This is a genomic window from Parabacteroides sp. 20_3 (assembly GCF_964238835.1).
GTDB classification, from domain to species: domain Bacteria; phylum Bacteroidota; class Bacteroidia; order Bacteroidales; family Tannerellaceae; genus Parabacteroides; species Parabacteroides distasonis.
Window position 1 is genome coordinate 57672 of sequence record NZ_CAXSNO010000012.1, and the last position, 57671, is coordinate 115342.

General features: G+C 45.3%; 49 protein-coding genes, 3 tRNA genes and 1 riboswitch (2 of these 53 cut by a window edge). Of the genes, 21 read left to right on the forward strand and 31 right to left on the reverse strand.

Annotation, left to right across the window (positions count from 1 at the left end):
* From ACESPU_RS20215 to ACESPU_RS20235, 5 genes are all read left to right on the forward strand, one after another.
* A protein-coding gene (locus ACESPU_RS20215; protein WP_005867627.1) for an efflux RND transporter periplasmic adaptor subunit crosses the window boundary here: on the forward strand, positions 1 to 754 show its 3' portion. Its footprint begins 368 nt before the window's first position; 754 of the gene's 1122 nt are visible here — the last part of the coding sequence; its start codon lies beyond the left edge, outside the window; its stop codon occupies positions 752 to 754.
* A gap of 12 nt (positions 755 to 766) precedes the next feature.
* Entirely contained in the window at positions 767 to 2125 is a 1359-nt protein-coding gene (locus ACESPU_RS20220; protein ID WP_022192576.1) for a TolC family protein, read from the forward strand.
* Between the two features lie 416 nt (positions 2126 to 2541).
* Entirely contained in the window at positions 2542 to 5757 is a 3216-nt protein-coding gene (locus ACESPU_RS20225) for a TonB-dependent receptor (protein WP_158532959.1), read from the forward strand.
* Between the two features lie 30 nt (positions 5758 to 5787).
* On the forward strand, positions 5788 to 7308 hold the full coding sequence (locus tag ACESPU_RS20230; protein WP_373133625.1) for a RagB/SusD family nutrient uptake outer membrane protein: 1521 nt from the start codon (positions 5788 to 5790) through the stop codon (positions 7306 to 7308).
* A gap of 87 nt (positions 7309 to 7395) precedes the next feature.
* Positions 7396 to 9813, forward strand: coding sequence for a S9 family peptidase (locus ACESPU_RS20235; RefSeq protein WP_057326187.1), 2418 nt, complete (start codon positions 7396 to 7398; stop codon positions 9811 to 9813).
* Positions 9814 to 10032: 219 nt separating this feature from the next.
* Here ACESPU_RS20235 and nagB read toward each other — a convergent pair whose 3' ends face one another.
* From nagB to ACESPU_RS20270, 7 genes are all read right to left on the reverse strand, one after another.
* On the reverse strand, positions 10033 to 10845 hold the full coding sequence (gene nagB, locus ACESPU_RS20240) for a glucosamine-6-phosphate deaminase (protein WP_005859323.1): 813 nt from the start codon (positions 10843 to 10845) through the stop codon (positions 10033 to 10035).
* Positions 10846 to 10887: 42 nt separating this feature from the next.
* On the reverse strand, positions 10888 to 12099 hold the full coding sequence (locus ACESPU_RS20245; protein ID WP_005867620.1) for an FprA family A-type flavoprotein: 1212 nt from the start codon (positions 12097 to 12099) through the stop codon (positions 10888 to 10890).
* 62 nt (positions 12100 to 12161) lie between these two features.
* Complete coding sequence (gene lgt / locus ACESPU_RS20250; protein WP_005859327.1) at positions 12162 to 12995, reverse strand: prolipoprotein diacylglyceryl transferase; 834 nt, start codon at positions 12993 to 12995, stop codon at positions 12162 to 12164.
* A 95-nt stretch (positions 12996 to 13090) separates the two neighbouring features.
* The gene (locus tag ACESPU_RS20255) at positions 13091 to 13987 is read right to left on the reverse strand and encodes a diaminopimelate dehydrogenase (protein ID WP_005867618.1); all 897 of its coding nucleotides are present in this window, start codon (positions 13985 to 13987) and stop codon (positions 13091 to 13093) included.
* Positions 13988 to 14090: 103 nt separating this feature from the next.
* On the reverse strand, positions 14091 to 15092 hold the full coding sequence (locus ACESPU_RS20260; RefSeq protein ID WP_121961515.1) for a metallophosphoesterase family protein: 1002 nt from the start codon (positions 15090 to 15092) through the stop codon (positions 14091 to 14093).
* Positions 15093 to 15124: 32 nt separating this feature from the next.
* Positions 15125 to 16117, reverse strand: a complete 993-nt coding sequence (locus ACESPU_RS20265) for a sugar phosphate isomerase/epimerase (RefSeq protein WP_005859333.1) — start codon at positions 16115 to 16117, stop codon at positions 15125 to 15127.
* A gap of 13 nt (positions 16118 to 16130) precedes the next feature.
* Positions 16131 to 17285: a Gfo/Idh/MocA family protein gene (locus ACESPU_RS20270; protein WP_373133627.1), complete on the reverse strand. Its 1155-nt coding sequence runs from the start codon at positions 17283 to 17285 to the stop codon at positions 16131 to 16133.
* 155 nt (positions 17286 to 17440) lie between these two features.
* On the opposite strand from ACESPU_RS20270, the gene ACESPU_RS20275 reads away from it, so the two are divergent.
* Entirely contained in the window at positions 17441 to 18400 is a 960-nt protein-coding gene (locus ACESPU_RS20275) for a hypothetical protein (protein WP_008772762.1), read from the forward strand.
* Positions 18401 to 18457: 57 nt separating this feature from the next.
* Here ACESPU_RS20275 and ACESPU_RS20280 read toward each other — a convergent pair whose 3' ends face one another.
* Together ACESPU_RS20280 and ACESPU_RS20285 are read right to left on the reverse strand one after the other, a co-directional pair.
* The gene (locus tag ACESPU_RS20280; RefSeq protein ID WP_005859339.1) at positions 18458 to 18769 is read right to left on the reverse strand and encodes an STAS domain-containing protein; all 312 of its coding nucleotides are present in this window, start codon (positions 18767 to 18769) and stop codon (positions 18458 to 18460) included.
* Between the two features lie 11 nt (positions 18770 to 18780).
* Positions 18781 to 19194 (reverse strand): ATP-binding protein, encoded by a 414-nt coding sequence (locus ACESPU_RS20285; protein ID WP_005859341.1) that lies wholly within the window; start codon positions 19192 to 19194, stop codon positions 18781 to 18783.
* Between the two features lie 97 nt (positions 19195 to 19291).
* Here ACESPU_RS20285 and ACESPU_RS20290 point away from each other — a divergent pair, with 97 nt between their 5' ends.
* Positions 19292 to 19693, forward strand: coding sequence for a hypothetical protein (locus ACESPU_RS20290; RefSeq protein WP_008772763.1), 402 nt, complete (start codon positions 19292 to 19294; stop codon positions 19691 to 19693).
* Entirely contained in the window at positions 19694 to 20566 is an 873-nt protein-coding gene (locus ACESPU_RS20295) for a DMT family transporter (protein ID WP_048927163.1), read from the forward strand. It begins immediately after the preceding gene.
* Between the two features lie 10 nt (positions 20567 to 20576).
* Here ACESPU_RS20295 and ACESPU_RS20300 read toward each other — a convergent pair whose 3' ends face one another.
* The 4 genes from ACESPU_RS20300 to recO all read right to left on the reverse strand — a co-directional run bounded on the left by ACESPU_RS20300 (position 20577) and on the right by recO (position 22363).
* Positions 20577 to 20918 (reverse strand): DUF86 domain-containing protein, encoded by a 342-nt coding sequence (locus ACESPU_RS20300; protein WP_008772765.1) that lies wholly within the window; start codon positions 20916 to 20918, stop codon positions 20577 to 20579.
* On the reverse strand, positions 20902 to 21198 hold the full coding sequence (locus tag ACESPU_RS20305; RefSeq protein ID WP_005865085.1) for a nucleotidyltransferase family protein: 297 nt from the start codon (positions 21196 to 21198) through the stop codon (positions 20902 to 20904). Before ACESPU_RS20305 ends, ACESPU_RS20300 begins: the two co-directional genes overlap by 17 nt.
* 180 nt (positions 21199 to 21378) lie before the next feature.
* Positions 21379 to 21450, reverse strand: a tRNA-Arg gene (locus ACESPU_RS20310).
* A gap of 187 nt (positions 21451 to 21637) precedes the next feature.
* Positions 21638 to 22363, reverse strand: coding sequence for a DNA repair protein RecO (gene recO / locus ACESPU_RS20315; protein ID WP_048927162.1), 726 nt, complete (start codon positions 22361 to 22363; stop codon positions 21638 to 21640).
* Positions 22364 to 22440: 77 nt separating this feature from the next.
* Here recO and ACESPU_RS20320 point away from each other — a divergent pair, with 77 nt between their 5' ends.
* The 9 genes from ACESPU_RS20320 (at position 22441) to ACESPU_RS20360 (ending at position 30690) form a co-directional block, all read left to right on the forward strand.
* On the forward strand, positions 22441 to 22845 hold the full coding sequence (locus ACESPU_RS20320) for a DUF2721 domain-containing protein (RefSeq protein WP_005859368.1): 405 nt from the start codon (positions 22441 to 22443) through the stop codon (positions 22843 to 22845).
* 116 nt (positions 22846 to 22961) lie between these two features.
* Positions 22962 to 23033, forward strand: a tRNA-Glu gene (locus ACESPU_RS20325).
* A 41-nt stretch (positions 23034 to 23074) separates the two neighbouring features.
* Positions 23075 to 23329 carry a 30S ribosomal protein S20 gene (gene rpsT, locus ACESPU_RS20330; protein WP_005859369.1) on the forward strand — a complete coding sequence of 85 codons (255 nt, stop codon included), beginning with the start codon at positions 23075 to 23077 and terminating at the stop codon, positions 23327 to 23329.
* A gap of 68 nt (positions 23330 to 23397) precedes the next feature.
* Positions 23398 to 23472, forward strand: a tRNA-Glu gene (locus ACESPU_RS20335).
* A gap of 171 nt (positions 23473 to 23643) precedes the next feature.
* On the forward strand, positions 23644 to 25599 hold the full coding sequence (gene gyrB, locus ACESPU_RS20340; RefSeq protein WP_048927161.1) for a DNA topoisomerase (ATP-hydrolyzing) subunit B: 1956 nt from the start codon (positions 23644 to 23646) through the stop codon (positions 25597 to 25599).
* Positions 25592 to 27376 (forward strand): gamma-glutamyl-gamma-aminobutyrate hydrolase family protein, encoded by a 1785-nt coding sequence (locus ACESPU_RS20345; RefSeq protein WP_217773192.1) that lies wholly within the window; start codon positions 25592 to 25594, stop codon positions 27374 to 27376. The genes gyrB and ACESPU_RS20345 overlap by 8 nt, the downstream gene beginning before the upstream one ends.
* A gap of 22 nt (positions 27377 to 27398) precedes the next feature.
* Positions 27399 to 29249, forward strand: a complete 1851-nt coding sequence (locus tag ACESPU_RS20350) for a membrane dipeptidase (RefSeq protein WP_373133629.1) — start codon at positions 27399 to 27401, stop codon at positions 29247 to 29249.
* A gap of 13 nt (positions 29250 to 29262) precedes the next feature.
* The gene (locus ACESPU_RS20355) at positions 29263 to 30252 is read left to right on the forward strand and encodes a M28 family peptidase (protein ID WP_044545406.1); all 990 of its coding nucleotides are present in this window, start codon (positions 29263 to 29265) and stop codon (positions 30250 to 30252) included.
* Positions 30253 to 30264: 12 nt separating this feature from the next.
* Complete coding sequence (locus tag ACESPU_RS20360) at positions 30265 to 30690, forward strand: SufE family protein (RefSeq protein WP_008772771.1); 426 nt, start codon at positions 30265 to 30267, stop codon at positions 30688 to 30690.
* Between the two features lie 116 nt (positions 30691 to 30806).
* Here the strand turns inward: ACESPU_RS20360 and ACESPU_RS20365 are convergent, their stop codons facing one another.
* The 5 genes from ACESPU_RS20365 to ACESPU_RS20385 form a co-directional block, all read right to left on the reverse strand.
* Positions 30807 to 31406, reverse strand: coding sequence for a ribonuclease HII (locus ACESPU_RS20365; protein ID WP_373133631.1), 600 nt, complete (start codon positions 31404 to 31406; stop codon positions 30807 to 30809).
* A 36-nt stretch (positions 31407 to 31442) separates the two neighbouring features.
* The gene (locus ACESPU_RS20370) at positions 31443 to 31841 is read right to left on the reverse strand and encodes a VanZ family protein (protein ID WP_048927158.1); all 399 of its coding nucleotides are present in this window, start codon (positions 31839 to 31841) and stop codon (positions 31443 to 31445) included.
* 2 nt (positions 31842 to 31843) lie between these two features.
* Positions 31844 to 33058: a cysteine desulfurase gene (locus ACESPU_RS20375; protein WP_309431183.1), complete on the reverse strand. Its 1215-nt coding sequence runs from the start codon at positions 33056 to 33058 to the stop codon at positions 31844 to 31846.
* A gap of 131 nt (positions 33059 to 33189) precedes the next feature.
* The gene (locus tag ACESPU_RS20380) at positions 33190 to 34605 is read right to left on the reverse strand and encodes an arylsulfatase (protein ID WP_121961523.1); all 1416 of its coding nucleotides are present in this window, start codon (positions 34603 to 34605) and stop codon (positions 33190 to 33192) included.
* A 24-nt stretch (positions 34606 to 34629) separates the two neighbouring features.
* On the reverse strand, positions 34630 to 37797 hold the full coding sequence (locus ACESPU_RS20385; RefSeq protein ID WP_146376175.1) for a TIM-barrel domain-containing protein: 3168 nt from the start codon (positions 37795 to 37797) through the stop codon (positions 34630 to 34632).
* Positions 37798 to 37970: 173 nt separating this feature from the next.
* On the opposite strand from ACESPU_RS20385, the gene ACESPU_RS20390 reads away from it, so the two are divergent.
* The gene (locus ACESPU_RS20390; RefSeq protein WP_048927154.1) at positions 37971 to 39818 is read left to right on the forward strand and encodes a glycoside hydrolase family 13 protein; all 1848 of its coding nucleotides are present in this window, start codon (positions 37971 to 37973) and stop codon (positions 39816 to 39818) included.
* Positions 39819 to 39918: 100 nt separating this feature from the next.
* Here the strand turns inward: ACESPU_RS20390 and ACESPU_RS20395 are convergent, their stop codons facing one another.
* The 8 genes from ACESPU_RS20395 to rimP all read right to left on the reverse strand — a co-directional run bounded on the left by ACESPU_RS20395 (position 39919) and on the right by rimP (position 49660).
* On the reverse strand, positions 39919 to 40755 hold the full coding sequence (locus ACESPU_RS20395; RefSeq protein WP_048927153.1) for a GNAT family N-acetyltransferase: 837 nt from the start codon (positions 40753 to 40755) through the stop codon (positions 39919 to 39921).
* A gap of 112 nt (positions 40756 to 40867) precedes the next feature.
* On the reverse strand, positions 40868 to 42220 hold the full coding sequence (sufD, locus tag ACESPU_RS20400; RefSeq protein ID WP_048927152.1) for a Fe-S cluster assembly protein SufD: 1353 nt from the start codon (positions 42218 to 42220) through the stop codon (positions 40868 to 40870).
* Positions 42213 to 42968 carry a Fe-S cluster assembly ATPase SufC gene (gene sufC / locus ACESPU_RS20405; RefSeq protein WP_122378687.1) on the reverse strand — a complete coding sequence of 252 codons (756 nt, stop codon included), beginning with the start codon at positions 42966 to 42968 and terminating at the stop codon, positions 42213 to 42215. Before sufC ends, sufD begins: the two co-directional genes overlap by 8 nt.
* Positions 42969 to 43010: 42 nt before the next feature.
* Positions 43011 to 44456, reverse strand: coding sequence for a Fe-S cluster assembly protein SufB (sufB, locus tag ACESPU_RS20410; RefSeq protein ID WP_005859390.1), 1446 nt, complete (start codon positions 44454 to 44456; stop codon positions 43011 to 43013).
* 30 nt (positions 44457 to 44486) lie between these two features.
* Complete coding sequence (locus ACESPU_RS20415) at positions 44487 to 44978, reverse strand: CvpA family protein (RefSeq protein WP_005859392.1); 492 nt, start codon at positions 44976 to 44978, stop codon at positions 44487 to 44489.
* A gap of 2 nt (positions 44979 to 44980) precedes the next feature.
* Positions 44981 to 47902: a translation initiation factor IF-2 gene (gene infB, locus ACESPU_RS20420; RefSeq protein ID WP_048927151.1), complete on the reverse strand. Its 2922-nt coding sequence runs from the start codon at positions 47900 to 47902 to the stop codon at positions 44981 to 44983.
* A 20-nt stretch (positions 47903 to 47922) separates the two neighbouring features.
* Positions 47923 to 49188 (reverse strand): transcription termination factor NusA, encoded by a 1266-nt coding sequence (gene nusA / locus ACESPU_RS20425; protein ID WP_005867586.1) that lies wholly within the window; start codon positions 49186 to 49188, stop codon positions 47923 to 47925.
* A gap of 4 nt (positions 49189 to 49192) precedes the next feature.
* A complete protein-coding gene (gene rimP, locus ACESPU_RS20430) occupies positions 49193 to 49660 on the reverse strand; it encodes a ribosome assembly cofactor RimP (protein ID WP_005867585.1) in 468 nt (155 codons plus the stop codon).
* Between the two features lie 237 nt (positions 49661 to 49897).
* Positions 49898 to 50008, forward strand: a riboswitch (TPP riboswitch).
* A 42-nt stretch (positions 50009 to 50050) separates the two neighbouring features.
* Here rimP and ACESPU_RS20435 point away from each other — a divergent pair.
* From ACESPU_RS20435 to ACESPU_RS20445, 3 genes are read left to right on the forward strand one after another with little or no spacing between them, the layout of a single operon-like run.
* Positions 50051 to 52249, forward strand: coding sequence for a TonB-dependent receptor (locus tag ACESPU_RS20435; protein WP_005867583.1), 2199 nt, complete (start codon positions 50051 to 50053; stop codon positions 52247 to 52249).
* 34 nt (positions 52250 to 52283) lie between these two features.
* A complete protein-coding gene (gene pnuC, locus ACESPU_RS20440; RefSeq protein ID WP_008777886.1) occupies positions 52284 to 52871 on the forward strand; it encodes a nicotinamide riboside transporter PnuC in 588 nt (195 codons plus the stop codon).
* Between the two features lie 17 nt (positions 52872 to 52888).
* Complete coding sequence (locus tag ACESPU_RS20445; RefSeq protein WP_057328872.1) at positions 52889 to 53548, forward strand: thiamine diphosphokinase; 660 nt, start codon at positions 52889 to 52891, stop codon at positions 53546 to 53548.
* Positions 53549 to 53628: 80 nt separating this feature from the next.
* Here the strand turns inward: ACESPU_RS20445 and ACESPU_RS20450 are convergent, their stop codons facing one another.
* From ACESPU_RS20450 to ACESPU_RS20470, 5 genes are all read right to left on the reverse strand, one after another.
* Entirely contained in the window at positions 53629 to 54009 is a 381-nt protein-coding gene (locus ACESPU_RS20450) for a hypothetical protein (protein WP_005867576.1), read from the reverse strand.
* 51 nt (positions 54010 to 54060) lie between these two features.
* Complete coding sequence (locus tag ACESPU_RS20455) at positions 54061 to 55545, reverse strand: DUF3868 domain-containing protein (RefSeq protein ID WP_373133632.1); 1485 nt, start codon at positions 55543 to 55545, stop codon at positions 54061 to 54063.
* Positions 55546 to 55553: 8 nt separating this feature from the next.
* The gene (locus tag ACESPU_RS20460; RefSeq protein ID WP_005859412.1) at positions 55554 to 56111 is read right to left on the reverse strand and encodes a DUF3575 domain-containing protein; all 558 of its coding nucleotides are present in this window, start codon (positions 56109 to 56111) and stop codon (positions 55554 to 55556) included.
* Positions 56112 to 56153: 42 nt separating this feature from the next.
* Positions 56154 to 56441 (reverse strand): HU family DNA-binding protein, encoded by a 288-nt coding sequence (locus ACESPU_RS20465; RefSeq protein WP_373133633.1) that lies wholly within the window; start codon positions 56439 to 56441, stop codon positions 56154 to 56156.
* 1071 nt (positions 56442 to 57512) lie between these two features.
* Positions 57513 to 57671, reverse strand: partial view of a DUF4906 domain-containing protein gene (locus ACESPU_RS20470; protein WP_195283947.1) — the end only. It continues 2316 nt past the right edge of the window; 159 of the gene's 2475 nt are visible here — the last part of the coding sequence; its start codon lies beyond the right edge, outside the window — the gene reads right to left on this strand; its stop codon occupies positions 57513 to 57515.

Consider the following 57671-nt stretch of genomic DNA (forward strand, 5'->3'; position numbering starts at 1 on the left):
AGAGACTTATAAGCGGGATACGCAATTATTTAAGCAAGGTGTTATCGCCCAAGAAGATTTCGATCTTTCCAAAGCGAACTACCTAAAAGCCGTGGAGGAAAAGGATAATGCGCAAAGTGCCTTGGAGATCATCCGCGACGGTATAGCCAAGAACTCCAGCGTGGCCAGTACGACCCAAATCCGTAGTACCATTACCGGTATGATCTTGGACATTCCCGTTAAAGTAGGTAACTCGGTTATCCAAGCGAATAATTTCAATGATGGCACGACGATCGCTACCGTAGCCAATATGAACGACATGATCTTCAAAGGAAACGTAGACGAGACCGAGATCGGACGCATCCACGAGGGAATGCCGATCAAATTGACCGTCGGCGCCATGGAAAGCCGTTCATTCGACGCTTTGCTGGAATATGTATCGCCCAAGGGAGTAGACAAGAATGGAGCCATTCAATTTGAGATCAAGGCGGCCGTAACGATCCCCGAAGATGCTTTCATCCGTGCGGGATATAGCGCCAACGCCGAGATCGTGCTAAAACGTGCGGAAGACGTGCTTACGATCCCGGAAAGTACGGTTGAGTTCCAAGGGGATTCCGCATTCGTTCAGTTAGTTAAACAAGAGCAACCGGAGCAAGTCTTCGAGAAGCATCCTGTAAAGGTAGGTCTGTCCGACGGTATCAAGATCGAGATTCAAGAAGGACTGGCCGCGACCGATAAAGTCCGGGGCGCAGCTATTGACCCGAATAAGAAATAAAAGAAAGATTGTATGATGAGAAGAAACTTATATATACTGGCAATCGCTTCCCTCCTGTCCGGAAACTATGTTTTCGCTCAGGATGCGGTGAAGCAATGGAGTCTGGAGGAGTGCATCCAATATGCCATCGAGCATAATATCGACTTAAAGCAAAAGGAGCAGGAACAGGAAAGCCGAAAGGTAGACTTACATACCAGCAAATACAGTTGGCTCCCGGCCCTAAACGGCAGTCTTGGACAGAGCTTCCAGTTCGGACGCTCCACGTCTAAATCCGGGGTGATCGTGGACCAGAACGCCGCCAATTCCACATTGGGGATCAATCTGGACATGCCTTTATTTGACGGGTTAAAAATACCGAACGATATCGCCGCCCGCAAACTTGATCTAAAAGCGTCTATCGAGAACTTGAATAAGGCGAGAGAAGACCTATCCATCAATATAGCTTCCTACTACCTGCAAGTACTTTATAATAAAGAGTTACTGAAAATAGCGCAACTACAAGTGGAACTAGACAAGGAGCAGGTGAATAAAACAGAGGCCATGGTGAACGCCGGAAAGGTGCCTCTTTCCCAACTGTATGATATCAAGGCCCAATTAGCGAAAGATGAGGTCACGCTTACCGAGTCGCAAAACAATGTGAACCTCGCTTTATTGGATCTGGCGCAAAGTCTGGAACTAGAGCGAAGCGACCGGAATTTCGATATACAGACTCCTGTAATTGAAGATGCGGTGGCTGATAATATGAGCAGTATCCTACCTCCGGAAAACATTTACGACCATGCGGTTACGTTCAAGCCTCAGATCAAGGAACAACAGTATTTGCTAGAGAGCCAAAAGAAAATGTTGCGTGTCGCGCAAGCGGGCTATTACCCCAAGTTAAATTTCGGGGCTAGTTACAGCAATGGATATTATCATTCTACTTCCGGAGGTGAATTTGCCGATACTCGTTCCTTTAGCGAGCAGTTTAAGCAGAATGGGCAAAAGATCGTCGGATTCTCATTGAGCATTCCACTTTTCAACCGCTTCCAAGTACGCAATAGCGTTCGTACCGCAAGGATCAACATTATCAACCGGGAATTGCTGATGGAAAATACAAAGAAAACATTATACAAGGAAATCCAGCAAGCGTACTACAACGCAACGGCTTCCCAAGAGAAATATACGGCTTCCGACAAATCCGTCACGGCGAGCAAGGAAGCGTTCAATTATGCCCAAGAGCGTTACAACGCAGGTAAAAGCACTGTCTTTGAATTTAATGAGGCTAAAACAAAATACGCACAAAGTCTAGCGGAACAGGCACAGGCCAAATATGATTTTATCTTCCGTACGAAGATTCTAGATTTCTATAATGGCAATCCGATCCGTTTATAAACGTTAATTAACACTTCATTTTTTTCATTATACACACAAAGTTTAAGGGAAGATGGTCTTTATGGACATCTTCCCTTTCAGCATTCATTAATGCATTTAGTCTGCACAGAACTATGTTTAAAAGCATAATTAACAGACAGATAACCAAGACCAAAAACTCCCCTGCCAGCTATCATAATGCAAGAACTCCCCCAGTAGAACTAAATTGAATTTGGTAATATCAATCAATATTATATTAGTTTTAGAATGTTTTATAACAGTTTGCTTTTTTATAATAAAAATTAGTATATTTGCGGCTGTGAATTTCTAGAGTCTTGGTATGTACATTTTTTGATAAGTATTTTAACTGTAGTTCTGTGCAGACTATGGTCTCTCGAAAAAATAATGTGTGTCTAATTAACAAACAAATTCATTCTATGAAGCACAAATTAACGCTTGTACTACTCTCATTCTTTCTGGGAGTGCAGTGTATGGTCGCCCAGCAAATGAAGGTGACCGGTGTAGTGATTAATGAAGATGATGGGGAGCCTGTTATAGGTGCATCCATCGTAGTAAAAGGAACCACTATTGGAACCATTACCGATTTAGATGGTAAATTTGAGTTAGAAACTCAGAAAGATGCTAAGCTAATTATTTCTTATGTAGGTTTACGGACTCAAGAAACTACAGCTCAGCAAAACATGAGAATTGTTCTTTCTTCAGATTCTCAAGCTATAGATGAAGTTGTTGTCGTAGCTTATGGTACCGCAAAGAAAAGTTCTTTTACAGGTTCCGCATCCACGGTGGGTGCCGCTTTGATGGACAAACGTCCATTGAGTAACGCCCTCTCCGCATTAGAAGGAAACACTTCCGGAGTACAAATGACTTCCTCTATCGGACAACCGGGAGAAGCTGCTAAGGTAACGATCCGTGGTTTTGGTTCTGTAAACGCGGATAATGCTCCTTTATATGTAGTGGATGGCGCCATCTTCAGTGGTGATATCTCTTCTATCAGCCCATCTGATATCGAATCAATGACAATTTTAAAAGATGCCGCTTCTACATCTTTGTATGGATCTAGCGCAGGTAACGGTGTGGTTTTGATCACGACCAAGAAAGGTTCTACCAGCAGTGGCGCAGGTGTTACCTTGAGTATCTCACAAGGTTGGTCTAGCAGAGCTTATAACGATTACGCAAAAGTAGGTGTATACGATTATTATCCTTTGCAATGGCAAATGTTGAGAAACGCAAATATGTCACTCGGACAAAGTGCTGCCGACGCTGCCGCTAATGCTTCTAAAGATATTATCAACAAATTAAAATATAATCCTTTCGTAGGAATCGCCAATGACGCAATCGTGGGCACAGACGGTTTATTGAATCCATCAGCCTCGGCTTTAAAATGGGGTGAGGACCTTGATTGGGAAGATGCCGCTTACCGTACCGGACATCGCCAAGAATATAATGTAAGCTACAATACAAAAACAGAAAAGAGCGACACATATGCTTCCATAGGCTATCTGAATGATAAGGGATATATGATTAAGACAGACTTTGAGCGTTACAACGCACGCTTGAACTATAATATCTATCCGGTGAAATGGTTCAAGAGTGGATTGAATTTAGGTTTAAGTCGCACAAATTCCAATTATTCTACTTCTACTTCTAGCAACTCCGCTGGTTATGGTAACTTATCTCGTTTCATTCGTTCTATGGCACCGATCTATCCGGTACATAAGCATGATATTGAGACAGGGGCTTATTTGGATAAAGAAGGAAACGTAGTTACTGATCCGGCTTTATATACCTATGATTATGAAGGAGCCCGTATCTCCAGCAATGGACGCGACGGTATCGCTGAGGCCCTGTGGAACGATCGCTTGATGTCTACCACAAACTCTAGTGCCCGTACTTATGTAACGATCACTCCGATCGAAGGATTGAACTTAACAGTGAACTACGCATTTGACAATAAGGATGAACGCCGTAGAGTATATGAGAACCCAGAGGTAGGTGACGGAACCGCAGGACCGGGACGTTTGAACATCCGAAATAGAAACTACTTGACCCAGACTTTCAACCAATTGATCAATTACACAAAGACTTTTGGTAAACATAACATCGAAGCTTTGTTAGGTCATGAGAACTATAGCTACCGCTTCCAACATAACTATGGAATGAAGACCAACGAGATCGTTTCCGGAACATACGAGTATGGTAACTTCGTAAACGTAAGCTCAATGGAGTCTTACACACGCGAATATAAGAAAGAAGGATACTTCGCTCGTTTGAACTATGATTTCGATGATAAATATTATGTAACAGCCTCGTATCGTCGTGACGGTTCCTCTCGCTTTAGCAAGGATAACCGTTGGGGTAACTTCTGGTCATTCGGAGCATCTTGGCGTATCAGCCAAGAAGATTTCATGGAAAACTTGACTTGGGTGGACAATTTGAAACTGAGGGCATCCTACGGTGAAACCGGAAACGATGCCATCTATTATACAGATGATGACACACAACAGGATTACTATCCTTATCAAACCTTGTATAATTTGGGTATCAACAACGGTTCGGAAGCAGGTCTCTACTTCCCGACTATGGCAAACAATAATTTGAAATGGGAGACACAGGTTTCTACCGATGTCGCTTTAGAATTCGGATTGTTCGGTCGCTTAAATGGTACGGTCGAGTTCTTCCGTAAGGCCTCCAGAGACTTGTTATTCAATGTTAGCCAACCGTTATCCAGTGGTGTCGAAAAGATCGTACAAAACATTGGTAAAGTTCGTAACCAAGGGGTGGAAATCGACTTAAACTACCAAGTATTAAAATCAAAAGATTGGAAATTATCAGTCGGCGCAAACGCTACATTCATCAATAATAAGGTGACTCGTCTGCCTGATGCCAACCGGAAAGATGGTATCATCAAAGACTCTAAGAAATTGATGGAGGGACATTCAATCTATGAGTTCTGGTTACGTCAATGGTGGGGTGTTAATCCTGATAACGGAGATGGATTGTATATCTTTGATGCCGAAAACAACACCGATGCGAATGGTAATATTAAAGATGCGGTAAAAAAGACACTTGTAGAGAAAGATGGTCAAGTATTGACAAACTCTTATAGCTATGCGAAATATGATTTCAGTGGTTCTGCCGTTCCGAAAGTATATGGTGGTTTCAATATCAATTTGAGCTATAAGGCATTCGACCTTTCTACCGTATTCTCTTATTCATTAGGAGGTAAGGTGCTTGACTCGAGTTATAGAGGATTGATGGATGTAGGTGAGTTCGGTTATGCGATGTCACCGGATCTACATAACGCATGGACAACTCCGGGCCAGATCACAGATGTACCTCGTTTGGACAATAACTCAGGTCATGCGACTAGCATCGGACAATCCTATTCTACACGTTGGTTGACAAACGCAAATTACTTGAACTTGCGTACTGTCACTTTGGCTTACAACTTGCCTAAGTCTATCCTAAACGTTATCAACATCAAGAGTGCACGCGTCAATGTCAGCGCAGAGAACTTATTCATGTTGAAAGCCCGTCAAGGTCTGAATCCGCAAGCTAACTATGCCGGAGTATCTTACAATGAATATATGCCGGCTAAGAACTTTACGATCGGTTTAAATGTATCGTTCTAAATTCATAATACATCAAACAAAGGAAAAGATATGAAAAATATACAATTATTCAAACACATCGCAGCAGGACTGCTTCTAAGTGGCTCTCTGATCGGCACAAGCTGTTCCAGCGATTATATGGATACAATCCCAACCGAGAACGTTTCATTCACGACAGTATCCACTTCGCTCGACAATCTTTATCTTGCACTGAACGGTATTCATCGTAAGATGGTATCTCAAGACTTAGGCAACCAAGGTTTGGGAGGTGAACCCGGTTTCATCATCGGTCGAGAAGCGTTGGCTGATGATTTGACATGGGACACGCAGACTTGGCATCAAGGTTTCTTAAACTGGAGTTATCCAACGAACGCAACAAGTTCGTACAACTCCGGTGAGTGGGAAACTTATTATAAGTTCATTTTGAATGCAAACAACATCTTGAAAGCGTTGAATGATAACTTTAGCGATGAGTCAAAACTCACAGATAGCGAAAAAGCGCTTGCGAACCATATCAAGGGCGAGTGTTTGGCAATTCGTGCATGGAGTCATTTCAATCTAGTACAATATTATGCGAAACCATATCGTAACGGACAGGACAACTCTCAACCGGGAGTTCCTTATCGTACGAGTCCGGAAATCGAGCCTATGGCACGTAATACGGTAGAAGAGGTGTACACGAAGATTCACGGGGACTTAGACGAAGCGTTGAACTTATTGGCAGACTATGAGCCAAATGATAAGAATCATTATAGCCTAGCATCGGTTTACGGATTGAAAGCACGTGCTCTTCTGACTCAACAGAAATACGCAGACGCAGCTACGGCCGCAGTGAATTCTATCAATGAAGCAGAGAAAGATGGCTGTAAGATCATGTCTCAGTCTGAATTGATGAATGGTTTCGCTAATATCACTTCCGCTACGAAAGAGGCTATGTATGCCGCTATGACGCAGAATGACCAAACGGTTTATTTCTACTCTTTCTATGCGTATATGTCTTGGAACTTCAACTCCAGCTCTATCCGCACAGGTATCAAATGTATCAGCCAAAGTACTTACGACTTAATGTCGCCAACCGATCTTCGCCGTCAATGGTGGGATCCGACAGGAAAGGCAGAAGTGCCCGCAACTTCTTACAACCAGCGTGTTTATCAGAACCGCAAGTTCACGGCACGCTCTACAGCTGATGCTGTAGGTGATTTTGCCTTCATGCGTATCAGCGAAATGTACTTGACAGCAGCCGAGGCTTTCGCTCGTTCCAATCAAGACGCAAAAGCAAAGGAATATTTGCAAGCCTTGTTGAAAGAACGTGATCCAGAGTACAAGGATTTGGGTAACACAGGCGCAAAACTAGCGGATGAGATCATGACACATCGCCGTATCGAACTTTGGGGCGAAGGTTTCCGTTGGTTCGACTTGAAACGTCTAGGTTTGCCATTGGATAGAACCGGTTCTAATTTTGACGCTACTTTCTGTGGCTTCTTGCACAAGGATCCGAATGCTAATGGCTGGATCTTCGAGATTCCAAAAAAGGAAACAGATTTCAACGACTTGATCGAAAAGAACTATTAACACTCTTTTTACGTTAACTTACATTAATCACAATCCCCAAAGTATACTTTAACAGGTTATCTTTGGGGATTTCTTATATCACTATTTATGAAAACAAATCATTTATTTTCAGCTCTGCTCTCTTTAGCGCTTATATGCCCTGGAATAGCGCAAGAAACACATTATCAACGTCCTCCTGCAGTTATCGAAGAAGTGGCCTTGGCCAAGCTTTCTCCTATCATCCGAATTAGTGATAACAATCAGTGGGCACTCCAGTTAGAGCGTTCCCCGTACCGGTCTATCGCCAAGCTTGCGCAACCGGAGCTTAAATTAGCGGGAATGCGTATCAGTCCCGAAACATTCAATACGAGCCGGCAAGCCGAATATACGGGTGCCAGTTTAATGAACATCGCTACTCAAGAAGAAATCAAGATAGAAGGAATTCCTGACAATGCGGTAATCACAGAAGCCTCATTCTCTCCTTCATCCAATAAGGTAGCTCTATTCGTGGAAGAAGCGGATGGCGTATACCTTTATATCTGTACCCCGGAACAGCCCGTAGCACAGAAAGTAAGTACCCGTAAAATCAACGCAACAAGTGGAGCGGAGATCTTATGGATTAGCGACAATGAATTTATTACGCTTATGGTTCCGGAAAACAGGGAGAAGGCACCAGAGAAACCCACAGTCCCATCCGGGCCCATCATTCAAGAAAGTACTGGAAAGGTGATGCCCGCCCGTACCTATCAAGACTTACTCAAAAATCCGTACGACGAGCAACTATTCGACTATTATTTCACCGCTCAATTGGTACGCATAAAAGAAGGTGCTGTGTACGAGATCGGAAAACCGGCAATCTACGGCAGTACACTTTCATTATCCCCGGATAAATCTTTGCTACTTATCGCGACAGTCCATCGTCCGTATTCCTATCAAGTACCGGTATATAACTTTCCACAAAAGTTCGAGGTTATCGACTTACAAGGTAATTCCATTTATACGTTAGCGGATAATCCAACCATTAATATACCGATGGGATATGACACGACCTCGCCTTATCCCCGCCAATTCGGATGGAGATCGGATCAACCGGCTACCGTTTACTGGGCGGAAGCGCAAGATAAAGGAGATCCTAAGCAAAACAAGACTGATTTCATGGATATTATCTACCAAATAAGCTATCCGTTCAACAGCGAGAAACAGGAAGTCGCAAAGACAGAGAAACGTTTCCGCAACATCCTGTGGAATGACGATGCTTTCGCTTTATTGATCGAGACTTCCCGGGAGACTCGAAAAAACAGGACATTTACTTTTAAGCCTTGCTCTTCTGAGTCTCCGGTTCTATTATTCGATGTATCCACCGACGATAATTACAACAATCCGGGAAATCCACTTACGGTTAAAAATGCGTATGGTAAATATATCGTTTATATCAATAAAGCCCACAATGAGTTATTGATGCTTGCCCAAGGTGCCTCTCCTAAAGGGGATATGCCTTACCTTAGCCGTTACAATTTGAAAACAAAAAAGAACACAGAACTTTGGCGCTGCGAGGACGGATATTATGAGACCATCCTAAAGGTAGCGAATCCGGAAAAGCTGCAATTGATCACTTCACGGCAATCCATTACAGAACCGGCGAATCTCTGCTCTCGTGACTTGAGAAAGAAAAAATTCGCTCAATTGACTCATTTCGCCAATCCATATCCGGCCATGGCAAACGTTAGTAAACAAAAGATTAAATATAAACGTGCCGATGGATTGGACTTAACCGCAACGGTATATCTCCCTGCCGGATATGATAAGTCAAAAGAAGGCCCGCTACCCGTCTTGATGTGGGCTTACCCAAGAGAATACAAGAGCAAGGCCGAGGCATCCCAGGTACGTGGTTCCCAATACATGTTCACGAACATCAATTACGGATCACCAGTCTATTGGGTATTGAGAGGATACTGCGTAATGGAGAATGTCGAGATGCCGATCGTAAGCACGAGCGAGGGAGCGGAGCCAAACGATGATTTCATTGAGCAATTGACAATGAACGCCGAGGCGGCCGTAAAAGTCATTTCCGAGATGGGTGTAGGTGATCCGAATCGTGTAGCCGTAGGAGGACATTCCTATGGAGCTTTCATGACAGCGAATCTATTAACACATACCAAACTGTTCAAAGCCGGCATCGCACGTAGCGGGGCTTACAACCGTACGCTTACCCCGTTCGGCTTCCAAACAGAGACCCGTACGTATTGGGAAGTGCCGGAAATATACAACACGATGTCTCCATTCATGTATGCGGATAAACTGCATGGAGCCTTGTTAATCATACACGGCGAGATGGATAATAACTCTGGGACATTCCCGATCCAATCCGAACGTTTGTTCAGCGCCCTGAAAGGTCACGGAGCGACCGCACGCTACATCGTATTGCCTTATGAAAGTCATGGCTATGCCGCCAAGGAAAACATCTTGCATTTATTATATGAGTGCGACCAATGGTTAGAGCAGCACGTAAAAAACGCCCAAAAGTAAGTTAACTTCATTGGCAAAGTATGTTAAGTTCATCGGCAAAGTAACTTAACATACTTTTGCCGGTCGACCTTGATGGAGAAGTCAGCCTCCAACCCCCAATTGCCCTAAAACAACGATGCCCATCGTAAGGTTATAAGAATGCCCATCGTAAACTCCTTACAATGGGCATTCTTAACTCCTTACGATGGGCATTCAAAGAAAGCCCTATCTGAGATTCGTTTATTTCAGCAGTGAGCAAGGACAAAGATGATCCTTCTCGATATCCTTGAAATAGTTATAAGTACCTACCTTAAGATCCGCGCAAGCCGCCTCATCGCAAACGATGATTCCTTTCGGATGCAACTGCAAGGCGGTAATTGTCCACATTTGGTTCACGGCACCCTCAACAGCTTGTTGCAACGCACGAGCCTTGTTATGACCATTTACCATGATCAATACCTCCTTAGCGTCAAGAACCGTACCTACACCAACCGTTACAGAAGTCTTTGGAACTTTATTCACGTCATTATCAAAGAAACGGGAGTTAGCGATAATCGTATCCGTAGTTAACGTCTTGATACGAGTACGAGAACTCAAAGATGAACCCGGCTCATTGAACGCAATATGGCCATCAGGACCGATACCACCCAAGAACAGGTCTACGCCACCGACCGCTTTCATGCGAGCCTCATAAGACGCACACTCAGCCTCCAAATCCTCGGCGTTACCATTCAAGATATTTACGTTCTCCGGTTTGATATCGATATGACTGAAGAAATTATTCCACATGAAAGAATGATAGCTTTCCGGATGATCTTTCGGAAGACCGACATATTCATCCATATTGAAAGTGATCACATTCTGGAACGATACAACTCCCTGCTTGTTCAATTCAATCAAGTTCTTGTACATACCCAGCGGAGAAGATCCGGTAGGCAAGCCCAGTACGAATGGTTTTTCAGCGGTTGGATTCGCGGCTTTGATCTTCGCTGCTACATAATTGGCAGCCCATTTTGAGAGTTGCTCGTAATTAGGTTCGATAATTAGTCTCATAACGTTATGTTTTTTAATTGAAAGTTGTATCAACTTTCTTGTTTATAAATTAGATTTGTCGTTAATTGTTTTCAATTTCCCAGCCATTTCCTTGCCCAAAGCTAAACACTCCTCGTATTTAGTAGCGCTTAAACCTTGCTTCTGCTCAACCGGCGTACCGACAGTCTCCCACTTCATCTTCTCGCCAAAAGCCGCCAAACGTTTCACGGCGGCTCCAGCCCATGTGAAAGACCCGAAATAACCGAAAATACGATTTTTCACCTCACGCAACTCGATCTTACTCAACACAGCTTCCACCTCTGGGAACAATTGATTGCTATAAGTCGGGCTACCTACGATAACTCCCTTATATTTGAACACATCTTTCAAGATATAAGAAGAAGGGCTTTTGCTAACATTATGCATCACAATATTCTTGATGCCATTATCAGCCAAAGAAGCGGCGATCGCCTCTGCCATCTGCTCCGTGTTACCATACATGCTGCCATAAATAATAACCACGCCTTCCTCACCTTCGTAGCGGCTCATACGGTCATAGATATCGATCGCTTTCGACGCGTATTCACGCCAAACAGGTCCATGGGTAGAGCAAATCGTCTGGATATCCAAGCCCGAAAGCTTCTGTAATGCCCTTTGTACTGGACTTCCATATTTTCCGACAATGTTGGAGTAATAGCGAATCATCTCTTCCCAATAATGCTCCACGTTCATCTCCGTATCGATCACACCACCATCCAATGTGCCATACGTACCGAACGCATCCGCAGAGAATACGATTTTATCCGTAACGTCATAAGTAACCATCACTTCCGGCCAATGAACCATCGGAGCCATATAAAATACAAGCTCATGACGACCCGTATTCAAAGTATCACCCTCTTTCACCTCAAACAAGCCTTCCTTGATGCCATGATATCCTTCCAGCATTCCGAAAGTCTTATTGTTTCCGACAATCTGTACGTCCGGATATTGCTGACGCAACAAACGGATACTTCCCGCATGATCCGGCTCCATATGATTTACCACGAGATAATCCAAAGAACGTCCGTCCAAGGCATCCGCTACTTTTTTCAAGAAAATATCAGAGTAACAAACATCGACCGTATCTATCAATACGGTTTTCTCGTCTACGATCAAGTACGAGTTATAGGAAACGCCGTATGGCAACGGCCACATATTCTCGAAGAGGGCCTTTTGACGGTCATTAACTCCTACATAATAAACTTTATCCGCAATTTCTTTTAACTTGTACATCTTTTTTAATTGATAATTGATAATTGAAAATTGATAATCACGAAGCGTGTGCTCTCTAATCTTCAATTTTCAATCTTTAATTTTCCATTTCTTAGTGCTCTCCAGACAAACCAGCACCCTGCCAAAACAAACGGGATACTTAGCCATTGCCCCATATTCAACATCATTCCAGCCTCGAAAGGCTCTTGGTCATTTTTCACGAATTCGATGAAGAAACGAGACCCGAATACGCATATCATAAATACGCCGAAGATAAGTCCTTGCTTTTTCCATGCCTCTTTCTTGAAATATAGCCACATACAGATAGCGAACGTCACCAGATAACAAGCGGCCTCATACAATTGCGTCGGATGGCTCGGAGCTGTAAAAATAGGCTCCGCCCCCATTCTCCATGCGTGTAAATTATCGATAAAACGAAATCCCCAAGGCAAATCAGTGGAATGACCGTAAATCTCATGATTCATCAGGTTTCCCAGACGAATCATAGCAGCAACCAATCCTGTCGGAACCACTAACTTATCAAAAGCCCATAACATACTTTTATGGCTTACTCGCTTAGAGTAGAAATAAATGGCGATAATTATACCTAACGTACCACCATGGCTAGCCAATCCTCCCTCCCAAATCTTGAAAATCTCAATCGGGTTGGCTAAATAATATTCCGGCGCATAAAACAAACAATGCCCCAAACGGGCACCAATCACCGTACCGAGCATCGTATAAATCAAAAGGGAATCGATCCATGCGGGCGGCAGTCCCTCTTTTTTCCACATCCGCTCTACAATCATATAGCCAATAGCGAAACCGATCGCAAAAGCCAATCCATACCAACGAATCTCCCGGGAACCGATGGTAAAGATAGCAGGATCGGCAGTCCATGTAATAAAATCAAGCATAATTATTTCAGTTGGCAATTGACAATTGACAGTCGACAATCGCAAGTCAGGATTTCCCGAACTGTCAATTGCCAGCTGTCAACCATCAACTTATATTAAACGAGTCTTCTAATTAAGTTCTCTCTCTCGCCGTACAGCATATCGATTATCGGCAATTCGATCATCGTATACGCACCCGGTTGTTGCTTCAAGCTCGCACGGGCGACAGAAACTAAGATCTGAGCAGTCAAGGCAGGGTTATTGATCTTCATATCGAATTCGATCAACTGGTTCTGAGTCTTACCCGATACACCTTTACGAACCAAGTTCACACCATGTCCCATATCCAACAGGTTATCAACACATTCAACCTGCATTACATGAGTCTCATCATGAGCGAAATAATCATCCGCCTTGATAGCGGCAGACACTTGCTTGAAATCGTATCCGTCTTCCACCTCGATATAAACCATACGACGGTGCACGCCCGTTCCCAAAGGAATCGTCATACTTAAAGCCGCTTTCACGCCTTCGATAGCCTTCACGGCAACCGTATGCCCCATACTCATACCCGGACCGAAGTTCGTATAAGTAATACCTTTCGGCACCATCGCTTCTAACAAAGCACGTACCACAGAGTCGCTTCCCGGATCCCAACCAGCAGAAATTACAGCTACCGTATTATGAGCCTTCGCTACAGCGTCCAAAGAACGACGTAAATCCACGATACCTCCGTGGATATCGAAACTATCGACCGTATTGATGCCTAAAGCCAGAATCTCTTTCGCATGCTCTTCCACGCTGCGTGTAGGAGTAGCCAAAACCGCTACGTCAACCTTATCTAACTTGGTGATGCTATCAGTAACCGTGTATGCCTTCAACTCGTCCGGAATATCATTCGGATTACGACGAATAATACCTGCTACCTCAAAATCCGGGGCAGCTTCAAGGGCCTCTAACACATATTTCCCGATGTTGCCATAACCTACGATGGCGGCTCTAATTTTCTTCATACTCTAGTTTTTACTTTTCAACCAACCGCAAAGTTAGATATAATTTAGAGCTTTAACAATAAGGAATACAGTTTTTATATCATTTTCAGAATGATATAGATCCTCACTCTTTCACGAACGAATCCGGATAGGTAGTAAGTTGCTCTACACCGGCTTTCGTACGAATCCAAGTCTTGAAGGTACGGGCTCCCTCGTTCAATTCGATTATACGAGCTCCGTTAGGCAAATGTATGTATTCCGTCGGACCTCCGGTAAAACGACCGTAAGCCAATAGAACATCATACCAGCAAACCGCATAATCGTCATCATGATCATGGCCGACAAATACCCCCATCACGTCCCCGTTTTCTTTAATCGCCGTAAATAAACCGGAATTCAACGCCGGAGCGCATGCCTTTTCTCTACGTATGCCATATAGTTGGGCATTCTCATCGGAAGCCGCTTGATTAAACTCCGGCAACGCAATATGGAAGAAAGCCAAAGAAGGAACCGGCTCTCCCCCGTTATTCCGGGTAAACTCTGCGCTTTTCTTACAATACCAATCGATCTGGTCACGCTTAATATAATCGTATCCTTTTACCCCCTTGATAGTTGAATAGGTATTCGAATCGATGCAATACAAGACGAAAGCATCCTTCTTCCCGTCGGAGGAACGTACGGTCAAGGCGTAATTACCCACGCCTGAGATTTCGGGAACCTCATCCGCCGTTAAACTATACGGTAGGCTTTCGGCTACTTTCAGCAACTCCTCTTTTGTCGCCCCCTGCTCATTATCATGATTTCCGAAAACAATGGAGAATGGTATTTTACGGTCGGAGACTGTCTTCAATACATTCCGCATATTTTCCAACGCAGGCTTGCTATAGATAATATCTCCCGTAAAAATCACCAAGTCCGGTTTCTCGTCATCCAACACTTGGTTCATACGCTCAAAAGCGATGTCCGAACGAGGGTCTTGCCATTTCACATGCAAGTCCGTAAACTGTACAATCTTAAACTTCTTATCCGGATTAAACTTCAACCCCGGTTTTTGGGCAAATCCCAAAGAACTCAAGCCGGCGGCCAATAACAAGGCCCCGGCAAACATCCACTTTCTCACACTCATCAAATCTCGTGTTTTTTGTAATTAATAATTATTTATTCCTTTCCGAAACAAGCGTCGAACGCATGGGCGGAAGGTTGGAAATCCACTCTCTTCACCAATTCGCAAGATTCCCGTGCCCCATGTTCCCGATCCATAGCGCTATCTTCCCATTCCACGGAAAGCGGACCTTGATAGCCAATTGAATTCAAAGCACGGATAATCTCCTCAAAATTAATCTTTCCTCGTCCTAAGCTACGGAAATTCCAATATCGACGGGGATCGCCGAAAGTAACATGACCGCCGAATATACCCACCTGCTTAGGGGTATCACTCCAATATACGTCCTTCATATGCACATGGAAGATACGCTCCGGAAACTGATAGATGAAATCCACATAGTCCACCCCTTGATATCCTAGATGACTCGGATCATAGTTAAAACCGAAAGCAGGATGGTTATTTACCGCCTCCAATGCCCTGCGTGCGGAAAAAGTATCGAACGCGATCTCTGTAGGATGTACCTCCAACGCAAAACGTACACCCAGTTTCTGAAACTCATCCAAGATGGGCGTAAAGCGACGGGCGAAATCATCATACCCCTTTTGTATCATAGCGTCCGTTACCGGAGGGAAAGAATACAAATAATGCCAAATAGAACTACCCGTAAAACCTACAACCGTATCGACTCCCAACATCTTTGCCGCATGGGCGGTCCGGATCATCTCCTCGGTAGCCCGTTGGTGAACCCCTTCCGGATCGCCATCTCCCCAAATGTAATCCGGCAAGATTGCCTTATGACGCTCATCGATATTATCGCAAACAGCTTGTCCAACCAGATGGGTAGAGATCGCATAAAGCCGTAAGTCATATTTCTTTAACAGATCCTTGATTCCTTGATAATAAGCCGTATCCGTACGTCGGACATCCACATGATCGGGAAGTCCCAATTCCACACCGTCGTATCCGAATTCTTTCGCTTTTTGACAAACTGTTTCCAGTGATAAATCTCCCCACTGGAGGGTATACAATGTTACAGGACGTGCCATAATAGTATTATTTTTAGTCGATTATTTTTATCCATTTATTCTCTGTCGATCCGGTAGCTACAATCGTCTCGATAAACCGCATGCCACGGACACCGTCTTCGGCGGAAGGGAAATCCAAGGTCTCAAGAGCCGGTTCCTCACCAGCCAGAATCGATTGCAAAGCCAAGGCGAAATTCCGATACAAATTAGCGAATGCCTCTATATAGCCTTCCGGATGCCCGCCCGGTGTACGGGAATTATGAGCGGCGATACCCGACATATATCCATTGGAAGTACGGACGATCTCCGCTGGACGATCCGGCCAACGCATAACCATCGTATTCGGTTCTTCTTGACGCCATTCCAACCCACCTTTCTCTCCATACACACGAATATTCAAGCCATTCTCTACACCTACGGCGATCTGGCTAGCGGTCAGCACCCCTTTCGCACCTCCCTCATAACGGATCAATGCCGCCCCATCGTCATCCAAAAGACGATCCGGCACGAAGGTATTCAATTCACCGCATAATTCCACGGCCTTCAGCCCTGTTATATATTCCGCCAGATTAAACGCATGCGTCCCGATATCCCCCATGCAACCGGCCTTGCCCGACCGACCGGGATCCACCCGCCAAGCCGCCTGCTTATTAACATCAGTGCAGTCATTATATAGCCAGCCTTGAGGATATTCCACATAAATACGGCGTATCTTACCTAAATCCCCCCTGCGTACCCTTTCCCGAGCCTCCTTCACCATCGGGTAAGCGGTATAGGTATGAGTCAGCATAAACAATTTTCCGGTTTCCTTCACTTTGTCACGTAATTGTTTCGCCTCATCCAAGGTATATGTCATCGGTTTATCCAGCACGACATGAAAACCATGTTCCAACGCCATCATGGCCGGACCGAAATGCACATGATTCGGGGTAACAATAGACACAAAATCCATCCGTTCGCCTTCAGGCAGGGTGGCCTCTTTCTCTATCATTTCCTGATAAGATGCGTAAATACGATTATCCGGTAAAAATAAAGATTGTCCGGTAGCCAATGAATTCTCCGGGCGAGAACTGAAGCATCCACAGACCAACTCGATCTGTCCGTCTAAATTAGCGGCGATACGATGAACGGCCCCGATAAACGAGCCTTGTCCTCCACCGACCATTCCCATTCTAATTTTTCGTTTCATGGTATTATTCCGTTTTATTAAACTAAGGTAATTACATTGTTGATTCACAAAGCTATGAAAAATAACCCTGCATACGCCAATTTAACAGCTTAATATTTTTTAATTCACAAAATATATCGTTCCTTTGCGTCAAACATTTACCAAAAATATCAACTATGAAGAAAAATGAATTAGTGGCTATCGCCTGTCTGCTTTGTTTTTGTTGTTGTAATGGAACGGAAAAGGAAGTACCTAACCCCGACCTACAAGAGGAATTATCCCCCATACAGTTTACGATCGATTTACAAAAGGAAGTATTACCCTTCCCCGTAACCAAGAGTATTCCCGAGCTGAATATCCCTGAGCCTATTCCCCAAAATCCCGATGCCGAGGAAGATCCTTCTACACCGGATATCGATCCGGATAATTTATACAACCGGATCGATTATATCGTATACCAAAGCGGAAAACCGGACATTCTGGTAAAACATAAGCAATTCACGCCTCAAGATCCGGATTTCACGATCATTTATGATTCACTGCCCTCCGGCAACTATCATATTTGTTTCCTAGCCCACTCAGACAAGAATATCTCCGTGTCCGGACAAACCGCACTATTCAGTAAAGTATCAGATACGTTTCATCTTTTTCTCACCCAAGAAGTACAAGCGGGAGAAAGAATCATTAAAGATATCACCTTACAAAGAATCGTCGGCAAAATAGAGTTCATATCCGCCGATGCCGTACCTAAAGCCCTAAAAAGCTTCACGATAAATGTCTCCAATTATCAAAACAAGATTGACTTAACCACCGGGAATGGCATTTCTCAAAACACGCCTTATACACAAACCGACACTTTTAACGACTCGGATATCGGGAAAACAAATTTCTCCCATTCCTTCTTCACGTTTATCCCGGCTCCGGAATTCATGCTCAAAGCACACCTCTCGGCCAAAAATCAGATAAATGAAGTAACCCGGGAAAGAGAGGTTAATGACATCCTGCCTCTCAAAAATCACATTATTCGTTATACTGGGATTCTCTACACCCCGAAGGAATCAGACGATACCTTCACCCTTGATATATTAAACGGTGGCAAATGGGATAGCCCCATCGACAAAGATCTAAAAGATTAATACAAAGCCGGTGTGCCAAATTTGACACACCGGCTACCTTTTTCCTAACCTTCACACTTATTTTGCGTCTTCTATCTTGAAGAGAGCGTTAAATCCCGTCAAACTAAAGGTCTCACGAACCACATTCCGCATACCGATCAAACGTAAAGACCCTTTCTTGGCAGTCGTCATTTTTTGTAATATTAAAAACAATCGGAGGCCCGCACTACTCACATATTCCAAATCAGAACAATCGACACATACTTTTACTCCCGGATTCTCCCATACCGGCAAAACCTTTTCCTCGCATTCGCGAGCCGTATTCGTATCCAATCTTCCTTTGATCTTAATTACAGTCTCTTCACCTTTTTGGTCAATAACTACTTCCATATCTTTATATTTTATTCGGTTATTTTTTTCTTCATGATAAAGACATTCCGCTCATCTACTCTCTGATAAGAGACCTCATCCATAATCTTCTTGATCAAGAAAATACCCAACCCTCCGATTGGACGGTCTTCGGCAGATAAAGTAATATCAGGGTCTTTTCTTAAAGTCGGATCGAAAGCAATCCCATGATCTATCAAAGTCACGATCAATTCCCCACCTTCCCTGACCAACGAAATGTCTACGGCATCCTCAACATCTCCCTTATACGCATAAAAAATTATATTTGAGACAGCTTCTTCCATCACCAGATTCAGGCTCATCATGAAAGCGGTGCTTAATCCCAATTCTTCTCCAGCTTCCTCCAAGAACTGATTCATCATGGAAAGCTCATGAATATCGTTCTTAATGCGTAATGTTTTTTGCATATATCTGAAAATTTTGCGCTAAAGATATAAAAAAAAGAAATATCCTTTCCTTAAATTTGTATCTTTACCTCCGAATAGTATTTAAAGGTATAGAGTTATGGCTAAAAGATATTTAATAAACATATTCTTATTGATCGCCGTCTTATGCGGGTTCAGTAGTTGCGAGGAGGATCCGTATTATGATCCGTATGAGGAAATCACCTATGATTTATGTAATTATGTATGGACTGATTGGTTTGTCGTAGACGGTTTAGATTGTGAGCAGCAACTTACATTTAATCCGGATGGGAAAGGATGGGATACAAGAATTTATCATTACCCAAGCGGACGCATAGATCGAGAGGAAATTCCATTCTACTGGGACTGGGACAATTACTATACCGATATACTTTATATGGACTATGAAGACGGCCAGACGGTCTTGAAGGACATATGGATAAGCGGCCGAACTTTTGAATGTCAATACAATGGCGAATGGGTGACGTTTAAAGCCTATTAAATGATACTCACCTCTGTTGCGATCATATTAAGGGTATTATCGAATCCGCTTGGTAATGTTTTCCAAAAGCAATTAACCAATCGGTATAACCACCCTTTATTAATCAACTTCTTGACATTCCTACTATTGAGCGTATTCTGTATCATCCCGGCGATCCAAGTTCGCTGGCTTGAGTTGCCTTTCGAATTCTGGAAATATTGTATTCTAGCCGGAATCGTGGGAGCTACCGGGAATGGATTCTTAGTAAAAGCTTTACAATGCGGGGATCTATCGGTACTGGGCCCCATCAATTCCTACAAATCCGTAGTAGGTATTATTGTCGGTATCTTCTTATTAGGGGAGATCCCGAACCTATGGGGTATCGCAGGAATGTCACTGATCGTATATGGGAGCTATTATGTTTTGGATACGATGGATGAGCATTTTTCCTTGGCTCTTTTAAAACGGAAAGAGATTCAATACCGGATATGGGCTATGGTCCTTACAGCTATCGAGGCGGTCTTTATCAAGAAAATCATCTTATATTCATCCACCACCATCTCGTTCATTGTTTGGTGTTGGTTTGGCGCGATTTTCTCTTTCGCTCTTTTATTCGCTTTCAAGGTCCATCTTGTCAAAGAATTCAAGCGAATCAAAATACGGGATATTTCCTCCTACTTTTATTTGGTCCTTTGTATCGGCACCATGCAATACACCACCAATTACGTATTCGATCATATGGAGGTAGGTTATGCGTTAGCCTTGTTCCAACTCTCTACGATCGTAAGTATCTTCTTAGGATACCGTATATTCAAAGAGGAAAATATAACGAAGAAATTGATTGGCTCCGTTATCATGGTAGCGGGATCGGTCATGATCATCTTATTAAAATAATACATTGAGCTTATTTACAGATCAACCGTTCTATCTTATCCTTAAGCGGAAATAGATCTGTTTGAATGGTTCCCCACACTATCTCATCCCGAATCTGATAATACCCATGCACTAACACATGGCGCATGCCTATGACCTCATTCCATGCGATCTCTTGATGTTCCTCCCGAAATTCCTTTGTAATCAAATAAGCCGCCTCCCCTATAATCTCCAAATTCTTGATGACCGCAAAACGCAATATCTTGTTCCTGGAATACTCCTCAAAAGTCACATCTGTCGTGAACTCAATGACATTATTTATCGCCTCCAGCATATGCCGTAGACGTGTATTGTCTTTAGGCTTCTCTCTCATATACCAATATTTTATCCCGATCTACAGAAGAAACGGCAAAATCCTTCAATTGTCCTTCCTCCACCAAATCAACCTTACGATGCAACAATTGGCTTAGAGCTTCCACCATACCCGCATACTTGAATAATGTAATACGAGCGTGGGAGTCAAAACGAACCAGAATATCAATATCGCTATCCTTCGTCTCCTCTCCACGTGAACAGGAACCAAACACCCATGCTTTCTCTATTGGTTGCAAAGAGAAAAAGCCTCTTAGCTTATTAATTATCTGTTGTTTCATCTTTTAGTGATTACCTTGCGCAAATATAAACAATATTCTCACCACAAGAAACAACCTGCAGTAAGAAAACGCTTATTTTATTTACTCTCTCTTTATACAAGAGACAAAAAAACGTTTAACAATAAGGAGATCAACTTACTTGTTTTGACCAAGTTTGATAAAAAAGAGAGGAAATAAAAGTAGTCTCGCCGGGAATCGAACCCGGATCTAAAGTTTAGGAAACTTCTATTCTATCCGTTGAACTACAAGACCAACTCTTTTGAGATTGCAAAAGTATAATCTTTTCCTCAAATAGGCAACCGTTATCGGATGTTTTTCCCGCCTATCCGGAAGCTTCTCATTATTTCCGAAAAAACATGTACGTGTTTCCGGAAAAACATGTACGTCTTTTTCAAGAAACACGTACGTGTTTTCAAGAGCTAATATAACATCAAATAGATCAATCAAATAAGCTTTGCATCACCGATAACGATTTGATTTCCGGAAAATCCGGGAGATGTAGACGGTAATACTCAAGAATACGATGAATAATACGGACCCGCTCTTGCCGGGAAAAACCATAAAGCGACATATTCTCAAAACTGATACGCAGCAAACGGGAAAAGAAAGCGCTCTCCACCTTATTTAAATAATGCCGATGCATCGGGATATGATCCGTAAACACCCCATTCAACATATCGAAATAATATCCCACCCTATGCGATTCCATATTCGGGAAAATACCGAGATGGTGGAGAAGACCTAACAAGAAAACCATATGAAAATTAGCGATACCCTTATCCGCATACTCCAATAGATGTATGGACTCGTATAAATAATCAAATAAACGGGGATCCGACTCCGTATCTTTCACGACCCTAAAAAGAACCTCCGAGAGGAAAAGCGCCAATACATTCTTAACCGGATCACAACAAACATCATTCAGCGGAAAACAAATGCGGGTCTCCTTAATCCGGTGCAAGTCCCGCTTATTCAAGTGCTCCACCTCCATTTCCAGAACGGACAAAGGTATAAACAAAGCCTTCGATACCGTGCTTTTCTTCCCACGGCTACGACTAACCAGATACGAGGCCCGGCCAAACGCCTCCGTATACATATATATAATAGAATATTTATCATTGTAAGGGATCGTATGCAAGACAATCCCCCTCGTTTTACACAACATAATTCGTATCTTTGCGACGATGATTAAGAACAAAGATACTCAAATTAACGTTATACATATAATTAAAGTATAGAATTATGTTGGACTTAACGACCCCTTCTTTATTATTTTCCGCCATATCATTGATATTGTTGGCCTATACGAATCGCTTCCTTTCATACGCCAGCGTAGTGCGTGCCTTGAAAGAAAAGCATCAGCAAACCCATGACCCCAAGGATATCGCCCAGATAGCGAACCTGCGGAAAAGGCTCTATCTGACCCGTTCCATGCAAATATTAGGAATACTCAGTTTGCTGCTCTGCGTGATCGCTATGTTCTTCATTTATGTATCGTGGCAGGTTTTCGCCGCATGGATATTTGGCATAGCCTTATTGCTATTAGCGGCGTCGTTATGTGTATGTATCTGGGAAATAAATATTTCCGTTAAAGCCTTGGAAATTCATCTGGAAGATATAAGTTCTAAAGAGAAGTTAAAACAGTGAGTAGTATTAAATTTTCCTTCGAAATGTTTTGCCAGTTCAGAGAGATCGTCTATCTTTGCACTCGCAATCGGGAAAACACTTTCTTAGAACGCTATAAGTGAGAGCTTTGACATTTTGGCCCATTCGTCTATCGGCTAGGACGCAAGATTTTCATTCTTGAAAGAGGGGTTCGATTCCCCTATGGGCTACAATAAACAGGATTAAAAAACAATAAAGAGAAGATCTAGAAATGGCAAATCATAAGTCATCAATCAAGAGAATCAGACAGACAAACGCAAGACGTTTGCGTAACAGATATTACGCAAAGACAGCTAGAAACGCTATGAAAGTTTTGCGCGCTACTGAAGACAAGAATGAGGCACAGGCTTTGTTCCCTAAGGTATGCTCTATGTTGGATAAGCTTGCAAAAAAGAACGTTATCCACAAGAACAAGGCCGGCAATCTGAAATCTAAGTTGGCTAAGCACGTTAACGCGCTAGCATAAGCAGAAGGTAATTACTTTTACAAGTATAAAGCCGGACTCTCAATAAGCCCGGCTTTTTTAAACCTGATGGCCCATTCGTCTATCGGCTAGGACGCAAGATTTTCATTCTTGAAAGAGGGGTTCGATTCCCCTATGGGCTACCAACCAAAAGGAGAGAGATAAGTTCATGGCTTATCTCTCTCCTTTTTTATTATACCCGTCCTTTTTTCGCTATTTTCACATCCCCCACTTCGCTATCTCGATAAAAATCACTACATTTGTTAGATTTTTTTTGAGGACATAGATAATTACAGATTTTAAAGAAAGATAAACTCATGAGTGAAGAAATTAAGAATACTTCTACAGAGTACTCCGCAGATAGTATTCAAGTACTTGAAGGGTTAGAGGCAGTACGAAAAAGGCCATCCATGTATATTGGCGATACCAGCGAGAAAGGTCTCCATCACTTAGTGTATGAGGTCGTAGATAACTCCATAGACGAAGCGCTAGCCGGATATTGTACATACATCGACGTGGTAATCAATGAGGACAACTCGATCACGGTTACCGACGACGGCCGTGGTATCCCCGTGGATATTCATGAGAAAGAAGGTAAATCAGCCTTGGAGGTAGTACTGACAGTGCTGCACGCCGGCGGTAAGTTCGACAAGGGAACCTATAAAGTATCCGGTGGTTTGCACGGTGTGGGTGTATCTTGTGTGAACGCACTCTCTACCTATCTGAAAGCGGAAGTTCGCAGGAACGGCAAAGTACATATGCAAGAGTTCTCTTGCGGAAAGCCGTTGCACGACGTACAAGTTATCGATAATACGGATAAAACAGGTACTACGATCTCTTTCAAGCCGGACGGTTCTATCTTTACGGTCACGGAATACAAGTATGATATATTGGCTACCCGTTTGCGCGAATTAGCGTTCTTGAACGCTGGTATTACGCTACGTCTGACAGATAAGCGAGTTCAGAAAGAAGACGGTTCTTTCAAGTCCGAGGTATTCCATTCGGATGAGGGATTGAAAGAATTTGTCCGCTATATCGACCGTTCTAAAGAGAAACTGATTCCAGACGTAATCCATATCGTTACCGAGAAGCAGGGTATCCCTGTCGAGGTGGCGTTAACTTATAATACTTCTTACAACGAGAGCGTATTCTCTTACGTAAATGATATTAACACGATAGAAGGTGGTACACACTTAGCCGGTTTCCGCCGTGGCCTGACCCGTACGTTGAAAAAGTACGCCGAGGATTCTAAATTATTGGAGAAAGCCAAGGTGGAGATTCAAGGAGATGACTTCCGTGAAGGTTTGACCGCCGTTATCTCTATCAAGGTAGCCGAGCCTCAGTTTGAGGGACAGACAAAGACGAAGCTGGGTAATAGCGAGGTTACCGGTGCCGTGGATATGGCGATCGGCGAGGCGTTAGGCTATTATTTGGAAGAACATCCGAAAGAGGCGAAAATAATCGTCGACAAGGTGATCTTGGCCGCTCAAGCCCGCCATGCCGCTCGTAAGGCTCGCGAATTGGTACAACGCAAATCTCCGCTGACAGGAGGTGGGCTTCCCGGTAAATTGGCGGACTGTTCCTCTAAAGACGCAGCGATCTGCGAATTGTTCCTTGTCGAGGGAGACTCCGCAGGGGGTACGGCTAAGCAAGGACGCGACCGTAACTTCCAAGCGATCCTACCATTGCGCGGTAAGATCTTGAACGTGGAGAAAGCGATGGATCATAAGATCTTCGAAAGCGAGGAAATCCAGAACATCTATCGCGCGATGGGCGTAACCGTCGGTACGGAGGATGACCCGAAAGCGTTGAACATGGAGAAGCTGCGTTACCACAAGGTGATTATCATGACCGATGCCGATGTGGACGGTAGCCACATCGCCACATTGATCTTGACCTTCTTCTTCCGCCGTATGCGTTCCTTGATCGAGAACGGGTATGTGTATCTGGCAACTCCTCCCCTCTATTTGTGTAAGAAAGGTAAGGTTGAGGAATATTGCTGGACCGAGCAACAACGTCAGCAGTTCATCTTAAAATATGGAGGAGGCAACGAGAACTCGATCCATACACAACGATACAAAGGTTTGGGAGAAATGAACGACCATCAATTGTGGGATACGACCATGAACCCGGAAAACCGTACGTTAAAGCAGATCACGATCGACAACGCAGCCGAGGCTGACCAAATCTTCGCCATGTTGATGGGTGAAGACGTAGGCCCTCGCCGCGAGTTTATCGAGGAAAACGCTACATATGCTAACATAGATGCTTAAAATCATGAAAGTCCGTCGTCCGAATCTAGAGGCCCTATACAAAGAAGTTGATAATTATATACCGGCTAAAGAAAGCCTTCAACCTCCCCGAATAGGAATATCCGCTAACCGGAGAGACGGACTTTCCTGTATAGCCGAGACCTACGTGCAAGCCGTGCTGGATGCGGGGGGAGCCCCGGTACTTATCCCGGTGATCACGGATCTGAAAGCATTGACCGTACTGGTTTCCGAACTAGACGGATTGGTTATGAGCGGGGGTGGAGACATCAATCCGCTCTATTTGCATGAGGAGCCTATCCCGCAATTGCAAGACGTAGATACGCTACGTGACGAATACGATTTGATCTTGCTTCGCTTGGCCGCTAATCGACAAATTCCGATCATGGGTATTTGCCGAGGGCATCAGATCATGAATGTAGCGTTCGGAGGAAGTGTCTATCAAGACATCCATTCACAAGCCAATCATGCTCTATTGAAACATAGCCAGACATTGGCGCGGGAATATCCGTCGCATACGGTAACACTCGAACCGGGAATGAACCGCCTACGTACTATTTTCAATGGAGAAAAACAAATCCTTGTCAACTCTTTCCACCATCAAGCGGTAAAAGAGGTCGCCCCCGGATTTAGAGCGACAGCGACCGCCCCGGATGGAATCAATGAGGCTATGGAACATACGGAGAAAACGATATTCGGTGTACAATGGCATCCGGAGGCCATGGCTCCGCAAGGGGATGAGGCCATGAAAGCCCTATTCGCTTACCATATCGAGAATGCCCGCCGTTTCGCGAAAGCCAAAGCGATCCATCAACAGATCGTGACGATCGATTCCCATACAGATACCCCAATGATCTTTCCCGGTGAATTTAATATCGGGGAGAAAGAAGGAGGGAAAGTGAATCTTCCTTTTATGGAAGAAGGACGTATCGACGCGACCTTTATGGTCGCCTATATCCCGCAAGGTAAACGAGATGAGGCATCTTTACAGGCGGCGACAGCGTATGCGATAGAACGGCTGAATCAAGTAAAACGCCAGCAAACCTTACATCCGGACCGGATGGCTATAGCGACTACCCCCCAAGAGATCCGAACAATCAAAGCGCAAGGGAAAAAAGCGATCTGCCTCGGCATCGAGAACGGGTACGCTTTAGGGAAGCAGATCGAAAACCTACGGATGTTCAAGGATATGGGAGTTTCTTATATCACCTTATGCCATAATGGGGATAACGATATTTGTGATTCCGCTAGAGGAAAACAGGAATGGAAAGGACTAAGTCCTTTCGGTAAGGAAGTGGTAAAAAAGATGAACCGATTAGGAATCATGGTTGATATCTCGCATGCGGCGGAAAGTACCTTTTATCAGGTACTGGAAGTGAGCGAGACGCCAATCATAGCCTCCCACTCTTCCGCACGTGCGCTTTGCGATCATCCTCGTAACTTAACAGATGATCAGCTGAAAGCACTGGCTGCTCAAGGGGGTGTCGCCCAAATCTGCCTATACAAAGGATTCATCAATAAGGAAGAGGACAAAGCTTCTTTAAGCGACGCTATCCGCCATATCAATCATATCGTGGATTTAATCGGTATCGATCATGTAGGAATCGGCTCGGATTTTGACGGAGACGGGGAACTGATCGGTTGCTCGGCTACCAACGAGTTGATTAACATTACCGTCCGACTTTTAGAAGAAGGATATACGGAAGAAGATATACGGAAAATATGGGGTGGAAACTTGCTAAGGGTTATGACCGCTATACAAGATTTCCCAAACAAATAGCAAACGAAAACAACTACATATTATGAAAAAGATCTTATACACAGCAATATGCGCCTGTAGTATCTTATGTGGAGCACAGGCACAGACACCCGGATCGGAGGTACCCAACTTAAAAAAGCTATATGAGTTGACAGACTCTTGCGATGTAAACGTGCGGGCACGATTCTCCCCATTGATCGGGATTTCCGCTAGTATCTCCAATGGTGCTTCCCGGGTGGGGGCCACCTATATCCAATCCATCGTAAAGGCAGGGGGAACTCCGGTTATCATCCCGGCTGTTACTGACGGTAAGGTACTCAGAAATATCGTATCGAATTTAGACGGGCTAGTTCTTATAGGAGGAGCGGATGTAAACCCTCTATGGTATGAGGAGGAGCCTCGGGAAAAGCTGGAGGAAGTCGATCCGGTACGCGATTTGTATGAGTTGAAACTAATCAAGATGGCTACCGACCAAAATATTCCCGTCTTAGGCATATGCCGGGGATTGCAACTGTTGAATGTAGCGTTTGGCGGTACGCTTTACCAAGACATCCCCTCACAACGTGGCGATCATTCTGTCAAGCATAGGCAAGATTTACCCAGTTCGTATGGCTCACACCGTGTCTTTGTTGACGCAAACTCACAGCTAGCCACTATTCTAGGGAAAGATACCTTAGCCGTAAACTCTCTTCATCATCAAGCGATCAAGGAGTTGGCGCCTATCTTCAAGGCTACCGCTTATGCGCCCGACAGTATTATCGAGGCTATCGACGCTTATCCGAACCGATCCATCATGGGAGTTCAATGGCATCCAGAAGCATTGACTTACGGAGGCGACACTACGATGTTAAAGATATTCCACCATCTGATAGGAAAGGCCGAGACTTTCCACCAAGCCAAAGAGATGCACAAGCATTTCCTTTCCGTAGATACACATACCGATACTCCTTTCTGGTTTAAACGTGCCGGATTCAGCATCGCCGACCGGGAACGTAACCGGGTAAACATCCCTAAGATGCAAGAAGGGAAACTAGACGGGGTGTTCCTTGCGGCCTTCATCGGACAAGGTAAACGTGATGAGGCCTCTTTACAAGAAGCCGTACAAAAAGTAACAGGCTTGATCGAAGGTATTCGCAAGCAAGCTGAATTGAATAAGGATTTATGTGGCATCGCCGTTACGAACCAAGACTTCATCCGCTTGAAGAATGAAGGGAAAAAAGCGTTCTTTATCGGTATAGAGAATGGATACGGCATTGGTAAGGATCTGGCGAATATCGCTAAGTTCAAGGCGATGGGTGTCAATTATATCACGCTCTGCCACTCCTACGATAACGATATTTGCGACTCATCCACCCATACCAAGAAAGAATGGGACGGTTTAAGTCCGTTTGGCGAAGAGGTCGTGAAAGAGATGAATCGCCAAGGTATCATGGTGGATATGTCTCATGCCTCTGAGAAGGCATTTTGGGATGTTATCAAATTGTCCAAGGCCCCGATCATCTGCTCGCATTCCTCATCCATGGCGATGTGCAAGCACGACCGTAACCTGACCGACGAACAACTAAAGGCCCTTGCCCAAAATGGAGGCGTAGCGCAAGTTTGCTTGCTCGACCGCTATATCAATGAGGATTATAAAAACGCGAGCCTTACCGACGCAATCGAACATATCGATCATATGGTGAAAGTCGCCGGTATCGATCATGTAGGTATCGGCTCTGATTTTGATGGCGGTGGCGGAATTATCGGTTGCGAAAGTGACAACGATTTCATACAGATCACTGTTAAATTAATAGAGAAAGGATATACAGAGGAAGATATCGCCAAGATATGGGGTGGAAACTTGATGCGTATATTAGACGAGGTTCAAGCGACTGCCTCCGTAAAAACATTATAAACAAAACAGATTTATGATCAGATTATTTTTTGCGTTATTGAGTTTTGCTCTTTTATCATGTGGAGCCAAAGGAACCAAAGAGACAGGTAATATGCCGGAGATCAAAAAACAACCGATCGCCTCAGCTGTTCCCGATTTCAACGCAGACAGCGCTTACGCCTATGTAGCGAACCAAGTCGCTTTTGGTCCCCGTGTACCTAACACGGCGGCTCATAAAGCATGCGGGGATTACTTAGCATCTGAATTGAAGCGCTTTGGCGCCAAAGTCTACCAACAGGAAGCGATACTGACCGCCTACGACGGAACGAAGCTGGAAGCGAGAAACATCATAGGCTCGTTTGATCCGGAGAATAGTAAACGTATTTTACTATTCGCGCATTGGGACAGCCGTCCCTATTCGGACCACGATCCCGATCCTTCCAAGCACCGAACTCCATTGGACGGGGCGGACGATGGCGGTAGTGGTGTAGGTGCCTTATTGGAAATCGCCCGCCAAATCGGACAAAAAGTCCCGGGTATCGGTATCGATATTATTTTCTTCGATGCGGAGGATTATGGTACGCCGGAATTCGTAACCGATTATACACCGGATAGCTGGTGCCTAGGTACCCAGTTCTGGGCAAAAAATCCGCATGTCCCCAATTATACGGCGGAATACGGAATCTTATTGGATATGGTGGGCGGCAAGAACGCCACGTTTTTCAAGGAGCAACAATCCTTACGTGCGGCAGCCCCGATCGTCGAGATGGTATGGAGCGCGGCCCGCGATCTGGGATATGGCAAATATTTCATTAACGCCACCGGCGGAGCGCTCATAGACGATCACCAATATGTGATTAGCGGACGTAATATCCCGAGTATCGACATCATTAACTACGACCCTGAGTCTAAAACAGGTTTCGCCAGTTATTGGCATACTCAAAAAGATAATATGGAGAATATAGACCGTGAGACTCTAAAAGCTGCCGGTCAAACCGTACTGGAAGTAATATACAATCGATAAAATACTGATAAAATGACAATCAATGAACTTCAAGACAATGTAATCGAAGAATTCTCAGTCTTCGACGATTGGATGGACAAATATGCGTTATTAATAGATCTGGGAAATTCACTTCCCCCGCTTGATGAGAAATATAAAACGGAAAGTAACTTGATCGAGGGTTGCCAAAGCCGGGTTTGGTTCCAAGCGGATTATGTGGATGGAAAGATTATTTTCCAAGGAGAAAGCGATGCCGTGATCGTAAAAGGTATCGTATCCCTTTTGATCAATATCCTATCCGGCCATACCCCGCAGGAGATACTGGATGCCGATCTTTACTTTATCGACAAGGTAGGATTAAAAGAGCATTTATCCCCTACTCGTTCCAACGGGTTGGTAGCGATGGTGAAGCAAATGCGCCTATACGCGATGGCTTACCGGGCAAAGGAACAACAATAAAAACAGGTATTTTACACGTATATAGGCACGGGCCGATACGTATATACGTGTAAGCCTACACCGATATAGGCATAGCCTCATACGTATATACGCATAAGGTTATGCCTATATACGTATTAAAAACCTAGTGTAAGCTGCTCCGGTAAGAGCGTAAAAGTCTTGCGATGATAGGGCGTGATCCCACAGGTACGAATCGCTTCCCTGTGGGCCTTGGTAGGATAGCCTTTATTGTCCAGCCAATGATAAGCGGGGTATTCCAAGGCCAATTCATTCATATAATCATCCCGATAGGTTTTAGCCAATATAGAGGCGGCGGCGATACTCAGGTATTTGCCATCGCCTTTTACTACAGTCGTATGCGGAATATCGGGATAGGGGGTAAAACGGTTTCCATCGATCAATAAATGTTCCGGCTGTACTTTCAGCTGCTCGATCGCACGATGCATGGCCAAGAAAGAGGCTTTCAAAATATTAATCTTATCGATCTCTTCCGGGCTAACGATACCTACCGCCCAAGCGATCGCCTCCCGCTCGATGACGGGACGAAGCTTATACCGTTTCTTCTCGCTTAATTGCTTGCTATCGTTTAAATCCTGATTCTTGAAATCTTCCGGAAGAATCACGGCGGAGGCGAATACCGCACCCGCCAAGCAACCTCTTCCCGCCTCATCACACCCGGCCTCTATACGCCCGGTTTCCATATAAGGTAATAACATATCCCAGTTTATTATTTATCGTATATATAGCTTACATTATTTTTGCTCCTTTACAATCCAAGGGCGAAGCACGAACCAAGCGAATGTCGTAGCGGCGATCACCCCGCAAGTATTCGCCAAGAAATCAAACCAATCCCCGCCCCGGTACGTCGTACAATATTCTTGCAATATCTCAATAATCCCACTCATAACGATCGGGCATAAAACCGCCCCGATCCAAGCATGCCATAATACCGTCTCATACTTCCGGTGATTCCGCAAGAACTCCAGCCATAGCATACCCGACATCCCCCCATACATACAGAAATGAACCACCTTGTCCACTCCCGGAAACAAAGGCAGATTCTCCATCGACGGCGGTTTGAAGAAAGATAGATAAATAACGATCAATATAATCGCCAGAGAAAACGGATATTTCTTAATATAATACATCATACTCAAAACATCTTCCGAACTCGTTCCACACCTGCGATGAACGTATCGATCTCCTCTTTCGTATTATAAAAAGAAAAAGACGCCCGCACCGTACCTTCGATCCCTAAGGTATGCATCAAAGGCTGGGCACAATGATGCCCTGTACGAACCGCTATTCCCAGACGGTCCAGCAACATCCCCATATCGTAATGATGGATATTACCCACCAAAAAAGAAAGCACCGCTCCTTTATGATCCGCTTGTCCGAAAATACGCATCCCTTCGATCGTATTTAATCCAGCGGTCGCATATCGCAAAAGCTCATCCTCATAAGCAGCTATATTCTCTATACCGATCCGCTCTACATACCGCAAGGCTTCCGCCAATGCCGTGCTACCGATGTAATCCGGAGTTCCCGCCTCGAACTTAAAAGGAAGCTCATTAAAAGTTGTCTTCTCGAACGAGACCGTAGCGATCATCTCGCCTCCTCCCTGATATGGAGGAAGTTTATCCAACCACTCCTCTTTACCATACAAGACCCCGATACCCGTCGGTCCGTAAATCTTATGCCCAGAGAAAACATAGAACTCCGCATCCAAGTCCTGCACATCCACCTTCATATGCGGAACGGCTTGAGCCCCGTCTACCAACACCGGTACGCCTTGTTCATGAGCGATCTCGATCATCGCCTTTACCGGATTTACCGTACCCAAGACGTTAGACACATGAGTCACGGAAACCAGACGAGTCTTATCCGAGAATAATTTACGATACTCATCCAGATTCAACTCCCCTTTCTCATTCATCGGGATCACCTTCAACGTAATACCTTTCCGGGCCGCTTGTATCTGCCAAGGAACGATATTGGAATGATGCTCCATAACGGACACGATCACCTCATCCCCTGCCGACATACATTCATCCGTAAAGCTGGAAGCGATCAAATTAATGGATTCCGTAGTTCCCCGGGTAAAAATAATCTCATTCGAGGAACGGGCATTCAAGAAATGCTGTACCGTTTTGCGAGCCTCCTCATGCGCCTCTGTCGCCGCTTGGCTCAAGAAATGTACGCCTCGGTGGATATTGGCGTTTACGTTATAATATCCATTCTCTATCTTTTCTACCACTTGACGAGGTTTCTGGGTAGTAGCGCCATTATCAAAATATATAAGCGGTTTATCGTATATCTTATGATCCAAGATCGGAAAGTCTTTTCGGATCGCTTGAACGTCTAACATAGTCTTACTTCTTTTTGTCTTAAAATTACGAGAGCCAAAGATACAAAAAAAAGGCTTTCTCGCTGAAAGAAAGCCTTTTTTATCATTACCTAACAGATATTACGCCTACACTTTATCCTCTACTCGCACGCCTACTTTTCTCTTCCAAAGTCAAAGTACGGAGACTCTGTACGGGCGTTGTCCATTAAGGATGCTAGTTCTTTTACCTTATCGGGATACTTCTCCGCTAGATTCGTATCCTCATGTATATCATTACTTAAATCATACAATTCCAATATAGTCTCACCCACGATCGGTTGCCGGATTAGTTTCCATTTACCGGAGCGTAATGCTTCCCGGCCATTCAACTCGTGAAATTCCCAATATAAATAATCATGGGCCTGTTGATCTTTCTTTGATAACAAGGTTGGTAAGAAAGAGATTCCATCCGTCTGCTCGGGCAAAACCGTACCTGTAAGCTCTGCCAACGTAGGCATGACATCCCAGAATGCGCTGATATGATCCGATTGAGCTCCGGCCTTGATCGTACCCGGGCACCATGCCACCATAGGTATACGGATGCCTCCTTCATATACATCCCGTTTGATCCCCCTGAAAGGTCCGTAGCTCTTGAAAAAGTCCGGATCAGCTCCACCCTCATGATGCGGGCCGTTATCGCTGGTAAAAATCACGATCGTATTCTTATCCAAACCCAACTCTTTCAATTCAGCCATTACATCCCCCACGTATTTATCCAACCGGGAGACCATGGCGGCAAAGGAGGCCAAGGGTTTCTCCGAGGTATTATAACCGCCATACACTTTATCAAACTTACCAATATAAGGAGTCTCCTCGAATGAGTTCTCGTACATCTTATAAATAGAATCATGCGGAAGATTCAATTCCGCATGAGGCAGCGTATAGGTAAGCATCGCGAAGAACGGTTGCTCCTTATGATCCCGGATGAACTTCAATGCTTGCTCATGAATCAAATCTTGTGAATATGTTTTGCAAGCATTGTTCTCGTTTTCAGGAAAAAGAACCTTCTCCTCATTATGCCATAAATGATCCGGATAGAAGGAATGCGACTGCCGTTGACAATTATACCCATAAAACTCATCGAAACCCATCTTATTGGGAATGGAGACAGAGCCCGGATTTCCCAATCCCCATTTACCAAAGATACCGGTCGTATAACCGGCCGATTTCATTAATTTACCCAACGTATAGGTATCCTCCCGCATCGGCTGTTGGCCTTCGGGCGTGATCTCCCGGTTTCCCCGGACTTGCGTATGTCCCGTATGCAATCCGGTCATCAAGGAGCAACGGGAAGGGGCACTCACCGTACATCCGGCATAATGCTGCGTGAACAACATTCCCTCCTTCGCCATCCGGTCTATATTGGGAGTCTTGATAATCTGTTGGCCATAACAGCCAACATCTCCATATCCTAAATCATCCGCTAAGATATACACAACATTCATAGGACGCTCCGGAGTTTTTTCGCAACCGGACATTCCGATAAGCAGCAATGTCCCGGATATACATAAAGTCAATTGTGTTTTCATATACCTTTAAAATAAATAGAAGTGTTAGAAACCAATTACAATCTTCTGATCCTGATTCGTAGACAAACGGTTCGTCCGTACCTTAACCCTTCCCATACGATCCGAGGCATCGAAGTACCAGCCTTCTTGTCCGGCATTGAACGCTTCGGGGGAGATGGCAGATAGCGGCTTCCCGGCTACGGTTACGTTTGACGGGCTGGATTCTGAGCGGACATCCAATAGGTAAGTACGCTCTTGGTAACGTCCTTTATAATCTCCTTTCGCTTTCGCTATATCCACGGTGATCGTTCCTTTCTCACCTTTTGGGGAGGAAACAGAGATCAAGGTACAGGCAAACTCGCCTTTCTTATAATCACGGGTGAGACCGTCGTCTTCATATAAATTGAAAGAGGTGTTTCCATAGGGATATAAGTCCAAGGTCAAGACATCCGCAGGTTTCTCACCGACATAATTCATATCCGGGTACATCGGGATAATGGCGCCTTGACGGATAAATACCGGGCAAATATCCAGTTTAGCCTCATATTTATCCAACCACTTGCCACCCTCGTATGTCTTTCCGGTCCAATAGTCGTACCATTCTCCGGCAGGGAAGTAAATACTATCGCGTACATTCTTACGGGTATATACAGGGGCAACCATCATCCATTCGCCACTCATGAACTGGTATTGGGTAGTCGTATCACGAGTAACCACGTCATCCGGGAATTCCAGTACCATCGCACGAGCCATCGGTACACCGGTCGTATGCGCCTCATGGCAATAGGTATAGGCGTACGGGTTCAGACGCATCTTCAGCTTTAAGAATTTACGGTTGATATCCGTGTACGGATGCCCATATACCCAAGGCTGACGGTCGGCATCTGCCCAGCCACTCATGGTCATAAAGATCGGGGTGAAGACCTTCCATTGCAAGTCGCGGGTATAGGTTTTCGGGGAACCGCCGAAGATACCGTCCACATCGCTAGTAGCGGCGTTCATGGCGGAAAGGCCGGCACCCGTGATCGTCGGGATATGGTAACGGATATAATCCCAGTTGCTCACTTGGTCACCGCTCCATACCGTAGAATACCGCTGAGTTCCGGCCCAACCGCAAACAGCCCATACGAAGCCTCGTTCGTTCGTATTGCTCTCGATCCCCTCGAATGCGGATTTACAGCCATTCAAGGCAAACTCATAGCCTTCTCCAACCCAAGCCACATCCAATTTACACAGGCGGGTACCACATTTACCAACCTCGTAGGCGATCTTATCCACACCATTCTCTGTCCACAAGCCCGTATGGAAGCCTCGTTTACCTAATTCCGTCACAACAGAATCCAATTTCACATAGCCGCAACCATAGCCATCGTTCGGCAAGATCCAGCCACGGGGCATATCATATTCCACATATTTATCAGCAACTTGGCTGATTACGTCCGGGGTGGATTGAGGCCATCCGGTGCGCTGTTCCCCTTTGTTATAGCAGTCGGCGTCTCCCATCGTAAGCATCCACATCGCCGGCATAAAAGGTTTTCCGGTGATATCCGTATAGTCGTTCAATAGGTCTTTCAAGGAAGGGCCGTAGAAGTAGAACGCATCAAAGCGATTCTCGTTATGCGTCAACTGACTGGTGAAGCCCATCAGCTTAAAGCCATCATCATAGTTCTTGTCCAGCATCTCCGTGCCGTTGAAGGCATAATGGCCCGGGGCAAACGTATTGCGGAATACGCCATATCCTTTCGTGGACATATAGAAGGGAGCCGGGTTAGAGGATTGATCCTCATCCCAACCGGTCACCTCGATATCCGCTTCCTTCCCGGCGTATGAGAAATTACCTTGTTGCATACCGCAACCGTAGAAATCCTCATCACCGCTACGGCGCATCGTTTGGGTCGTTTTCAGTCCGAAGGCAAGTGGTTCGGCCTCCTCGTAGATCACGGCACGGTTATTCTTGTCATACATGGCGAAACGAATAGGGTTCTTATAGACACGTACGACACATTGGGGAGTCGTGAACTTATAATAGCTGCCGTTGTCGGCCATGGAGACTCTCGGGTTCTTTACCCCATAATCTACAACGATCGAGTTTGCCGCCGGATTGGTATACTCCCCATCCGGTGCCAACCAGATACGGAAGATATCATCCCGGTAAAACATCAACTTAACCTTAGCGTACCCGGAGACGAACTCATATTCCGTGTTGCTGATCTTATTGAACTTCGTCAACTTACCCAAGTTCATACGGGCAGCGAACAGGTTCGCTTTTAATACGTTGTTTGACGAACGCTCATCCTTCGGGTATTGGATAGCGAACTCTATTTTATAGGAGCCCATCTGGGTTAGGTCGGTAGCAGGGAAAGCTACCTCATATTCCTCTTGTTTAGCGATCGGATGCCCGGAGGCGGTTACCGTGGCGGTTAGTTTCTGACCGTTGTTCAAGGAGGCGGTTACCGTGAAATCCTCGTCTACGGGCTGGGAACCAACGTTCTTCAGCTTCACTTTCAACACGTCTTCCTTCGTGAACGTATTCCCGATTTCTTGGTGTGAGGTCACTTTCTCCAAAGCCAAATCATGCGCGAAAGGCTCTGTCAGCTCAATATCATCGACCATCCAGTACCAAGAGAAGATATCCCGCCAGAAGAAACGCAAGTAGACGGTTTTCTGGTTCGCGGCTACCTCGCTGATGTTAATCTCCTCATTCACCGGGGCGTGAAGCTGGGTAGCGGCGGGGATCTTATCCATCACGTTATACTCTTTCCAATTCACCCCGTCGTTGCTGACGCCAACCCAAAGGCCGGCACGTTTTCCGGTGAACCAATTATTCCAACGAAACAAGTGCTGGAATTTCAATACCACATCGTTCTTTCCCGTGCAATCGATAGCGCTGGTCTGGAAATAGCCGTTCGGGTATTCCTCCCGTTGATTCCACTTCGTGATCTCCTCCCCGGTGACTACGCCCGGCCGGAATTGCATATGATAGCCACGGCTTGTAGATGCGATGGGAGGTGCTTGTTGCTCGAACTGGAAAGAGCCGGGATAAGGCTGATCGGTTACAATCCATTCACACTTTGCCGATTTCGTTGAATCGACAATCATCCAGCCGTCGGGTAATTTCCCGGCGGAGAAATCTTCTTTCCAAAAACTTTGTTGTGCGGACAGGGAGGAAACGCAACCTGTCAGAAGCATGGATACAATTAGACTTTTTATCATTTGAATTAGTTGATTAGATTTAGGCAGTAAAGATAGTCTTAATTTACGAGGGTTCGCAAACGTTCGCGTGATTTTTATTCTCTTTTCGCTGGGCGGAAACGTGTTATTATCAATGGAATCCTTCTATCTTCGCGTATGTACAACCTTGTCATATAAATCAATAAACATATATCATGAACAGACATTTATTCTTGAGCCTTTTACTGGCCCTTTTCGCTTCCAGTACGCTTTCAGCCGATAACCTTAAAATCGAGCCGGCCTTCTGGTGGAGCGGTATGAAGAACCCGGAACTCCAGCTGATGGTGTATGGTAAGGATATCGCCGGATATCTCCCTAGCGTGAAATATCCCGGCGTACAGTTGAAAAGCTCGGTAGCGTTGGAAAGCCCGAATTACCTATTGATCTATCTGGACGTGGAAAAGGCCAAGCCCGGCAGGTTTGATATCACGTTCACGAAGGACAAAAAGAGTTTCAATTACTCGTATGAGTTGAAGGCCCGTAAACCGAACGCCGATCGGATCAAGGGGTTTGACTCTTCCGACGTGCTTTATCTCATCATGCCGGATCGTTTCGCGAACGGAGATCCCTCGAACGATCAAATCCCGATGCGTACCGCTTATAAGGTAGACCGTAACAGCCCGAACGCCCGTCACGGAGGCGACTTGGCCGGTATCGAACAGCATTTGGATTATATCGAGGATCTGGGCGTTACCGCTATCTGGCTGAACCCGGTATTGGAGAATGATATGGAGGGAGGCTCTTATCACGGATATGCCACGACGGATTATTATCGGGTAGACCCACGCTTCGGCACGAACGAGGATTACGTCCGCTTGATCGAGAAGACACACGATCGGGGCATGCGTGTCGTAATGGATATGATCTTCAACCATTGTGGAAGCGATCATCCTTGGATGAAAGATATCCCTAGCCACGACTGGTTTAATAATCTCGATAACTACGTGCAGACCAACCACGATAAAGAGGCTTATTTCGATCCTTACGTCTCGGATTATGATAAGGAGACGATGCTGAACGGCTGGTTTGTCCCGAGCATGCCGGACTTGAACCAAAAGAACCCACATGTAGCCAAATACCTTATCCAGAACTCTATCTGGTGGATCGAGTATTGCGGCGTGGATGGTATCCGTCAAGATACGTATCCGTATGCCGACGTGGACATGATGCGGAATTGGTGTACGGAGGTCATGAACGAGTATCCGGAGTATAACATCGTAGGCGAGGCGTGGATGAACTACACGATCGGTTCCGCTTATTGGCAGAAAGGCAGCCGGTTGAACTTCGGACAGGATACTGAGTTGAAATCGGTAATGGATTTCCGCTTGATGGGTATCGCGAGTAAGGCGTTCCATGAGGAGACTGGGTATTCCGGAGGCTTGCACACGATCTTCGAGCATATGTGTTATGATTATGTATATCCCGATATCTATAACGTATTGCGTTTCTTGGAGAACCATGATACGGATCGTTTTCTTCCCTCCATGCCCGAGTCTGTCGATGATTTGTACGCGTTCAAGCAAGGGGTGACATTCTTGTTGACGATCCCCGGTATTCCCCAGCTCTATTACGGGCAGGAGTTGCTGATGAATGGCACCAAGGAGAAGGGAGACGGATATATCCGCTTGGATGTTCCCGGTGGTTGGCCCGGCGACAAGGTGAATCAATTCGAGGCATCCGGTCGCAGCGAGGTGCAAAATGACGCATGGAATTTCCTCCGGACTTTATTGAAATGGCGCAAGGGCAACGATATCATCGCTAAGGGCAAGATGAAACATTTCATGGTGAACCAAGGTGTCTACGTGTACGAGCGCAGTCTGGATGGCCGGAGCGTATTGGTCTTGATGAATGGCAGCGACAAGGAGGTGAACCTCCCGTTGGCCCGCTATGCGGAAGTATTGCGAGGTAAAACCTCCGGAAAAGAGATATTAACCGGAAAGGAGATTCCATTGGGAGACGAATTATCCTTGGCACCGAAAGGGATCTTCGTACTGGAAATGTGATGCCATTAGCCCCGATGATTTTTCATTCGAAGACCTATTCATAGATTACTAATAATTAAATCGGGAGGCCTTAAACCTCCCGATTTTCTTTTCATATATACTATTTTAATCTCTTTTCAAGAATCAATCGATGCCTGCATTGAATGCCGTTCTCCCAGATAGGCTCGGCATAGTTCCGCACGAAATAATCACGATCTACGGCTACCAAATCGAAGCCTTCCTGTTGATAAAGCATCATCGGGCCGGCGGCTGAGGTTCCGGTACAAATACGCAAAAGCTCGACATCTTGAGCCGGAGCCCATTTATTAGATACATGCCGTAATAGTTTCCGGGCGATTCCTCGCCGACGGAAGATATCCGCCACGGCAAGGTTCATGATCTCCGCCTTGCCACCCTCCTCCTTGCGAACCACGATCACGCCGGCAACGGAATTTCGTACCGTAGCGATAAAGCAATCCGAATCCTTTAGGTAAGCCTCTACTTTCTCCCGATCCGGATCGGCTTCCAGCAATAACTCATAAGGAGGGAATAAAGCTACTTGTATCTCCGGCTCCCCGTTAGCGACGATCTCTACTATATTTCCGTCAGGATCTCGGATTACACCCTCATAGTAACCATCCCCGGAAGTGCGGGTCTCACCGGCGATCGTGTATCCATCCATCCGGAAACGTTCGATCATTTGATCCACTTGCTCCTTCGTATCCGCATGAAAGGCCAGATGAGCCAAGCCGATATGATCCTTGTCGTAAGCCTCAGTAATATCTTGCCGTTGCATGATCTCCAAAGCGGGGCCACTCTCGAAAGAGACGAAATAAGAGGCGAACCCTTTCTTTGGATTCACATATTTCTCGTTACTCTTACCATTGAAATACTTTACATAGAAATCCCGTAAACGTTCCAGATGATTCGTCCACAAAGCGATGTGTGTTAATTGCATAAGTTGGTGGTTTTAATTTGTCACTGCCAAAGATATAAAAAAATCAGACATGGTTCCCTACATTATCGTCGGGATAATCCATGTCTGATTACTGTTTTCTTCTTATTTGCGATTATTTACAAATCCGGCAACCGGCGCATTTAGCCAGTTCACCGCGGAAACGTTTCTCTACCAGTTTATGCAAACGGTCTTTCAACGCCTCCAAGCGTACATGGTCGATCACGTCGGAAGTGAAAGCCACGCTCAATAACATACGGGCCTCGTCACGCGGGATACCGCGGCTTTGCATATAGAACAAAGCGTTCTCATCTAACTGACCGGTCGTCATACCGTGCGAGCATTTTACATCATCCGCATAAATCTCCAGTTGCGGCTTGCTATACATACGTGCCTCACGGGTAGCGCACAGATTACGGTTCGTCTGGTAAGCGGCGGTCTTCTGGGCATCCTCTTTCACCAAGATACGTCCGCTGAAGACACCTACGGCATGATCATTCAGTACGTTCTTGAACAACTCGTTGCTGGTACAATTCGGGACCGCGTGGGTAATATGGCTATAGGTATCCATCTGTTGCTCCTTGTCCAGAACGGACATACCGCATAAGGTAGACTCGGCATACTCGCCATTCAGTTCCACATAATAATTGTTGCGAGTCAAGCCATTCGTCAACGTAATACCGTTTATCAAGACATTGGTCGAGGCCGCCTGCTTTACGTGTACGGAAGAGAAACGGGTCGTAGACTCGCTGCTTTCTTCCAAATCATAATAATCAAAGCGAGCACCTTCCTCCGCAAAAATCTCAACCACTTGAGTCGCCAAGAATTTCACGTCGTCGATACTATGATCGCAAACCAATAGCTTCGCTTCCGAATGAGGTTCCATAATCACCAGAACACGACGGTTCGCCATCGTATCCACATCATTACGGAATATATTCACTAATTGGATAGGACGCTCAACTACGACATTTTTCGGTACATACACCACGAAACCATCTTGGGCTAACATCGTATTCAACGCGATAATACCATCCTTGCTACTCGGCGCCGCCTTTCCGTAATACTTGGAAGCGATCTCCGGATATTGCTCCGTAAAAGCCTTCAACCCTCCAGCATACACGCCTTCCGGCAAATGCGCTTTCGGTAAGTCCTTATCGTAAAACGTATCGTTCACGACAAAGTATAACGATGTGCTCAGGTTCGGCACGTCACAACGGAACACGTCATAAGGATTCACCGGGATAGCGACCCGGTTGATATTCAAACCGTAATCCGGAGCGAACGCTTGGGCTACATCCGTATATTTATAATCCTCGCTTCTCGTGGAGGGGAATCCGAGTCGCTCAAAGTTCGCCAAGGCATCAGCCCTAAGGGCATTCATCACCGGCGTACTATGACGACATACCAGATCCTCACATTGGGCGAAAAGATCGATATATTGTTGCTCGGCCTTCATATTACTCATCTCCCATCTCTTTCTTGATCCAGTCGTAACCTTTCTCTTCCAGTTCCAAGGCCAATTCCGGACCGGCGGTCTTCACGATACGGCCTTTGTAAAGCACATGAACCACATCCGGCTTGATGTAATCCAGCAGACGCTGATAGTGCGTGATTACGATAGCGGCATTCTCCGGAGTCCTCAACTGGTTCACGCCATGCGCTACGATACGCAAGGCATCGATATCCAAACCACTATCCGTCTCATCCAAGATCGCCAATTTCGGCTCTAACATCGCCATTTGGAAGATCTCGTTCCGCTTTTTCTCTCCACCGGAGAAACCTTCGTTCACGCTACGGCTGGCTAGTTTATTATCCAGCTCGACGATCGCACGCTTCTCACGCATCAATTTCAAGAAGTCCGTAGCCGAAACCGGTTCTAGACCGTTATATTTACGGTGCTCGTTCAACGCCGCACGCATAAAGTTCACCATACTAACTCCCGGGATCTCGACCGGATATTGGAAGCTCAAGAAAATACCCTCACGGCTACGATCCTCGGGAGAAAGATCCAGCAGATTCTTACCGTTGAAGATAACCTCTCCTTTCGTTACCTCAAAAGCGGGATTACCTACCAATACACTACTTAACGTACTTTTTCCGGAACCGTTCGGTCCCATGATAGCATGTACCTCACCCGCTTTCACCGACAGGTTGATACCTTTCAATATCTCTTTGCCATTTACGTTGGCATGTAAATTCTTAACCTCTAACATCTTTTCTAATTGAAAATTGAAAGTTGAAAATTGAAAATTATTCTATCCTACGCTGCCTTCCAGCGAGATCGTTAGTAATTTCTGAGCCTCGACGGCGAACTCCATCGGTAACTTATTCATTACCTCACGGGCATATCCATTCACGATCAAACCGACAGCCTCTTCTACCGAGATACCCCGTTGCTGGCAGTAGAACAATTGCTCCTCGCTGATCTTACTCGTCGTAGCCTCATGCTCCACGATCGCCGTCTCATTCTGAATATCAGCGTAAGGGAACGTATGAGCTCCACAAGTAGAGCTTAGTAACAAACTATCGCATTGGCTATGGTTACGGGCGCCTTCCGCACGGGCGGACACCTTTACCAATCCCCGATAGCTATTCTGGCTATGACCGGCAGAGATACCCTTGGATACGATCGTACTTTTCGTATTCTTACCCAGATGGATCATCTTCGTACCCGTATCGGCCTGTTGGTAATTATTGGTCACGGCAACCGAGTAAAACTCACCTACCGAGTTATCACCCGCCAAGATACAGCTCGGATATTTCCAAGTGATCGCCGAACCGGTCTCTACTTGCGTCCAAGAGATCTTGCTACCCTCACCTTTGCACAAACCTCGTTTCGTCACGAAGTTATAGATACCGCCTTTACCTTCCTTATCACCCGGATACCAGTTCTGTACGGTAGAATACTTCACCTCAGCACGCTCGTTCGCCACGATCTCCACGATAGCGGCATGCAATTGGTTCTCGTCACGCATCGGCGCCGTACATCCTTCCAGATAACTTACATACGCCTCATCGTCAGCGACAATCAAGGTACGCTCGAACTGTCCGGTATTAGCGGCATTGATACGGAAATACGTACTCAGCTCCATCGGGCAACGTACGCCCTTCGGTATATAAACAAACGAACCGTCCGAGAACACGGCCGAATTCAAGGCGGCGAAGAAATTATCACGATAACCAACCACGCTGCCCAAATACTTCTGCACCAAGTCCGGATGATGTTGTACAGCCTCGCTGAACGAACAGAAAATAATCCCCTTCTCCGCGAGATTCTCCTTGAAAGTAGTCTTCACGGAAACACTATCCATCACGGCGTCTACCGCCATTCCGCTTAAATGCTTCTGTTCTTCCAAAGGAATACCCAGTTTATCGAATGTTTTCAACAACTCAGGATCTACCTCATCCAAGCTCTTTGGTCCCTCTTTTTTCTTAGGGGCGGCATAATAGATAATGTCCTGATAATCGATCGGCGGGATATTCAAGTGAGGCCATGTAGGCATCTCCAACGTCTGCCAATGGCGAAAAGCCTTCAAACGGAACTCGAGTAACCATTCCGGCTCGTTCTTCTTGGCAGAGATAATACGGACCGTCTCCTCGTCTAATCCACGATGGATCACCTCCGTATCAATATCGGTAACGAAGCCGTATTTATAATCTCCGCTCGTTACCTCATTAATTATATGATTTGAATCCTGCATAATTAAAAATTAACCATTGATAAAAGCCCTTCATTCTCCTAATGAAAACAAATTATGTGGGAAAATTGTTGGTACTATTTGCTTCACGCTATAATAAAAACGAGATTCTATCTTTGATTGGCGATGAATCAAGACCGATCCACGATCCACGAACTCCAGCGCGTTCAACAGCAAACTGGTAAAGACCAAAACGACCAGCAACCCGAAAAAACCACCAAACAAATGGTTGATAACGCTCAACGGTGTCGCCCCTACCACCTTGGTAACCAGTTCACCCGCTAGGATAAATACCCCCATAATCAAGATAAAACCCGCTATATAACTCAAGATCGTAACCCCTTCTTCCGGAAACCAACCCAACGCCAAGATATATCCTTTCAGCCAAGCCGCCGCTTTTCCGCAGAAAAAGATCGCGATCACTAGGGCTATAAGCGAAACAACCTGTTTGATGATTCCATCAAACAGGCCTTTCACAAATCCTATCCCTGCCAGACATAGCAATGTAATGTCCAACCAGTTCATCGTTATAACGTCTTCTTAATTTCTGTCTCTTCGTAAGCCTCGATCATATCGCCCACTTGGATATCGTTGAAGTTCGTAATATTCAAACCGCAATCCAAGCCAGCCACGACCTCTTTCGCATCGTCCTTGAAACGTTTCAAAGAGCCTAGCTCGCCGGCATAAATCACGATACCGTCACGTATCAAGCGGATCTTGTTCGTACGCTTGATCTTGCCTTCCTTAACCATACATCCGGCAACCGTACCGACCTTGGTGATCTTGAATACCTGCTGAACTTCCACATAAGCGGTAATCTCCTCCTTGATCTCCGGAGAAAGCATGCCTTCCATAGCGCTCTTCACCTCCTCGATCGCATCGTAGATGATAGAGTACAAACGGATCTCTACACCTTCCTTCTCGGCGTTTCTACGTGCTTGCAAAGACGGACGAACTTGGAATCCGATAATGATAGCGTTCGAAGCCGCTGCCAAAACCACATCCGACTCGGAAATCTGACCAACCGCCTTATGAATTACATTCACCTGAATCTCCTCGGTAGACAAACGGATCAAGGAGTCGGACAAAGCCTCTACGGAGCCATCCACGTCACCCTTCACGATCACGTTCAACTCTTGGAAGTTACCCACGGCGATACGACGTCCGATATCATCCAAGGTAAGCATCTTCTGCGTACGAAGACCTAACTCACGCTGCAATTGCTCACGACGGTTAGCGATCTCACGCGCCTCTTGCTCAGTCTCCAATACATTAAATGTATCACCGGCCTGAGGAGCACCGTTCAAACCGAGGATCAATACCGGCTCGGAAGGACCAGCCTTCTCCACCCGTTGATTACGCTCGTTGAACATCGCTTTGATACGTCCTTGATGAGTTCCCGCCAAAACGATATCTCCCATCTTCAACGTACCGTTCTCCACCAATATGGTAGATACATAGCCACGTCCCTTGTCCAAAGAAGACTCGATGATAGAACCAACCGCACGTTTTTTCGGATTCGCTTTCAAATCCAACAGGTCGGCCTCCAACAGTACCTTCTCCAACAACTCCTCGACACCGATACCTTTCTTAGCGGAGATCTCTTGACTCTGGTACTTACCCCCCCAGTCTTCCACCAAGTAATTCATATTCGCCAACTCCTCCTTGATCTTCTCAGGATTAGCATGTGGCTTATCGATTTTATTAATAGCGAAAACAATAGGAACACCGGCAGCCGAAGCGTGATTAATCGCCTCAATCGTCTGAGGCATCACGTTATCATCAGCGGCCACGATAATAATCGCGATATCCGTCACCTTCGCGCCACGGGCACGCATAGCGGTAAACGCCTCATGACCCGGAGTATCCAAGAACGTGATACGGCGGCCATTCTGCAACTTCACGTTGTAGGCTCCGATATGCTGCGTGATACCACCAGCCTCACCAGCGATTACGTTCGCGCTACGGATATTATCCAATAAAGAAGTCTTACCATGGTCAACGTGTCCCATCACCGTTACGATAGGCGGACGGGCTACCCAATCCTCCTCGTTATCATCTTCCTCATCAGCGTTGATCGCCTCGACAACATCCGCGCTTACATATTCAGTCTTATAACCGAACTCCTCAGCCACGATATTGATCGTCTCCGCATCCAGGCGCTGATTGATCGAAACCATAAGGCCGATGCTCATGCAAGTACCGATAACCTCCGTTACAGATACGTCCATCATGTTCGCCAAGTCGTTGGCCGTAACGAACTCGGTCAGCTTCAATACCTTGCTTTCCAGTTCTTCCTGTTCCATCAACTCGTGCTCACGTTTCACAGCGGCGTCACGTTTATCACGACGGTATTTAGCCCCCTTATTATTCTTATTATTCTTGTTGGTCAAGCGAGCCAAAGTCTCCTTGATCTGCTTTTGAACATCCTCTTCGCTAACTTCCGCTTTCACCGGCTTCTTCAAGCGAGGCTTACGGTCGTTATTCGGACGATCGTCACGATTCGGGCGCAGATAATTCGTACCCGGCGTATTATTCACGTCTACTCGATCTTTCTTGATACGTTTACGCTTCTTCTTAGCGTCACCTTCCTCACCCGGTTTAGCAGGAGCGTTCGGTTTAATCAAAGTAGGCGAATTCGGACTCTTATGAGGAGCGCCCGGACCGTTGCTATTATTACCCGGCCGATTGTTATTAAACTTTTGCTTCTCATCACGCTCTTTCCGCTTCTCCTCCTTCGTTTTCTTCTTCGGACGAGTCGATTGGTTAAGCGCATCCAAGTCAATCTTACCGGTTACCTTGATCTTTGATTCCAATTTAACCGAGTTCAAACGGAAAAGATTATCGTCTTTTTCCTCGGTCTTCTCTACTTCCTGTTCCGGTTTCACACTTTCCACCTTAGGTTCCGCAACAACCGGTTGCTTCTCTACGGTTTTTTCTTTTTCCACTTCCACTACTATAACTTTTTCTTCTTTTTTCTCCGTGGGAGCCTGCGCAGGCTGCGCGGGTTTAACAGGAGCTTGAGCAGCGGGAGCGGCAGGCGCTTCCTTCACTTTCGGCTCTTCCTTTACCTTAGGCTCTTCTTTCACCTTCGGCTCCTCTTTAGCCTTCGGCTCTTCCTGCTGTTTTTTATGTTGTCCACCATCCAAATCGATATGACCCTTCATTACGATCTTAGGCCTGAATTCTTCCGGTATCACTGTCTTTATTTCCGCAGTCTTCTCTTCTTTCACAGAAGGAGCCTCTTTCTGCGCACGATCCGCCGCAAAATTACGATCTTTCTCAGGCAGATCCTTTCCAAACTCTTTTACGAGCAAAGCATACTGTTCATCACTGATCCTCGTGTTGGGATTATCCTCAACCGAGAACCCATTCCGGTGCAGGAACTCAACCACCGTGTTGATTCCCACGTTCAATTTTCTCTGTACTTGAATTAATTTTATAGGCATATCTAACTTTGTCGTAATACTTATTCGTTACCTTCATCTTCAAATTCCGCGGATAAGATAGCTAAAAGATCGTCCACGGTCTGCTCTTCCAGATCGGCACGTTCAATAATCTCATTGCGGTTCATAGCAAGGACGCTCTTCGCCGTATAGCATCCTATATTCTTCAGTGCGTCGATCACCCAGCTGTCGATCTCGTCGGAGAACTCATCCAAGTAGATATCCTCCTCGTCCGCTCCTTCGATATCACGGAATACGTCAATCGTATACTCAGTCAACATACAAGCCAACTTAATATTCAGACCGCCCTTACCGATCGCTAAAGAGACCTCCTCAGGACGTAGATAAACCTCAGCTTTCTTTTCTTCCTCATTTACACGGATAGAAGAGATCTTAGCCGGGCTTAAAGCACGCTGGATAAACAAAGAGAGATTTGAGGTGTAATTAATCACATCAATGTTCTCGTTTCTCAACTCGCGAACGATTCCGTGAATACGAGAGCCTTTCATACCTACGCAAGCACCCACCGGGTCAATACGGTCATCGTATGACTCGACAGCCACTTTGGCACGCTCTCCCGGGATACGGGCGATCGCCTTGATCGTAATCAAGCCGTCATTAATCTCCGGAACCTCCAACTCAAACAACCGCTGCAAGAAGACCTTATCCGTACGGGAAAGAAGGATCTTCGGGTTGTTATTATAGTTATCCACACGTTGAACGATCGCACGTACGGTCTCTCCCTTACGATAGAAATCGGTCGGGATTTGCTCGGATTTCGGCAGTAGCAACTCATTACCATCGTCATCCAGCAACAGGATTTCTTTCTTCCACACCTGATAAACCTCAGCGGCGATGATGTGGCCGATTTTATCCTTATACTTAGCGTACAAGCTGTCTTTCTGCAATTCAAGTATCTTTGAAGCCAAAGTCTGGCGCAAGTTTAAGATCGCACGACGTCCGAAGTCCGCGAAATGCACCTCGTCGGTCACTTCCTCGCCCACCTCACAGTCGGCGTCGATTTTACGGGCCTCCGTCAACGTAAGCTGCAAGTTCTCATCCTCCAATTCATCATCAGCCACAACCGTACGGTTTCTCCAGATCTCGAAATCACCTTTCTCAGGATTGATAATCACGTCATAGTTCTCATCCGTGCCAAACATCTTGGCGATCACGTTACGGAACGAATCTTCCAAAACGCTAATCATCGTATCTTTATCGATATTCTTCAACTCCTTGAACTCCGCAAGGGTGTCAATCATACTGATTGTTTCCTCTTTCTTGGCCATAATCTTACTTGAATCTTATTAAGTATTTTGTATATTTTATTTCATCAAATGTATACGACTCATCCTCTATCACGGTTACCTTCCGCTTAGCGCCCTCCGGTTTCACCTTCTTCTCGACAGAGACAACCACACCGTTCTCGTCGGCAGATTTCAACACACCTGTCAGCTTCGAGCCGTTTTTCAACAGCATCTCCACCTCGTTTCCGATGTTCTTGACGTATTGGCGAAGTACCTTAAAAGGAGAAGTAATGCCGGCGGAGCCAACCTCCAGCTCATAGTCCTCGACGTCACGATCCAGATGCTCCTCCAAATACCGGCTCAACTCAGCGCAATCATCAATGCTTACCGCTTCATCGTTATCAATTTCAACGACTATCAGGTTCCCCGGTTTAATCACTACGTCTACTAAATAATTGCTTGAAGAGGCTAGTTTTTCCTCTACTAATTGGCTTACCACTTTCTTTTCTATCATACACATATCTGTTAAGAACAAAAGAAGGGGACTACCCGCCCCCTCCTCAACTTCACTTAATCGCCCGCAAATATACAAAAAATCAATGAGTTCTCAAAATATCCTCATCTTTTTGCAGAAAAAATTAATACGACACAAACCGGATTACGATCGATAGTAATCAGAATTAATATCTATAGAAATCCGATTTACTATTGATAGTAATATTTATTAACATTTTTATGCCTATCTTTGCTGCCGAATACGAAGGGGTGCTCGCGGAATCCTTCACGAAAGGAGCGGGCTGAGATCATACCCATAGAACCTGTACAGGTAATGCTGTCGTAGGGATTCATGCTTCTCCGATCCTTTCTATTCATCTATTTAGTTTTAAAGCAAAAAGATGAAAAGATGAAAAATGTATTGGTTATCTTGGCCGGCTCCTTGCTGGCTACAACCGCCAAGGCACAAATGCCTAGTCCGGTCGACTCCTTGAAAATCTCAAAAGACGTATCTTTAGATGAAGTGGTTATTACCGCTACCAAAGTCGGGAAAGAGACCCCGGTAGCTTATAGCGACATCTCCAAACAAGAACTAAGCAGCCGGAACAACGGGCAAGGTATCCCATTCCTTATCTCCCAATCCCCGTCTGTTATCATGACCTCGGATGCCGGAACGGGTATCGGTTACTCCGGTTTTCGTATCCGGGGTACAGATGCGAACCGTATCAATATCACGATCAATGGCGTACCGGTTAATGACTCCGAGTCTCATACCGTATTCTGGGCTAATATGGCCGATATAGCTTCCTCGGTAGAATCGATCCAGATCCAACGAGGCGCCGGAACCTCTACGAACGGAGCTGCGGCTTTTGGCGCTACGGTCGCCATGCAGACCGAGAAACCGTCCTTAAAGCCTTACGGCGAATATTCCGTATCAGCAGGTTCTTTCGGTACGCTGAAACATACGGTAAAAGGCGGCACTGGATTACTTTACGATCATTTCGCTTTCGACGCCCGCTACTCCAATATCCGTAGCGACGGCTTTATCGATCGTGCCTCCGCCCGTATGAGTTCTTACTATGCCTCCGCCGCTTTCTATGCCGATAATACATTGATTAAATTCCAAGCCTTCGGGAACAGCGAGAAGACCTATCAAGCATGGAACGGTGTTCCGTCTTATTTACTTGACACAGATCGTAGCTATAATCCATGCGGAGAATATGAGGAAGATGGAGTGAAGAAGTTTTATAACAATCAGACGGATAATTATTGGCAACACAACTACCATTTAATGGCCAGCCAGCGTATCGGAGATTTCTGGAATATGAACCTGACCCTTCATTACACCGACGGAAATGGATATTACGAGGATTATAAATCGAAAGCCAAATTCAGCAGTTATAAACTACCGGAATATATCGATCCGGAGGGTAATACCGTAAAAAAGACGGACCTTGTGCGCCGTAAATGGCTCGACAATTATTTCTATGGGGCCGTTTATAGCGCGAACTATCAACGTGACAATACCCGCCTTACGCTGGGAACCGCCGTCAACAACTATGTAGGCGATCATTTTGGCCGGGTAATGTGGACCAAAAGCGCAAACGTCTTGCCACAACCGGATTACGAATATTATCGCAATACCGGTAAGAAATTAGACTACAACGCATACGCTAAATTGACTCAACGTCTTTCCCCTCTTTTCACCGGCTATCTGGACTTACAATACCGTGGGATCCATTACACCATTAAGGGAAACGATGACAAAGCCGGGGAAGGACTGGACATTCGTAAGAACTGGAACTTCTTCAACCCGAAAGCCGGAATAAACTTCCATAACAATGGCCATAACGCCTTCGTCTCTTTCTCCGTCGCTAACCGGGAACCGAACCGTGACAATTTCACGGAGGCAGGCCCCGAGGAACGTCCTACCCACGAGACCTTATATGATTACGAGGCCGGTTATAGTTTTGGTAACGACCGTTTCCGGTTTGGAGCCAATCTCTATTTCATGGATTACAACAACCAATTGATCCTGACCGGCAAGATCAGCGAGATCGGCGAGGCCCTCACTTCCAATATAAAGGATAGTTACCGAATGGGTATCGAGCTTACCGGAGGTGTACAAATCACCTCTTGGCTAAATTGGAGCGCGAACGTAACCCTCAGCCAAAATAAAATCAAGCATTTCGTGGAATACGTGGATAATTGGGATACCGGAGGACAAGAGATCAATGATCTAGGCACAACGAATATAGCTTTCTCACCCAATCTAATAGCGAACAGCATGTTCGATTTCGTTTACAAAGGGTTTATCGCAAGTTTCAACTCACAAATAGTAGGCCGCCAATACATAGACAATTCAAGCAGCAAGGATCGTTCCATCGATCCCTACTTTATCAATAGCCTACGTATCGGTTACGCCTTCCAGCCTAAGTTCATGAAAGAAATAACCCTAGACGTGACTATCAACAACCTCTTCAACGAGAAGTACGAGACCAACGCATGGGTATACTCGTATATCGAAAACGGCACACGTAAAAAGGATGACGGTTATTTCACCCAAGCCGGCACGAACGCCATGGCCAGGATCACCTTCAAATTCTAACTTAATTTTCAATTATCAATTATCAATTACTAAAATGGTTTGGCTAGAATACTTCGGAGTAATAACCGGTCTGCTCTATCTCTTTCTAGAGATTAAACAACATAAGGGCATGTGGGTGGTGGGATTCCTCACCTCCCTCGTGTATGTCTTTGTCTTCCTGTCCGCTAAGATTTATGCGGACATGGGATTGCAAACCTATTACGTAGGAATCAGCATATACGGTTTCTATCAATGGACCCGGAAGAAACATGAGATACACACGGAAAACGACAGTCTTCCCTCCGACCGTATCCTATACACCCATCTGAGCCTTCCGCTTTTCGTGGGGATTATCGGAACATTGGCCGTTGTATTCGCCATCTTATGGTATCTCCTTCATCAATTCACGGACTCTCCCATCCCCGTAGGCGATGCGTTCACCACGTCGGTAGGCATTGTCGCTACTTGGATGCTGGCAAGGCGAATTATCGAGCATTGGATTTTTTGGGTAATCGTAAACCTCGTTTCCGTATATCTTTATTACCTTCGGGGCTTGTATCCGACGATGCTACTCTATTTTTGCTATGCGACACTAGCCATTGTGGGCTATTACAATTGGCGGAAGAAAGGGGAAGAGTTTTAATTTATAATTTATGAATTATGGGAGATAATACGGAAGTGAAGGAAAGAGGATGTGTGATCGTAGCGAATGGGAGATTTCCTTCCGCTGAGTTACCCTTGAGATTATTAAAGGAAGCGAAAACGATTATCGCTTGTGATGGAGCCGTAAAGACACTTTATGAAAAGGGTATTCATCCGGACGCTATCGTAGGAGACTTGGACAGTATACCCGCCGACCTGCGCAAACGCTACGCAGACCGAATCCACCATGTAGAGGACCAAGAGATCAACGACCTCTCCAAATCCATCCGCTTCGCCCATGCCCAAGGCTATCGAGAAGTTCTCATATTAGGAGCTACCGGATTGCGTGAGGATCATACATTGGGAAATATATCCCTTCTTATGGAGTATGCCCCCTTATTCAAGCGGGTGGAGATGTTATCCGACTATGGTCTTTTCACACCTATCTTAGAAACAACGACTTTCGCTTCTTATCCGGGGCAACAAATCTCCATTTTCGTTCTTTATCCCGAAGGGGAGATTAGTACAGAAGGACTCCGCTGGCCCATTTGCCAACGAAAGCTCACCTCATGGTGGCAAGGAACTCTCAACGAGGCTTTAGGAAATCAATTTACCGTCACCCTCTCCCCAGATTGCCGGGTGATCATTTACAGGGAAGCTCCCCATACAAAAAAATAGTCCTGAAAAGTATCACTACTTTTCAGGACCGTTACACCCCTCAACTTTACATGCTTAAATAAGAAGCGTTCGCTTCCTTATCAAGCAGATAATTTTTTTAACTCATTCTCTTTCCATTCGGAAAAACCTTCTACCCTATCCCTTATCTGGAACTGTAGCTTATCGTCGGCAACCAACTTCAGCACAGCCGTAGGAGAAAGGGGCAAATACATATCATTCACGGCGAAAAAAGCTTTCAGTAAAACCACGTCATAGTCATCGTGGATTACTTCTTTCTTTAATACAACCGAAACCTCCATCTGAGTCAGATAGTAGGCTGAACGTTCGTATGCGCACCAAGCATCTCCTTCCAGATACAGATAGACATTGTTTGGATTATCTACCTCATGAGGCAGAACCAACTCTACTACATCTGATGCTTGTTCCATATAAAAGAAATTATTATTAATATTTGTCTTCATGACATTTACAAATTAAGTGCCTTCTACCCTATACATAGGGAGGAATAGCTATCATTTTACAGCGTTGAAACTATCAAATACCGCATTATCCTCTATTTTCTTGCGCAATTCCTCTAAATTTATCGCCGCGGCCTTTACTCCCATATCCTGAGCCTGCTTCAATAGAGATTCCGCTTCTGTCAAATCACCAGTCAACATACTTAACACTCCTTTCGCGTGAACCGCCTCCGGGGCGTTCCCCGCTTTCGCCAAATAGTTCTTAGCGGAAGCATAATCACCCTTGCCCATAGCGATATTCGCGGCGTTAAGATTCGCTACCGGATCATTCGGGAACATACGAACAGCGATATCAAATACATTATTATATTCGTCACTACCGATCTCATAGCTGTTAGCCACCGCGAACATCTCCCCTAAACTTAGCTGTTGCGGACGAGTCTTGATGATCTCACGCCCCTCATCCTCCGTAAACTCACGTACCGTATAATCAATCTTATACTCCGAGCGACGTAACGAAGGGAAAATATCTTTCAGCACATAACGGAAAGCGGCGCCACCACCCAAGGCACGTAACTTAGCCTCCTTGCGATCCGGATCATCCGAGCTATCGATAATCGCCAATACCTCGCTACGATTCGGTACATTCGGATCGGCCTCTACCTTTTCCTTAAAACCGGCCCAATCTTCCGGTTCCGAGCTCATCGTGAAGAAATCAGCCTTGAAGTCATTCTTCTGGCGGATATAGTCACGTAACGCTTTGACACGATTATCCGCCAATTTCTTATTACTAGCGTAAGAGCCTTCCGGTGAGGCATATCCTTTCAGTACGATACCTGTCGGTTTCACGTTCTTATCCTCTGTAACGGTACGGATCGTATTATTGATCTTCGCCAACTCCACCGCATTATTACGGAAATCAGGAAGAATCTGATATTTACCCACTTGGAAGTCTAAGAAAGCCGTACCGACCTCCGCACGATGCTTCTCCGTCTCTGCCATCGGCGTGATATAAGAGAATGTAGGCTGAACCTCATAGCGCTTATCCGGACGACGACGAATCTTGTCAGCGATCAATAACGGACTACCGGCCTCTTCCTTACCGCAACCGCATAGATTCGGGTCTAACACGACACGTGCGTCTTTCATCCAATCCTCAAAAGGCACGGCGGTTTTATAACTTACCACTTGATCTTCCTTCCCGGCTTTCAAGATAGTATAATGAGGTACGTCGTTCAAATTATCCAAGGCGACCTCACGGTTATATACTTTCTGGCGGATACGTCCGTTCACCAAAATAGAAGGAAGCCCCTCTTTTTGCGAAGCCGATTCCAAGACGGGGGTCAGTTCCAAATAGCTACGGGATTTCACCGCATCGCTACTTACCGTCACCACGGCATCGATATACACCGAGTCGCCCTTCTGTACCACGTCGTTACAAATCACTTTAACCCCATCCGAGGCAGTCTGTCCCATGATTGCCGGAGACACGACGGCCATCATAGCCGCCATCATATATGCATTTATCTTCTTGTTCATCGCTTGGGTCATTTAATAAAGTAAATAATAGAAATAGCGGCTTTCGTAACCCCGAAATAATCTTTCGTATCGCTTTTCAATACGGTTCCGCAAGTGGCACAAGGATATTTATCATAATCCAGATGCGCCCAACCAATACCCAGCACGGCTTCCATGCTCCACCGGTCACTCAACAACCACTGATAGCCATAAGAAAGTCCGGCTCCATACAAATTACCTTGATACCGATGATTCTCCATATTCTTGCTCAAGAACTTCAGACCTCCAACATTGTAATCCGCATAGTGCGCATGCAAGCCGAAGAAATGTCCGTTGAACTTCTCGCACAACCAATAACGAGCTTCTGGTTGTACCAGCCAATGTTTCATACGAGCCTCATCGCCAAACTTCCATCCATTATAGTTACCGGATAGATCTAGCGACCACTTTTTCGCCAAGCCAACCTCTACGCCCAAGTTGATCGTAGCAGTCGCATCATAGAGCAAGTTCGACTTCACCGCGAACTTCTGGCCGTAAACGCCTGTCGTAGCTACCAAGAGCAGGACTAGGAAAAGAATTCTCTTCATATCGAATATTTTTTCGTTTTTATTATACATTCATGAATGCCTTCACTTCGACGAGCTCGCATTCAACCGTTTAAGTAATAACTTACCGGGCTTAAACTTCACGCTTTTACGAGCCCTTATTATATAAGCCACTCCATTCCTAGGATTTCTGCCGATCCGTTCGGTTTGTTCCCAAGCGGAGAGCGTTCCAAAGCCCAATAGCATCAAAGAACCATCACTTTCCAAAGCCTCTGTCGTAGTCTCTTCCCAAGCTTGAACAAAGCGCATCGCCTCCGCTTGCGTAACCGACAATTTATCAGCCAATGTTTTCACGAGTTCTCTCCTATTCATCCCTTTCACTTTTAATTTGTATCACAAAAGTAGATTATAACATTTCTTAGCACGATAGGTGTGAGTTTCAACTTTAAAGGGTAAACCTACCAACTGTCCTTGATTGATAAGAACACCTATTCATTTCAAAGAAGGTGATAGGAACACCGACACTTTATAAAGACAGCAAGGGGCAGACTTGTGTAAGCCTGCCCCTTATCAGTCATACTGTATTTATCAGACTCGGATTCTATTAACACCATCAATCCGCATCATCCACTTCTAATTCTTAATCTCCTCCTTGCGGATAAGGTTCTCAAGGTCATTCACCTCCTCCAAGGAAAACCCCGTAGATTGGGCGATCACAGCCGGATCCGCCCAAAAGTCTTACCTGTTTGCTCGTTTGCCAGAACCACGTCCGTTCGCCATGAAGGGAACTCGGGAAGGCTGAAGTTCAGAAAACGTATCTATGCCGTAAAGGTAAGGACTATTTTCCGAATAAAAAATCTCGTCTAGATAAAATAAGCCATTCATATCACTTTAGTATCAAAGATCAACCTGTTAGCCAAACGAACATTATCTGATCCTTTTGATCAATATAAGACGCATATCGTGGCATTCCCTTTTAATGAAAGCCACGTAATAAAGGCGTGGAGCGCCGCTTTATTCATGTTTTAGGATAAAAAAGGACGGTTTTCAACGCACATTAGGAGGCAAAAGCCTACACATACGGTGGCGTTGGGCACCACCTACCGTGCCGTTGGGCATCGTAAGCGGTCGCTAATAGGGTTATAAGCGGTTGCGAATGGGCATTCTTGCATCGTTACACCCCAGTCGTAAGCCTGTTTTTCCCCTTTTCACCCTACTTGATATGAATTACGATGAACTAATTTAGCTAGAATGAATGGGCGTTTTTCAGCATCTACGTATATGCTAAGCAATTACTGTTTTTTTCTTGCGTATTTGGAGGCAAGCCGTAGGTTGGGCGGAAAAAGGGATTCTCCGGGAGTTAAGGATACAAAGTGTCAGATTGATTTCAGTTAAATAGAGAGAGACGCAGCATGCTGCGTCTCTACAACTAGATATATCAATTTATTTTTCACTCCTCACACAACGAACAAACATGCCGTTATTCGTATTTAATGTTCCGACATTAATAGGAACATTGGTATTCAGAGAATACCAAAAATCTATAAAAAGCATATTCGTATCAGCATTAGAGTCACCAGATCCAGACCAATAAAAAGCCCC

Excerpts from the sequence above, each read along its gene's own strand:
- ACESPU_RS20230 (WP_373133625.1), top strand. The coding sequence starts at position 5,788 with ATGAAAAATATACAATTATTCAAACACATCGCAGCAGGACTGCTTCTA.
- ACESPU_RS20445 (WP_057328872.1), top strand. The coding sequence starts at position 52,889 with ATGGGAGATAATACGGAAGTGAAGGAAAGAGGATGTGTGATCGTAGCG.
- ACESPU_RS20450 (WP_005867576.1), bottom strand. The coding sequence starts at position 54,009 with ATGAAGACAAATATTAATAATAATTTCTTTTATATGGAACAAGCATCA.
- ACESPU_RS20295 (WP_048927163.1), top strand. The coding sequence starts at position 19,694 with ATGATACTCACCTCTGTTGCGATCATATTAAGGGTATTATCGAATCCG.
- sufC (WP_122378687.1), bottom strand. The coding sequence starts at position 42,968 with ATGTTAGAGGTTAAGAATTTACATGCCAACGTAAATGGCAAAGAGATA.
- ACESPU_RS20385 (WP_146376175.1), bottom strand. The coding sequence starts at position 37,797 with ATGATAAAAAGTCTAATTGTATCCATGCTTCTGACAGGTTGCGTTTCC.
- ACESPU_RS20245 (WP_005867620.1), bottom strand. The coding sequence starts at position 12,099 with ATGTACAAGTTAAAAGAAATTGCGGATAAAGTTTATTATGTAGGAGTT.
- ACESPU_RS20355 (WP_044545406.1), top strand. The coding sequence starts at position 29,263 with ATGATCAGATTATTTTTTGCGTTATTGAGTTTTGCTCTTTTATCATGT.
- ACESPU_RS20365 (WP_373133631.1), bottom strand. The coding sequence starts at position 31,406 with ATGTTATTACCTTATATGGAAACCGGGCGTATAGAGGCCGGGTGTGAT.
- gyrB (WP_048927161.1), top strand. The coding sequence starts at position 23,644 with ATGAGTGAAGAAATTAAGAATACTTCTACAGAGTACTCCGCAGATAGT.
- pnuC (WP_008777886.1), top strand. The coding sequence starts at position 52,284 with ATGGTTTGGCTAGAATACTTCGGAGTAATAACCGGTCTGCTCTATCTC.
- recO (WP_048927162.1), bottom strand. The coding sequence starts at position 22,363 with ATGTTGTGTAAAACGAGGGGGATTGTCTTGCATACGATCCCTTACAAT.
- ACESPU_RS20220 (WP_022192576.1), top strand. The coding sequence starts at position 767 with ATGATGAGAAGAAACTTATATATACTGGCAATCGCTTCCCTCCTGTCC.
- ACESPU_RS20275 (WP_008772762.1), top strand. The coding sequence starts at position 17,441 with ATGAAGAAAAATGAATTAGTGGCTATCGCCTGTCTGCTTTGTTTTTGT.
- rimP (WP_005867585.1), bottom strand. The coding sequence starts at position 49,660 with ATGATAGAAAAGAAAGTGGTAAGCCAATTAGTAGAGGAAAAACTAGCC.
- ACESPU_RS20225 (WP_158532959.1), top strand. The coding sequence starts at position 2,542 with ATGAAGCACAAATTAACGCTTGTACTACTCTCATTCTTTCTGGGAGTG.
- ACESPU_RS20305 (WP_005865085.1), bottom strand. The coding sequence starts at position 21,198 with ATGAAACAACAGATAATTAATAAGCTAAGAGGCTTTTTCTCTTTGCAA.
- ACESPU_RS20415 (WP_005859392.1), bottom strand. The coding sequence starts at position 44,978 with ATGAACTGGTTGGACATTACATTGCTATGTCTGGCAGGGATAGGATTT.
- ACESPU_RS20320 (WP_005859368.1), top strand. The coding sequence starts at position 22,441 with ATGTTGGACTTAACGACCCCTTCTTTATTATTTTCCGCCATATCATTG.
- ACESPU_RS20285 (WP_005859341.1), bottom strand. The coding sequence starts at position 19,194 with ATGCAAAAAACATTACGCATTAAGAACGATATTCATGAGCTTTCCATG.
- nusA (WP_005867586.1), bottom strand. The coding sequence starts at position 49,188 with ATGGCCAAGAAAGAGGAAACAATCAGTATGATTGACACCCTTGCGGAG.
- ACESPU_RS20375 (WP_309431183.1), bottom strand. The coding sequence starts at position 33,058 with ATGTTAGACGTTCAAGCGATCCGAAAAGACTTTCCGATCTTGGATCAT.
- rpsT (WP_005859369.1), top strand. The coding sequence starts at position 23,075 with ATGGCAAATCATAAGTCATCAATCAAGAGAATCAGACAGACAAACGCA.
- ACESPU_RS20270 (WP_373133627.1), bottom strand. The coding sequence starts at position 17,285 with ATGAAACGAAAAATTAGAATGGGAATGGTCGGTGGAGGACAAGGCTCG.
- ACESPU_RS20265 (WP_005859333.1), bottom strand. The coding sequence starts at position 16,117 with ATGGCACGTCCTGTAACATTGTATACCCTCCAGTGGGGAGATTTATCA.
- sufB (WP_005859390.1), bottom strand. The coding sequence starts at position 44,456 with ATGCAGGATTCAAATCATATAATTAATGAGGTAACGAGCGGAGATTAT.
- ACESPU_RS20235 (WP_057326187.1), top strand. The coding sequence starts at position 7,396 with ATGAAAACAAATCATTTATTTTCAGCTCTGCTCTCTTTAGCGCTTATA.
- ACESPU_RS20350 (WP_373133629.1), top strand. The coding sequence starts at position 27,399 with ATGAAAAAGATCTTATACACAGCAATATGCGCCTGTAGTATCTTATGT.
- ACESPU_RS20370 (WP_048927158.1), bottom strand. The coding sequence starts at position 31,841 with ATGATGTATTATATTAAGAAATATCCGTTTTCTCTGGCGATTATATTG.
- ACESPU_RS20300 (WP_008772765.1), bottom strand. The coding sequence starts at position 20,918 with ATGAGAGAGAAGCCTAAAGACAATACACGTCTACGGCATATGCTGGAG.
- ACESPU_RS20290 (WP_008772763.1), top strand. The coding sequence starts at position 19,292 with ATGGCTAAAAGATATTTAATAAACATATTCTTATTGATCGCCGTCTTA.
- ACESPU_RS20435 (WP_005867583.1), top strand. The coding sequence starts at position 50,051 with ATGAAAAATGTATTGGTTATCTTGGCCGGCTCCTTGCTGGCTACAACC.
- ACESPU_RS20345 (WP_217773192.1), top strand. The coding sequence starts at position 25,592 with ATGCTTAAAATCATGAAAGTCCGTCGTCCGAATCTAGAGGCCCTATAC.
- ACESPU_RS20360 (WP_008772771.1), top strand. The coding sequence starts at position 30,265 with ATGACAATCAATGAACTTCAAGACAATGTAATCGAAGAATTCTCAGTC.
- ACESPU_RS20390 (WP_048927154.1), top strand. The coding sequence starts at position 37,971 with ATGAACAGACATTTATTCTTGAGCCTTTTACTGGCCCTTTTCGCTTCC.
- lgt (WP_005859327.1), bottom strand. The coding sequence starts at position 12,995 with ATGCTTGATTTTATTACATGGACTGCCGATCCTGCTATCTTTACCATC.
- sufD (WP_048927152.1), bottom strand. The coding sequence starts at position 42,220 with ATGAGTAATATGAAGGCCGAGCAACAATATATCGATCTTTTCGCCCAA.
- ACESPU_RS20260 (WP_121961515.1), bottom strand. The coding sequence starts at position 15,092 with ATGAGTGTGAGAAAGTGGATGTTTGCCGGGGCCTTGTTATTGGCCGCC.
- ACESPU_RS20280 (WP_005859339.1), bottom strand. The coding sequence starts at position 18,769 with ATGGAAGTAGTTATTGACCAAAAAGGTGAAGAGACTGTAATTAAGATC.
- ACESPU_RS20380 (WP_121961523.1), bottom strand. The coding sequence starts at position 34,605 with ATGAAAACACAATTGACTTTATGTATATCCGGGACATTGCTGCTTATC.
- ACESPU_RS20465 (WP_373133633.1), bottom strand. The coding sequence starts at position 56,441 with ATGAATAGGAGAGAACTCGTGAAAACATTGGCTGATAAATTGTCGGTT.
- infB (WP_048927151.1), bottom strand. The coding sequence starts at position 47,902 with ATGCCTATAAAATTAATTCAAGTACAGAGAAAATTGAACGTGGGAATC.
- ACESPU_RS20455 (WP_373133632.1), bottom strand. The coding sequence starts at position 55,545 with ATGAACAAGAAGATAAATGCATATATGATGGCGGCTATGATGGCCGTC.
- ACESPU_RS20395 (WP_048927153.1), bottom strand. The coding sequence starts at position 40,755 with ATGCAATTAACACACATCGCTTTGTGGACGAATCATCTGGAACGTTTA.
- ACESPU_RS20460 (WP_005859412.1), bottom strand. The coding sequence starts at position 56,111 with ATGAAGAGAATTCTTTTCCTAGTCCTGCTCTTGGTAGCTACGACAGGC.
- nagB (WP_005859323.1), bottom strand. The coding sequence starts at position 10,845 with ATGAGACTAATTATCGAACCTAATTACGAGCAACTCTCAAAATGGGCT.
- ACESPU_RS20255 (WP_005867618.1), bottom strand. The coding sequence starts at position 13,987 with ATGAAGAAAATTAGAGCCGCCATCGTAGGTTATGGCAACATCGGGAAA.